The following is a 57671-nucleotide window of genomic DNA, read 5'->3' as shown; positions in this document are numbered from 1 at the left end:
CCTCGCCGCCGTGCTCCCGCTCGCCAAAAGATACGGCGCGGCCCTGGTCTGCCTCACCCTGGACGACGCCGGCATCCCGGCCGAGGCGGAGGGCAGGGTGGCCGTGGCGGAAAAGATCGCCGAGCGCGCCCAGGCAGCCGGCATGAAGCGCAGCGACCTGGTGGTCGACTGCCTCACCCTTACCGTGAGTGCCGAGCCCAAGGGGGCGCTGGTCGCTCTCGAGGCGGTGCGGCGCGTGAGCGAGCTCGGTCTCAACAGCACCCTCGGCGTCTCCAACATCTCCTTCGGGCTCCCCTGCCGCCCGCTTATCTCGTCCACCTTCTTCTCCATGGCCATCGCCGCGGGGCTCACCTCCGCCATCGTCAACGTGAAGGAGGCCCCGATGATGTCGGCCTGGAGAAGCGCCATGGTGCTCCTGGGCAAAGACGTCAACGCCGCCGGCTACATCGACGCCTACCGCGGCCAGGCCGTGGGCGCGACGGTGCAGCCTGCCGCTGCCGCAGGGACTGCGGCGCCCGTTGCGGAGGCTGCCGCGCCGGAAGGTATCCGCGGCCGGCTGGCCAAGGCGGTCATCAACGGGGAGCAGGAGTCCGTGGTCCCGCTGGTGGAGGAGGCCCTCGCCGAGGGGCTTACGCCGATGCAGATCAGCTCGGAAGCGCTCCTGGTCGGCCTGGACGAGGTCGGCCGGCGGTTCGGCAACGGCTCTTTCTTCCTGCCGCAGGTGATGGTCTCGGCCGACACCATGAAGGCGGCCTTCGCGCGCCTGAAGCAGGAACTCTCCGGCGGCGGGCTGGAGAGCGCGGGCAAGATCCTCATGGCGACAGTCGAGGGGGACATCCACGACATCGGCAAGAACATCCTGGTGACGCTCCTGGAGAACAACGGCTTCGAGGTGATCGACCTGGGCAAGAACGTGCCGGCGGCGAAGATCCTGGACGCGGCGCGCAGCCACCAGGTGGACGCGGTGGGGCTCTCGGCGCTCATGACCACCACCATGGCCCAGATGGACAAGGTGGTGACCCTCCTGAAGTCGGAAGGGGTGAAGAGCTTCACCATGGTCGGGGGCGCCGTGGTCACCCAGCAATATGCCGACGAGATCGGCGCCGACCTGTACGCCAAGGACGCCATGGAGGCGGTGGCCCGCATCAAGGAACTGCTGGCAAAATAAACGCTTTTTTGCGGTAAAGGGAGCCGGTTTGGCTCCGAATATCGCTTGCAACGCCGCTCCCGCTGTGCTAACTTGCCACGGGTCCGCCATTTGGCGTAGAGGGTAGCATGGTTCTAGGTTTCAACCACAATATCAGGTACCGGGGAGAGCTCTTCCACGTCCAGACCGAGGACAGCGGAGTCGCCAATCCCCATATCATCACCCTGCTTTACCGCGGGGGGACCATCCTGGCGTCCGCCAAGACCGGCTATGCCGACATCCTCACCACCCAGCAGTTGGAGCTGGTGGTCGAGTCGATCATGAAAGAGCAGCACAAGGAGATGATGCGTCGCCTGAAAAACGGCGAGTTCGACGCCCGCATCTTCCCTGAGGGTGTGCCCGGGGCCGCGGCCGAAGTGAACCGCCCCGCCGCCGCACCGCCCGCCGCATCCCCCGCGCCGCAGGAGGCCCCGGAGCAACCAGCCCCGGCGCGCCCCCCGCAGCAGGCCTCCCCGGCACCCCCGCCCCCTACCGTGCCCCCGGCATCTCCAGCTCATCGCAGCCTGGATGAGGTGATCCTCGATTACCTCATCACCGGCGAGGATAAATAAAGCCAGCCTGAAAGGAACCTTCGTGAAAGAAAAGATTGCAGATCTGGAAGAAAAGGCGAGGCGCCTGCGCGTCGCGATCGTGAAGACGCTGCACAAGTCGCAGTCGGGCCACACCGGCGGCTCGCTCTCCGCCATCGACATGGTGTGCGCACTGTACTTCCACAAGATGCGCCACAACCCGGCGGAGCCCGCCTGGGAAGGCAGAGACCGCTTCGTGCTCAGCAAGGGGCACGCGGCACCGGCGCTGTACGTGACCCTGGCCGAGTGCGGCTACTTCCCGGCCGAGGACCTGATGATGCTGCGCCGCCTGGGAAGCCATCTGCAGGGGCACCCGGACAGCAAGGGCACCCCGGGCGTTGACGTCTGCACCGGGAGCCTCGGACAGGGGCTCTCCATGGCCAACGGCATGGCGCTCGGCCTCAAGCTGGACGGCAAGGAGAACCGGGTCTACGCGGTGCTCGGCGACGGCGAGCTGCAGGAAGGGCAGATCTGGGAGGCCGCCATGGCCGCCGCCCACTACAAGAGCGACAACCTGTGCGCCATGATCGACTCCAACGGCCTGCAGATCGACGGCGACGTCGCCAAGGTCATGAACGTCTCCTCCATCGCCGACAAGTTCAAGGCCTTCGGCTGGAACGTGATCGAGATCGACGGGCACGACATGGGGCAGATCGTGACCGCCCTGGACCAGGCCGAGGCGCACAAGGGGGCTCCGACCGCCATCGTCGCCAAGACCGTCAAGGGCAAAGGGGTGCACCTGTTCGAGAACAAGGCCTCCTACCATGGCGTCACCCCCAACGACGACGAGCTTCCCGAGGCGCTCAGGTGCCTGGGTTGCTGCGACTAAACGAAAGGATATGACTATGATCGCAACGAGGGACGCTTACGGCGAGGCGCTGGCCGAGCTGGGGGGCGAGAACGATAAGATAGTGGCACTGGACGCGGACCTTTCCGGGTCCACCAAGACCGGCGTGTTCGGCAAGAAATTCCCGAACCGCTTCTTCAACATGGGCATCGCCGAGGCCAACATGGTGGGCACCGCCGCAGGGCTTGCCGCGGTGGGGAAGATTCCCTTCCTCTCCACCTTCGCCATCTTCGCCGCCGGCCGCGGCTGGGAACAGATCCGCCAGTCGGTCGCCTACCCGAAAGCCAACGTGAAGATCGTCGCCACCCACGGCGGGGTCACCGTCGGTGAGGACGGCGGGAGCCACCAGTCGGTCGAGGACGTCGCCATCATGCGCGCCATCCCCAACATGACCGTCATCGTACCCGCCGACGGCGAGGAGACCAAAGGGGCCATCCGCGCCGCTGCCGCCTACAAGGGGCCGGTCTACGTACGCCTTGGGCGCAACAAGGTCCCCAGCGTGTTCCCGGCCGGGCACAAGTTCGAGATCGGCAAAGGCGTGGTCGTGGTGCCTGGCACCGACCTTACCTTCATCACCACGGGGCTCATGACCGCCGCCGCGGTAACCGCCGCTGAAAAGCTCAACGCCGAGGGGATCTCCGCGCGCGTGCTGCATATCGGCACCATAAAGCCCCTGGACAAGGAGCTGGTACTCCAGGCAGCCGAGGAGACCGGCGCCATCGTCACCGCCGAGGAACATTCCGTGGTGGGCGGCCTGGGCGGCGCCGTCGCCGAGTTCCTGGCCGAGACCTGCCCGACCCTGATGAAAAGGGTGGGTATCTACGACCGCTTCGGCACCTCCGGCAAATCCGACGAACTGCTCAAGTATTTCGGGCTGAACGCCGAAACCCTCATCGAAGAGGCCAGGGAGATCGTTTCGAGGAAGAAATGATGCCAAGGGTGCTCCGGTCCAACAGGGGCTTCACCTACGTCGGCGCCCTGGTGATGACCGTGATCGTCGGGATCATGGCCAGCCGGGCCGCCGTGGTCTGGAGCACCGCCATGAAGCGCGAACGGGAGGTGGAGCTCATCTCCCGCGGCACCCAGATCCGGGACGCCCTGCGCAAGTGGTACCGGGTCAAGGTGGTGGACGGGAAGCTGGTGTCGAGCCAGACTCCCGCCAACGCCGGCAACGTCCTGGCCCCGCCGCCGGCGCTCACGGGCCCTCCGGAGCTCAAGTCGCTGCTTCAGGACCCGAGCACCCCGGGCAAGCTGCGCTACCTGAGGCCCTATTGCCTGGTCGACCCCATGACCGGCAAGGATTGGGATGAGATCAGGAAGGAAGGCAAGATCGTCGGGGTCAAGTCGAAGAGCGAGCAGGCTCCGGTCAAGCAGGGTAATTTCCCCTTCGATCTCCACCCCGCCGACTTCGAAAAAAAGCAGAAGTACAGCGAGTGGGAATTCGTCTACGACCATATCCCGCCGCCTACCGCGACCGGCGGAGCGATACAGGGGCTGAAGACCAGCAGTAGCCCGACCCCGACCGGCACGGATACCTCCGGCGGCTCGGATGAGCCGAGCTCGACCAGAAGGTCGCGGTTCACCAAAGGAAACACCACCCCCTAGGCTGTAGATGGCCCCCTCCCCGGAGGGGGAGCAGCGCCCGAAACCGGAGGCACCCTGATTTTCAAGAGTCTCACATCGCGGGTTATCGTGCTTTCCATCTGCCTGCTCGTGTTCGGCATCGGGACCTTCGCGTTCCTGACGCTGCGGCGCGAGCAGATGCAGCTCGTCAACTCCGCCCGTGAATCGAGCGAGCTTCTGCTCGACACCATCGAACGCTCCCTGTACAACTCCATGCGCCACGGCAACACCGAGGACGTGAAGGTGATCCTGGAGATGGTGGGGCAGAGCGAGAACCTGGTCGGCGTGCGCATCTTCCATCCGCACGGCGTCATCCTGAAGTCCTCCCAGTCCTCCGAAGTCGGGCGCGTGGTGGACCAGCACGACTTCAAGCTATTCCTGGACAACAAGCGCGAGGGGGTCTTCAACCTGGAAGGGCACGGCGAGGTGCTCGGCATGGTGAAGCCGATCTACAACAACCGCCAGTGCAACCTGTGCCACGGTGCCAAGAGCAGGATCATCGGTCTCTTGAACGTCAATTACTCGCTGGTGGAGACCAGGCGGCGCATCGTCGAGCTGACCAAGCTCTTCGTCATGTCCACCGTCGCCATCATCGGGTTCCTGTCGCTGGCCATCTCGCTGGTCATGCTGAAGTTCGTCAAGAAGCCGCTGCTCCAGCTGGCCAAGAACATGGCCCGCGTCGAGGCGGGGGACCTCTCGGTGCGCATGACCCCGGAAGGCAAGGATGAGATCGGGCGCCTGATCGTCTCCTTCGACTCGATGGTGAACCGGCTGGACCGCGCCAAGAAGGAGCTGGAGACCTACCACTACCAGCAGATGGAGCGCGCCGACCGTCTCGCCTCGGTGGGTGAGATGGCCGCCGGCATCGCCCACGAGATCAAGAACCCGCTCACCGGGATCGCCGCCGCCATCACCGTGCTCAAAGACGACTTCTCCCCCGACGACGGACGCGCCCTGATCATCGGCGAGGTGCTGGAGCAGATCTCCCGGCTGGACAAGACGGTCAACGACCTCCTCTTCTTCGGCAAACCGACCGTGGCGGAGCCCACCTGCACCGACATCAACAGCGCTCTCAAGAAGATCCTGATCTTCGCCTCGCAGCACCGCGGCGGCAAGAACATCGAGAAGAAGCTGGAGCTCGCCGAGGATCTCCCTCCCGTCTACGTCGATCCCAAGCAGATCCAGCAGGTGTTCCTGAACCTGTTCCTGAACGCGGTGCAGGCGATGCAATCGGGCGGCGTCCTCACCGTGACCAGTTCGCGTGCCCACGTGGACGGCATGGACATGGTGCGGGTGCAGGTCAACGACACCGGGCCGGGGATTCCGCCCCAGATTCTGGAAAAGATATTTACCCCGTTCTTCACCACCAAGGCCCAGGGGACCGGGCTTGGCTTGGCCATCAGCCATCGCCTCATCGAGCAGCACGGCGGACGTCTTTCCTGCGTCAGCCAAGATGGGGTGGGCACCACTTTCTCGGTGGAGCTGCCGGCTTACTGCCCGAGCCAGGATGAGCTGGAACAGGCCCACTTACGCACCGGCATAATCGGTTGAGCGATCGCAGCAACGAGCAGTACGGCAGACCCCGACCACCCCGGGCCAGCGAGCCCGGCACCACATCCTAAGGAGCCGCCATGCGCAGAGCAAAAATAATGGTCGTCGACGACGAGCACCTGATTCGCTGGTCCCTGGAGCAGAACCTCAAGAAGCAGGGTTATGAGGTTTGCACCGCAGGCACCGGCGAAGACGCGCTCAGAATCGCCAGGGAGGAACAGCCCGAGCTGGTGCTCTTGGACTACCACCTTCCCGGTATCAACGGCCTGGAGGTGCTGCAGCGGCTCAAGGAGATCGACGAAGAGATCCTGGTGATCATGGTCACCGCCCAGGGAGGGCTGGAGACCGCGGTCAACACCATGCGCCACGGGGCCTACGACTACATCAACAAGCCCTTCAATCTTGACGAGATGGCGCTGGTGGTGCGCAAGGCCCTGGAGACTTCGGAGCTGCGCCGGGAAGTGGTCCAGCTGCGCAGCGAGCACAAGAAGCAGGGGCCCCCGAAGATCCTGGGCAGTTCCAAGCACATGAAGAACGTGCTGGAGATGATGGCCAAGGTCGCCAAGAGCGACGCCTCCACCGTACTGGTGCAGGGGGAGTCTGGAACCGGCAAGGAACTGGTGGCGAAGTACATCCACTACGAGTCCGCCCGCGCCGACAAGCCTTTCGTCGCCATCAACTGCGCCGCCGTCCCCTCCACCTTGCTGGAGAGCGAGCTCTTCGGCCACGAGAAAGGGGCCTTCACCGACGCCAAGACCTCCAAGAAGGGTCTCTTCGAGCTGGCTGACGGCGGTACCGTGTTCCTGGATGAGATCGGGGACATGGAAATCGGCATGCAGGCGAAGCTGCTCCGCTTCCTCGAGGACCGCACCTTCCGGCGCATCGGCGGTGCCAAGGTGATTCCCGTCGACGTGAGGATCATCTCGGCGACCAACAAGGACCTGATGAAGGCGATCGAGGAGAAGGTCTTCAGGAACGACCTGTACTACCGGCTCCAGGTGATCCCGATCTTCCTTCCCGCCCTGCGCGAGCGCAAGGAGGACATCCTGGTGCTGGCCAACCACTTCATCGAGGTGTTCTCCAAGGAGTTCGGCAAGCCGACCAAGGGGATCTCCAGCATGGCGGAGAAGCTCCTGGTGGATTACAACTGGCCCGGCAACATTCGCGAACTGAAGAACGTCATCGAGCGCGCCATCATCCTGGGCAACGACGAGAACCTGCTCCTCGAGAACCTGCCGCTGGAGATAGTGGCCAAGGCGTCCCAGGTCACCGTGCCGCTCACCACCTTCAAGCTCCCCCCGGAAGGGATCGACATCGAGGAGGTGGAGCGCGAACTGATCAAGCAGTCCCTGGAGATCACGGACTGGAACCAGTCCAAGGCGGCAAAGAAGCTGAACCTCGGCATCGACGCCTTCCGCTACCGCATGAAGAAATTCGGCTTCCTGAAGTAGCAGCCGCAGGAATCGGATTCCGCAAACCAAAACGCCCCGGCAGATCATCTGCCGGGGCGTTTTTCGTGTTTCTAGATTTTCACTAGTTCGTAGGCCCGCGTGCCGACCCCGATCTTTTCGGCGTGCTCCAGCTGCACCTCCCAGTCGATCTGGGGGTGCACGCCGCGGAACTTGTCGCCGCCGGGCTCGTGACCGCTGGAGAGCGCGGTGTCCTGGTTGCCACGGGCGTTGTTGACCAGGTCCGCGCAGGCCTGGTCCAGCGCCACCGGGTCGGCCGAGGCGCAGATGCCGATGTCGTTCACGATGGGGGCGTCGGCGTGCCCGTAGCAGTCACAGGCGGGCGACACCTGGGTGATGAAGTTCAGGAACAGGGTCTTCCCTTCTTTGCCGTGCAGGGCACCCTTGGCGTATTCCGCCATCTTGCGCATCACCAGGCCGGCGCTCTCGTTCCACTGGATGTTGATCGCCTTCCTCTGGCACGCGGTGATGCAGCGGCTGCACCCGACGCAGGCGGCCGGGTCGATCTCGGCCTTCCCCTCGATGATGGCGATGGCGGCGTGAGCGCAGGACTTCAGGCAGGCGCCGCAGCCGTTGCAGAACCGCTCCGCCACCTTGGGTGCCACCGTCGAGTGCTGCTGCATTTTCCCGGTGCGGCTGGAGCACCCCATGCCGAGGTTCTTCAGCGTCCCGCCGAACCCGGTCAGTTCGTGGCACTTGAAGTGCGAGACCGCGATGAGCGCGTCAGCCTCCAGGATCTCCGCGCCGATGTTCACCGTCTTCAGGATCTCGCCGTCCACCTGCACGTCCTTGGCATTATGCCCCTTCAGGCCGTCGCACATGATGAGAGGCGCGTTGACCACCGCGTAGGCGAAGCCGTTCTCGACGGCGCAGGCCAGGGCGGAAACCGCTTCCTTGCGCTCGCCTGGATAGAGGGTTGAGGAGTCGGTCAAAAACGGCTTCCCCTCGAGCGCCTTGATTTCGTCCACCACGCGGCGCAGAAATATGGGCCTGATGAAGGTATGGTTGCCCCGCTCGCCAAAGTGGACCTTGATGGCGACCAGGTCGCCAGCGGCCACGCTCTGCGCTAAGCCGGCCTCCCGCATCAGGCGGCCGATCTTGCCGAACAGGTTCTCCTTGGCCCCCGCCCTCATGTCAGCGAAAAACACCGTGCTCTTCATAAGCTTCCCCTCCTCTGAACAATCCCTGTAATACGACCTGCGATTGGTATCACATATCACGGGCCAATTCAACAGCGCGTAACTTTTTCTTGCTCTGTCGGTAAAATATGTTATTTATTAAAAATTCTCAGGGTAGTGCACGCAGGATCAGCGGAAGCGACGCTGCAGGAGCGGCATCGCGGCTGGCGGCTGCCACCCGGTCCCGGGGCGGCGACGCCCGGCCAACCATTAAAATTCGGCACCCGTAGCCGCTGCGCCTGCCGCCTGACGACGCAGCGCGACGCCGGGAACGATAAAGGAGTACCGATGATCGAATGTGACGAGCGAGAACTCTGGATCATGGGACTGGGCGAGAGGGTGGAGCGCGGCGCCGTCGTCTGCAGCTACCTCGCCGAGGGAGGGCATCGCGCCAGGACTGCCAAGGTTTCCGAGCTGTCCGGTTGCACCCCGAGGGCGATTCTTCTGGACCTCTCCCCCTGGTCCGACGACGGCTGGGGCGTGCTGCTGGCCCTGAAGGAGAACCCGGAGACGCGGGAGATCCCGATCCTCCCGATGTACCTGAGCGAGATCGGCCAAGTGGGCGCCGTCTTCCCGGTGGCGGGCTTTTTCACCCTCCCGATAGACACCCCCTACATGACCAGGAAACTGAAGCAGCTGGGGCTCACCGACGAGTCGGACGACTACGACCTGCAGGTGATGCTGGTGACCCGTAAAGGGGAGGAGCAGGTGCAGCACGCCCTCACCAAGCTCGGCTTCGAGGTGGTCAACGCCTACACCGCTAAGGAGGCGGTGGCGCTGGGGACCATCATCCACCCGTACATGATGTTCTGCGCGCTGATGCTCCCGGACCAGGCCGCTTTCGAGCTTCTGGAGCGTTTCCGGCTCTACCCGCAGACGCGGAACATCCCGTTCTTCGTGTTGCTCAAGGGGGAGATGAAGGAGGGCGAGCGTCAGGCCATGAGCCGCAGCATCGAGCACCTGGTGCGCAAGACGTGGCTCACCCGGCAGGAGTTCCTGGCCTACTTCAAGAAGAACAAGGAGTAATAAAAGGCAGGACTGGACAAACAAGGGGGGACGGCAAAAGCCGTCCCCCTTTTCATTTTACTTTCCCCGTTTTTCCCCCTCGCCCATCAACCTCTCCGCCGGGCCCTGCTGAATGCCACCCCGGCCGCGAGGCCGCCTGCCACAAGCGCCCCCAGCGCCCATTTGTGCTCCGAGAGCCAGACCTGGGCGCTGAACCCCTTAGAGCGGGCGTCGAAGCGCCCGTGCGCCGTGTAGGGGCCGGGTACGGTTTGCCAGAGGTTGGCGGGGCGGTCGGGACGTTCAGGTTCATCGGTCTGCTGCGACTTGTAGCCGGTGAGGCCCAGGTAGAGGTCGAGCAGACCGCGGGCGACCTTGTTGCCCCACATCGCCTTGAGCGTCGGCAGCCCCACGTAGATCTCCCGACGACGGTGGTGCGACGCCCAGACGATGGTGTCGGCCGCCACCTCCGGCTGGTAGATGGGGGGGACCGGCTGCGGCCGGTTGGGGAGGCGCGACTCGACCCAGTCGAACTGCGGCGTGTTCATGGCCGGGAGCTGCACCATGGTGATATGCACCCGGCTTTTCTGGTGGATCAGCTCGCAGCGGATCGAGTCGGTGAAGCCCCTCATGCCGTGTTTGGCGCCGCAGTAGGCGGACTGCAGCGGGATGCTGCGGTCCGAGAGTGCCGAGCCCACCTGGATCACCATGCCCCGGTCGCGGGGCAGCATCCGCTTCAACGCCGCCATGGTGCCGTGCACCGCGCCGAGGTAGGTCACCTCGGTCACCCGCCGGAACTCCTCCGGGGTCATCTGGTTAAAGGGAGAGAAGACCGAGGTCATGGCGTTGTTGACCCAGACGTCGATGGGGCCGAATTCCCTTTCCACTTCCGCCGCAGCCTCCTCCACGCGCTGCGGGTCGGCCACGTCACCCACGAGGACCAGCCCTTTTCCCCCCAGCCGTTCCACTTCATCCCTGGCCGCCTCGAGTCTTTCGCTGTTTCTGGCGAACAGTCCTATGCTGGCCCCCTCGCACGCGAAAGCCTGTGCGATCGACCGTCCCAAGCCTGCTGACGCTCCGGTCACTACGACTACCCGCTTTTTGGCTGACGTCACTGTGGCCCCCTTTGCCTCGCCAACCTGCACGGTCGGACAAGACTTATATTGGTTGCGGCTAATGTAGCGCACCTAGAATACCAGATGTTCCATCTTAATCAGTACCGCTCTTCAAGTGGGATCAGGCGACAGTTGCAGCATTATGGCTTCCGGGGGGGGGATAACTGGAGGGAAAAGAGTGAGAGATGGGACCAAAAGGTGATGCCTGACATGCCCACTTATCCGGCACACGCGCATGATTTCCAGCTCAGGGTGCATGACTGCCAGGTACCAGCGGCTTATTTCCTTGCACGCACGCGTGCGAACTTTGCACCCACAGGTAACAACTTTGCACGCGCACGTTGAAACTTTGCACGCCCACGTTGCAAACTTGTACGCGCACGTTGAAAGTTTGCACGCGCACGTTGAAAGTTTGCACGCGCACGTGGCGAGTTTGCACGCGCACGTGGCAAGCTTGTACGCCCACGTTGCAAGCTTGTACGTCCACATTGCAAACTTGTACGCCCACGTTGCAAATTTGTACGCCCACGTTGCAAATTTGTATGCGCACGTTGGAACTTTGTACGCCCACGTTGCAAACTTGTACGCCCACGTTGCAAATTTGTACGCCCACGTTGCAAGTTTGTACGCCCACGTTGCAAACTTGTACGCGCACGTTGCAAGTTTGTACGCGCACATACGAAGTTTTTCCAATGGAGGGGCCGCATGCGGCCCCTCCGTTCAATTCTATCTACTTGTTGATGCTGAACTCGTCCCGCCTGTTCTTGGCCCAGGCGGCTTCGTCGTGGCCGGCGACGGCAGGCTTCTCTTCGCCGTAACCGATGGTGGAGAGGCGGCTGGCGGGAAGTCCCAGCGAGACCAGGTACTTCAGCGCGGCTTGGGCGCGGCGCTCGCTCAGGGCGAGGTTGTACTCGTCGGAACCACGCTCGTCGCAGCTCCCCTCGATGCGGATCTTCACGTTGGGCATCGCCTTCAGCTTGGCGTAGTTTTCCGTCAGGGTCTTCCTAGCCGCATCGCTCAGCGCATCGGAGTCGAAATCGAAATAAATCTTATCGAGCGCGCCGGCCAGGGCGACTTCCTTCTGGGTCAGCGGGGCGGGCTGCGACTGGATCGGCTCGGCCTTGATGGCCGACGACGGCAGCGCCGTGGTTGCCGGCGCGGCCTGCGGTGCGGGCGTAGGAGCCTGGACCCGGGCCGGCGCCGCCTGCTGGGTGACCGCCGAGGGGGCGATGGCCTCATCGCCCTTGACCGCTTGCTGCTTGGCGCAGCCGCTAAAGATTAATACACCGGTGCAAAGAACCGGCACGAGCCGCTTCAAAGTCTTCTTCATGGAGTTCTCCCTTTTTGATTGTGGACGCGACGGAGCGCATGCTGACGCCATGGTCAGCTGCTCATTCACTGTGATGACTGAATAGGATTGATGCGAGTCAGACAGCGGAGGGCGGGGGCCCCCGTGAAAGGTGGGAAAAAACTGGGGGGGCTGCCACGCCGCGGAAAAAGGGGAGGGCAACGGTATGAAAGAGGGTGCGGATAACCGGCTCGCACCCCCGCGGAACTTCGGCCGGGAACTGATCCAGGGCCTTTTTGACCGCGGCCTGCTGCGACTTCTTGAACTGCTCCTCGATGTAGGCCCGGGGCTTCGGTTTGGGGCAGTTCGGGCGCGACAGGTCCGGTCCACGCATCCCGAAGGTGAGAATGCAGATCGAGGTGATGCCGGTGACCAGTAGCAGCAGGCTTTTATGGATGAGGTTCTTGTAGATCATGTCTCTGTGACTGCGAAAAGATAGCAGCGAACGAGAGCGTTATATCGCATCCTCACCCGAAACACAACCTGCTACTTGAGGCATTTCAGGGTACGTGGTGGATATCAATGATGCCCTGCAGGTACCTGAGTACTCGTCCTGCTTCCGAGCACGTCGTGTCGCCGCGCTGCCCGGTTGGTGGTCAATTGACCATTGACAGCGATGGCCGCGGCCAGTAAGGTGCCGATATTGCAGCAGTGGATGGAGTTTTCCCATGTTTTCACAATCGACCAAAAAGCTGTTCCTCGCGTTGTACGTGGTGTCCTTTGTCATAGTGGCCGTCGCCGTCGTCGTGACGGTTAATTATCACCAGCGCAAGCAGGCGCTGGCCGAGGCCACGGAAAAGGCACGCCTCATCCTGGACCACAACCTGGCCATCCACAGTTATTTCTCAAACCAGCTGAAGCCGCACGTGTTCGACCTCAGCGAGCGCTACCGCACCCCGGGGCACTTCGACCCGGTCTGGATGTCCTCTACCTACGCCGTGCGGGAGATCTACGCCTACAACAAGGCGCTCTCCGGTAGTGATTACTACTACAAGGAGTGCGCAGTGAACGCCAGGAGCCCGAAGAACGAGGCCGATCCCTTCGAGCGCTCCTTCATCGGAGAACTCAAGCGGGACAGCAGCCTCAACGGCCGCTCCGAAATCAGGGAGATCGACGGCAAGCCTTACTTCGTGGTCATGCGTCGCGGAGAGAGCATGGAGAAGAGCTGTCTGCGCTGTCATACCAAGCCGGAGGCGGCTCCGGCTGAACTGGTCCGGCAGTATGGAGAAACCCGAAGTTTCAACAGGCAGGATCGCGAACTGGTCTCAGCCATCTCGATCCGGATTCCGTTGCAGCAGGCCTATGCCAGCGCCAACGAGCTATCGTTCAAGATCTCCGTGTTGCTGCTTTCCATCCTCGGGGCCTCTTACCTGTTGCAGTTCTTGTTCATGGACCGTTTGCTCCTGGGGCCGCTCGGTCGGCTGCGCGATCGGACCATGGCCATTATCGGCGACCAGAGCAAGCTGGGAGAGGATATCGAACTGCCTTCCCAGGGGAAGGAACTGCAACAGCTGACCGGCACATTCAACGACCTTGCCAGGCACCTGCGGGCGGAACGTGAAGGGCTGGTAGGGCAGGTGCGCCAGAGGACGGCCGAACTGCAGGAGCTGAACGGGACTCTGGAGCAGGACGTGGCACAGCGCAAGGCGATCCAGGCGGAACTGGCGGCCAAGGTGGCCCAACTGGAGGCGGTCCTGGCCAAGGTCCGCATACTGGAGGGAGTGATACCGATCTGTTCCTACTGCAAGAAGATTCGCAACGACCAGGAGAGCTGGCAGCAGATGGAGCAGTACATCTCGGAACATACTGACGCCATGTTCAGCCACGGCATCTGTCCCTCGTGTTTCGACCAGCACTGCAAGGGAAAGTGACCCGCGCCAGCTTGGCGAGGAGCGAGGAGCGCAAAAAAAGCCGGCCCGAGAGCCGGCTTTTTTTTAACGAGAGTGGCTGATGTCAGCCAGGTAAATGCCGTTCAAGTCGCTGAAGACCACGTAGTTGCCGTAGATGGCGGGCGTGTACCGGTCCTGGTTGCAGCCGGCGAACGGGGTTTCCTTGCCGGTGACCAGATCCAGCACATGGATGTTCTCCACCTCCCTCTTTGAGTTGTCGACGAAGGCCACCTTGGTGCCCCAAATGCGCGGGAAGCGCTGGTTGGCGTCGTTTGTGGTCAGCCGTCTCTCCTTGGCGCTGTTGACATCGTACAGGTAGATGTCGTAGTTGGGGAGCACGTCCTTGTTGCGGTTGTCCTCCCAGACCACCAGGCTGTCGTAGACGGAAGGCGACCACTGGGCCTCCGGGTTCGAGGTCACCCGCAGCTCTTTCGCCTTGGCCATGTCGAAGAGGTAGATATCACCTGAATCGTTGCGCTCGTCCTTCCAGACCAGGTAATCGGCCGTAAGTGCCGCAAACCCTTGGGCCGCCTGCCCCGTCTCCATCCGTTTTTCCTTTTGTGTGACCAGGTCGTAAAGACAGACCGTCGACTTGCCCTCGTTCATCTCGGTCCAGGCGAGGAAGCGGTCCGAAACGGCCAGGTCGACCTTGGGTACCGCGGAAACCACGACCGGCGTTTCCTTCCCCTCGACCACGTCGTACATGTAGATGTCCGAAGTCCCGTTGCGGTAATCCTGCCAATAAATCCTGTTGCCATAGATGCGCGGCTTCTTGTGGTGCACGGTCCCCTGGGTGATGCGCGTTTCCGTTCCCGTCTCAATGTCGTAAAGATAGATGTCAGCCTTGCCGTTGCGGGTGTCCTGCCAGACCACGCGGCTGCCGCAAATATCTGGATATTGCCTCGTTCCCACTCCAGAACTGATCTGCCGGACCGGTATCTCCTCGGCGCTGCACCAGGAGCCGATCAGCAGCAGGGATGCGATCAACAGGCAGATGGTCTTATTCATTGGTTCCTCCAACAGGGACATTCGGGATCCGGCCGGTTCAGCCGCCTGCCTTTGTATGAAATTTACCTTAATATGTCAACGTCTCAGTTCTGATGGGCATTTCACCCTAGCCTGTGGTGTAAAACACCCAAGAAGGTGAGGTGCCCCACTCACTCACTTCCGGGTTGACTCCATTCCTTTAATCTTTTATTAGCTGAATCGGGTACTTATAACCGCGACGCGGATTGGTATAAGGGTTGCTTATTGGGTGGGACTTGTCAAAACAGGGACCGTGGCCACGGCAGACTGTGATTCACCACTGCAGGGAAAAATTTCCAAGGAGGCAGACATGAAGAAAACAGTACTCGTAGGGGGCGTGCTGCTGGCATCGTTCTACGGCACAGCTTTCGCCGCGACGCTGTCAGTGCAGACGGCGACCAACAAGCTCAACTACGGTCAGAGCTCGGTCGTCACCGTGAAAGCCAACGCCGAAAACGGCACCAGCAGGATCACTACATCCAACATCCGCTATGCCAACGTCACCATCAAGAACCCAAGCGGCACCACGCTGGTTAACGCCCTTGCCATGAGCAAGGATCCGTACACCGGCTTCGCCTACTACAACTACACCCTTTCCAGCTCCGCCCCGAAGGGGACCTACACCGCCACCGTCAGCTTCACCGATACCAGCGGCAACACCGGCAGCGGCTCCGCCACCTTCAAGGTGCAGCTCCCGGTGCCAAGCCACGTAAGCTACGTGACCGCCTACAACGGCCCCGCCACCTGCATCACCAGCGCCTGCCACGCTACGCAGGCGAGCGCCATGTTCGGCTCCGTGCACTACCAGTGGACCGGGGACAACCAGAAGGCGATCGAGCTGGCCGCCTCCGGTTCCAAGGCTTCCAAGCTGGGAGGCATCAACAACTTCTGCATTCAGCCGGACATGAACTGGCTGACCATATTCCAGAAGACCGACGGCACCACCGGCCCCGGCGGCTGCGCGGTCTGTCACGCGGGCAACGGGCTGAAACCCTCGACGGTCTCCAGCCAGGCCCAGCTTGAGAACATCGACTGCCTCATGTGCCACGGCAACGGCTACTCCAGGAAGGTGGTCCAGAACCTCGACGGCACCTTCTCCATGGTTCCGGCCGACGGTTTGAACGTGCTCTCCATCGCGCAGAACGTGATCCGTCCCACCCGCACCGCCTGCATGCGCTGCCACGAGAAGTCCGGCGGCGGCGACAACTACAAGCGCGGCGACATCGAGTCCACCAACAAGACCTGCACCAAGGCCTACGATGTGCACATGGGGAGCGACGGGCAGAACTTCCCCTGCCAGGAGTGCCACCGGACCACCAACCACAAGATGGCCGGCCGCGGCTCCGACATGCGCGCCCTCGACACCACCACGCCGCTTACCTGCGAGAACTGCCACTCCCGCATCCCGCACCGCTCCACCAACGTGAGCTACAGCGACCTGAACCGTCACAGTGACAAGGTCAACTGCTCGGTCTGCCACGTGCCGACCTTCGCCAAAACCATCCCGACCGACATGAACCGCGATTGGTCCGTCATGGAGATCGACACTGTCAAGGCGCTTTGGGATCCGACCATGATCAAGGCTACCAACGTCATGCCGACCTACGCCTGGTTCAACGGCTTCAGCCACTTCTACAAGTTCAAGGATCCCGTCAGCCTGGACGCGCGCGGCGTGCAGGTGATCAGTAAGCCCGACGGTGCCTTTGTCGACGCGACCGGGAAGTTCTCCAAGCTGTTCCCCTTCAAGCTCCACCTCGGTTCGCAACCGATGGAAACCACCACCAAGCAGCTGCTGCCGGTGAAGAATAAATATGCCTTCGAGACCGGCGACATCACCACCGCCATCCAACTTGGTGCGGCCGCCCAAGGGATGACCTACAACGCCCACACCTTCATCCCGACCGAGCAGTACGAGGGGGTCTTCCATGGCGTTGGTCCCAAGACCACCGCGGTTTCCTGCGCCAACGGCGGCTGCCATCCGCAGATCACCACCGGTGCCAACAGGGTTCCGTTCTCGACCCTGGGCTACACCCGTCGCGGCACCACCGCGCAGTTGTGCGACGTCTGCCACGGCGCAAAGACCTACACCAGCTTCACCAGCCTGCACAGCAACCACCGCGACCGCAAGAACTGCGCGGCCTGCCACGGCACCGGCTATCCGCTCAAGGAGGCGACCAACACCCTGTGCGACAACTGCCACAGCCTTAAGTCCTTCACCAACGCCAACGACATCCACAGCAGGCATGTCCAGGGCAAAGGGTATGACTGCAGCAACTGCCACACCTTCAGTGCCGGCATGACCGGCGGGCATAGCGAAGAACACTAACAGCCCGCGGTAACAGAAGCAGTACCGAGAAGCCACCCCGAAGGGGGTGGCTTCTCCTTTTGAGGGATGTGGTCTTGGCCAGGCCGCCGTAGGGGCGAATAAATATTCGCCCAGCCACCCGCGCCCTGGCAATGCCTCAGGCAAGAGCACCGGTGTGGCAAAAAGGGCGAATGATTATTCGCTTCTACAGTAAGAGGACGAAGGCGCGCTCGCAAAGGGACGGTTCCCTGTTGGGGAATCACGCACTGCTATTTTGGCTGCATCAGGCACTTTGTGGTATGCTGTTATGCGGCGCAGCACACAAAGACGCGCCCTTTGAGCTAACTACAACACCTACTGAGAGATGGAGGACGACATGCGAAAATTGCGTTACGGCTTCATAGTACTGGGGTTGTTGTTCTGTCTGTCGACGACGGCGACAGCCGCGGTCAGCGTTGGCATAGGCATCGGTCTTCCCAACGTGAGCATAGGGATAAACCTTCCCGCCTATCCGGATCTGAGACCGATCCCCGGATATCCTGTCTATTACGCCCCCAATGTCTACGGCAACTATTTCTTCTACGACGGCATGTACTGGGCCTTCTGGAACGATGCATGGTACGCGAGCTCCTGGTACAACGGCCCGTGGTCGCTGGTGGACCCGTTCGTGGTGCCGCTCTACATCCTGCGCGTTCCGGTGCGCTACTACCGCGAGCCGCCCCCCTACTTCCGTGGCTGGGGTCCGGACCGTCCGCCGCGCTGGGGCCAGCACTGGGGACGCGGTTGGGAAGAGCGCCGACATGGTTGGGACCGCTGGGACCGAGGCCGTGCCCCGAGGCGGGCGCCTCTGCCGACCTACCAGCGCAGCTACTCGCGTGACAGCTACCCGAGTTTCGAACAGCAACGCCGGTTGCACCGGGAAAGCTACCGCTATGAACCAAGAAACACCGTGGTGCGCAAGCACCTGAGAGAGGTGGAACAACGCCCGCCGGCAGCGATGCAGCGCCAGGAACGTCCCGAAATGAGGGGGCCGGCAACTGCGCCTCCGGCACAGATGCACCGTGGGCCGGAGCACGAGCGCCAGGCACCGATGCGAATGGAACAGCGTCCGCCGCAGGGCGCCGAACCAAGGCATGAGCAGCGCATGGAGCGCCAGGAGCGTATGCCTGAGCGGATGCCGGAAAGAATGGACCGGATGGAAAGAGGCGGTGGTGGTGAGCGGGGTGGCGGTCCGGGACGCGGACCCGATAGAGATGAAGGTCGGGGCCGCTGACGCCACGTTGACGCGTGAATGAAAAAAGTGAGCCCCTCCCGTGATTACGGGAGGGGCTCTTTATTTTTGCTGGTTCGGTGTCTATCCCCCCTCCCCTTGCGGGAGGGGGTTAGGGTTAGGGGGAGGGTGCCACTACAGGGAGAGCCCTTTTGAAAGGAGCGAGCACTACGCCTGGTTCCCTGCTTGAGCGTAGTTACGTCCCCAGTCGCACATGAGTTCCAAGATCGGGAAGATGGTTCTCCCCTGGTCAGTGAGGGAGTACTCGACCTTGGGGGGGACCTGCGGGTAGACCTTTCGGTGCACCAGACCGTCCGTTTCCAGCTCACGCAGCTGCTGGGTCAGCATCTTTCTCGTGGTGTCGGAGAACTGCCGCTGCAGGTCGGAGAAGCGCATGGTCTCCTGGGCCAGGTGCCAGAGGATGGACGCCTTCCACTTGCCGCCCACCAGCGCCAGCGTAACGTCGATGCCGCACTTATACTCCCTGTCCCTTAGTGTCATAAGCTCCGCTGTCGCTTGATTCTGCTGCATACTCATCCCGCCTTTGTAATGGTTACCAAAAAGGTACTGTGTTTCGTTATAGGTACTACGTTTCGAAAAAGTTCGTTATTGACGATTGGGAACTAATGGTCCTATATAGCCCATCCGGCAAAAAAAGAAAAGAGTCCGGTTTATCTATACCGGCTAAACGGGAGGAGCAGTTATGAAAGTCGTCGCATTCAATGGCAGCCCCAACAAGGAAGGGAACACCTACCACGCCATCAAAGTGGCGGCCGCCGAGCTCGAGAAAGAGGGTGTAGAGGTCGAGATCGTCCACGTGGGCAACAAGGCCATTCGCGGCTGTGTCGCCTGTTATCAGTGTGTGAAGAACCAGAACGAGCAGTGCGCAGTCAAGGACGACGAAGTGAACGAGTGGGTCCAGAAGATGAAAGGGGCGGACGGAATCATCCTCGGCTCCCCGGTGCACTACTCCGGCGTGGGCGGCACCATGAAGTCCTTCTTGGACCGCGCGTTCTTCGTCTCCGGCGTGAACGGCGGCTTGTTGCGCCACAAGGTCGGTGCGGCTGTGGTGGCAGTGCGCCGCTCGGGCGGGGTGACCACCTTCGACGAGTTGAACCACTTCCTGAACTACTCGGAGATGCTGGTCCCCACCTCCAACTACTGGAACGTCATTCACGGCCGGGTGCCGGGCGAGGCGCTGCAGGACGAGGAAGGGGTGCAGATCATGCGCGTTCTGGGCAAGAAGATCGTCTGGCTGATGAGGCTTTTGGAAAACGGCAAGGGCGTCGTGCCGGAGCCGGAACAGGAAGCCAAGGTCATGACCAATTTCATAAGGTAAACCGGAAAACAAGAACCTGGAAGCTGTTACGCAAAGAACGCCGGGTATCCGCGAAGGACGCGAAGAAAGACGTTTTTGGGGGAAAACAAAAAGCCCCAGAAGTTTACTTTCCGTTCTTTGCGCATTCTTCACGTGCTTTGCGTAACAGCTTTTGACTTAGTGGTCTTAGGTTCTGCAAGGAGAGGACATGCTGGATTTCAAAATTGCCAAGGACAAATGTACCCGGTGCGGGCTCTGCGTCGCCGACTGCCCCCCCCATGTCATCGATACGGCGGACGGGTTCCCTTTGATCACAGCGGAGAAGGAAGCCGGCTGCTACCGTTGCCAGCACTGTTTCACGGTTTGCCCGACCGGCGCCGTTTCCATCCTCGGTCTCGACCCGGCCGAGAGTACGCCGCTGACCGGCGACTGGCGCCCCGACCCGGCGCGACTGGAGACCCTGATCAAGGGGCGGCGCTCGGTGCGGCGTTACAAGCCGGAGAACCTGGAGCCGGAACTGATGCAGCGGCTCCTCGAGGTGGCGTGGCACGCGCCGACCGGCGTCAACACCCGGCAGGTCCGTTTCACCGTCGTCGACGATCGCGACAAGCTGGCGGCCTTTCGGGACGAACTGCTGGCCGGCATCAAGCGCCTGGTGCGGGATAACGCGCTCCCCGAGCAGCTCGCCTTTTTTGCGGACTTCGTGAAGCTGTGGGAGGAGCAGGGAGTGGATGTGCTTTTCCGTGGTGCGCCGCACCTGCTGGTGGCTTCGGTGTCCAGCAAGTCCGTCTGTCCTATGCAGGACTGCGTCATCGCACTCAGCTACTTCGAGCTCTTTGCCCAGGCCAATGGCGTCGGGACCGTGTGGGATGGGTTGGCCAGGATCGCCCTTGCCGATCTGGTGCCGGAAGCGCAGGCAACGCTGGGGATCCCGGAGGATCACACCTTGGGATACTGCATGGCCTTCGGCAAGCCCGCCGTCCAGTACGCCCGAACCGTTCAGCACCGGGGCGCGCTGATCCACCGGGTTTAGTAAGGCAAATCCCCTCTGTCCCCCTTCGCAAAGGGGGGGACGCGGGGGCACGCGCAGCAAAAAGGGGACTGGCTCCGCAGGTGCCAGTCCCCTTTTCGCCCTGAAGCGGTTACGCAAAGAACTCCAAGCACGCGCGAAGGACGCGAAGAAAATCGAATAAGGGGACGGCTTTTCGTCTTTCCTCTCAAAGATTTCTTCGTGTGCTTTGCGGATACTCTGTGTTTTTTGCGTAACCGCTTTTTTTACTGAACAGCAGCCCTGTTGCCGCCAACCACCCCCATCAACTTCGCCATCGTATCCAGCTGGTTCCCGCTAACCCGGCTCCCCTCGTGATAGAAGGTCACCAGTTGCAGCGATCCCCCCTTGACCGCCTTGATGGCGACGTCGTCAGGCGTGAAGGTGGTGCGCCCCAGCGACTTCTTGGTCGGCCAATCGACCCCGCTGTAGCTCAGGTAAACCAGCTTGGAGCAGTAGACCCGCCCCTTCGACTCCACGTCGAAGTTGAAGTCGTACGGCTTGCCCACCTGCCGCAGCGCCTGGATCACCATGTTGGCGCGTTCCGAGCGGGTGGCGGCGCTCTTGCGCAGGATGCCGATGCTGTCGATGTTGAGGAAGTGCTGCACGGTGTTCATCTCGACGCCGGAGCGCAACGCCTCGACCACCTGGTGGCCACTTCTGATCTGTTCCTGGTAGGGGCGCACCACGGGGTGATCCCAGATGCCGAGTTCCTTCAGCTCGGCCTCGCTACCGGCCCACACCGCCGCATGCCCCCAATAGCCGGGGATGAGCTTGTCGGTGAGGCGGAACGGCGTCTTTTCCAGCAGGATGTCGCCCGCCTGCAGTGTCTTCTGCACCTCCGCCCGCACCTCCTCGCTACCGTAGAGTTTCCCTTTGCGGGTCTCTACCAGCCCCACCGCGTTACCGAAGATCATGCTGAACAGGCTGGTCCCTTCCCGCTCCAGCCCGAGCACGGTGTCGGTGGTCACGGCGCCGAAGAAGCCGAGCTTGCGCCCTACCACGTAAAATGGCGACCACTTCTTCACCATATCGTAGGATGGGCTCTGCCTGATCAGCGTCGACACGTAGTCCATGGCGAGGGTGTCGGAAGAGAACGGAGCCTTCTTGATCCGCTTCTCGTAGAAGTTGATGGCCCGGCGTACCCTCTGGCGGTTGGAGATGGAGTCGTAGCTCATGGTGACCTTGGCGAGTTCGGCGCTCCTGACCGCGTAGCCGGGGTCGCGTTCGTTGAGGATGCGGCGCAGCTTGCTGTCACCCTCGAACAACGACACCGCGAGCAGGTAGTTGTCGTAGAGGACCAGGGCGGACGAGAGGGAGAGCATAATTCCTTTCAAACGGTTCTCTGGGGTGATGCCGAGTGTGGCGAGGTCTTTATCGTTGGCATCCAGCCAGCACTCGTGCGCCTGGGCCAGGGCCAGCAGTTTCTCGCGCAGCGCCATGTGCTGGATGATCCCCTGGTTGATGAGGGCGAGATCGTCGCCGGTGAGCGGCTTGCCCTGATCCATCTCCTGCTTGATGCGCACGCCGGTCTTTATGGTTTCAGCCCGAAGCGAAAGCGCCTCTTCCGCCAGGGTGCGGAACTCTATCAGTTCTTTGGTCAGTCCCTGTTCGACCGACGCCTTGCCGCAGCCGTGCGCCGCCAGGAAGTGTCCGGTGCAAGGCTTATTGGACTCCCCTTCGCTGCAAAGCCCCTTTCGGGCCAGGTCCTTGAGCGAATCAGAGGCCTGGACGGGGATCGCGCAGGAAAGGGTGACGAGGAGCGAGAGCAGGATGTAGAGCCGCAGTTTCATTGAATCCTCCAGTAAACCTCCCTCTCCCTCCGGGAGAGGGGCGGGGTGAGGGCGTTGCAATAACTGAGTGCCTTCCCTCACCCGGCCTTCGGCCACCCTCTCCCGGAGGGAGAGGGGATGGGACGGGGACGCTTGGTCATTGCTTGTGGCAACGGGCCAAAAGATACCGGTACATGGCTGCCCTGACAACTAATTTGTTGCGGCGAGCGCCAGCTCCTTGAGCCCCTTCAGGTCCAGCTTGCCGGTGCCGAGGATGGGGAGGCTTTCCACCTCGATGTACCCGTCGCGCCCTGGCTTCCAGAGGTTGGGGAGTTCGCTTTCCGAGATGAGCCGGGCCAGGGTGGCCGCGTCCGTTGTGCCGCGGGTGTAGATGACCACCAGCCGCTCCCCCTTTTTTTCGTCCGGCACCGCAGTCACCGCCAGAACTCCGGTCTGCCCGAGCCGGCCATGCAGTTCGTCTTCCACCGCGCCGTGCGGCACCATCTCGCCGCCGATCTTGCTGAAGCGCGAGATGCGGTCGGTGATCCTGATGAATCCGTCGTCGTCCATAATGCCGAGGTCGCCGGTCGCGTACCATCCATCCCGCACCACCGCCGCGGTCTGCTCTTCGTTCCCCAGGTAACCCACCATCACGTTGGGCCCTTTCACCTCGATCATCCCGGTCTGCCCCGGTTTCAGGATGGCGCCGCTCTCCGTATCGACCACGCGGATGGCGACGCCGGGGATCGGATGCCCCACGCTCCCTTCCTTGGCGCCTTGCTGCCGCACGCCATCGATCTCCACATCCGGAAGGCTTAGGGAAATGACCGGCGACAGTTCGGTTGCGCCGTACCCCTCCATCGGCCGCACCCCGAACTTCTCCTCGAAGGAGTCAGCCACCTTGCTTTTCAGTTTCTCTGCACCGGTGATCACCAGGCGCAGCGAGGCGAAGTCGTCGCGCTTGGCGCGGCGCAGGTAGGAGAGGAGAAAGGTCGGCGTCGCCAGGAGCAGGGTGGACTTGTGCTCACGCACCACCTGGGCGATCTTCTCCCCCTCCAGCGGATTCGGGTGGTACGCGCTCGAGAAGCCGCTGGTGAGCGGGAACCAGAGCGTCGCGGTGAAGCCGAGCGAGTGGAAGAAGGGGAGGGCGGAGCAGATGTTGTCGTTCAGGTCGACCCGGAACACCATGCGCAGCGCCTCAATGTTGGACATGATGTTGTGGTGGCTCAGCATCACCCCCTTAGGCTCACCGGTGCTCCCTGAGGAGAAGATGACCGTGGCGCTCTTGTCGGCGTGGAAGCCGTTGCCGCGGAGCAGCAGCGATACCGGGTAGAGGCGTGCCTTGAACAGGGCGGCGAGCTTGTCCAAGCCGGAGATGGTCGGGGCGACGTCCTCGAGGCACACCATCCCTTCCAGGCGCGGCAGGGTAGGGACCTTTTCCAGGAAGGCGCGCGAGGTGATCACGGTGCGGATGCCGCATTGGTCGATCGCGGAACGGAGCGACGCCTCCGATGCGGTGAAGTTGAGGTTGACGGTGACCCGCCCCAGCATGGAGAGCGCCAGGTTGGCCAACACCCCGCCGGTGGAAGCGGGCAGCAGGAGCCCCACGTGCTCCTCCGTGCCGATCAGCCCCTCCAGTTTGTCCGCGAGCGCCACGGCCCCGATCAGGGTGCGGCCGTAGTTCAGGTTCTTGCCGGAGGTGTCGGCGACGGCGCGGCGTTTCCAGTGCTGGCGCGCGGTGCGGATGAAGTACTCCGGTAGCGGCCTGCGCTGTTCCTTGCGCGAGGCGAAGTAGTCGCAGGAAAGCTCGGCCACCTTCTGGCGCACCTCGGCGGCGGGGCTGGCGGCTAGCATCGGGGTGCCGAACAGGATGGTCACCGGGTACGGGGAGAAGGCCGGGAGCCGGGAGAGGAGCTTGCCGTGGGCGTAGGAGAGGATGCTCCCCCAGGCACCGCCGATGTAGACCGGGATGATCGGGTAGTCGGTACCCTTCACGATGCGCTCGAAGCCGCCGCGGAACTCGCCCATCATGCCGTTTCGGGTCAGGGCACCTTCGGCGAAGATGCAGACCATGTACCCCTCGTCGAGAGCGGCGCGGGCGCTTTTGATGAATTCCAGCATCTCGCGTTTGCCGTCTGCCGAGGAAACCGGGATCACCCCCATGAGCCGGAACAGGCTGCGCAGGACCGGGGTGTTGTAGATGCTGCGCTCCATGACGAAGCGGATGCGGCGCTGGCAGGTAGCGGTAAGGAGCAGCGCGTCGGCCCAGGTGACGTGGTTCGGGATCAAGAGCGCCGGTCCCTCGACGGGGAGGTTGTCACGGCCGATGATGCGCAGGCGGTAGAAGATGCGCATGGTGACCAGCGCGACGAAGCGGAGCAGGAAGTCCGGCAGGATCCGAAAGGAAAGGATGGTGAGGGCCAGGGTGAGCGCACCGATGATGCTGAAGCCTTGGGCGGCGGAGAGTCCCATCGGGCCGCTGAAGAGCCAGGTGAGGCCCGAGGCGAACAGGATGCCGATCCAGTTGATGAAGGTGGAGGCGGCCAACACCTCGCCGCGCATGGAGGCATCGGCGCGCAGTTGGATGAAGGTCTGCAGCGGCAGGCTGAAAACGCCGGCGGAGATACCGAAGCAGACGATTACGGCGAGGCTGACGGGGAGGCTTGCCGGCAGTACGTGCAGCAGCCAGGGCGAAAGGGTGAGACCGGCGGCGCCCAGCGGCACGATGCCGAATTCGACGTCGCGGCCGGAGAGTTTTGCGGCAAGGAGCGAGCCCAACCCAATGCCGAGTGCGGCGGCCAGGAAGAGGTAGCCGCTGTGGGTTTCGGAGAGCCCCAGCCGCTCCATGCCGTAACCGATGAGATTCAGCTGCGCGAAGGCGCCGATGAACATGAACCAGGCGAGCCCGATGATGGCCAGCATGAGGTGGCGGTCGCGGCTCACGCCCTTGATGGTACGCAGGATCTCGGTGGGGAGCAGCGCCACCGGGTGATTGGCGTCGCAGCACTCGCTCTTGCCGATAAGGCGCGCCGAGCAGAGGCCGGCCACGGCGATGGCGAGGCAGAAAAGCGCCGCCAGCCAGAAGCGTCCCTCGACCAGTTGAGCCAGTCCGGAAGCGAGGCCGGTGCCGACGATGATGGCCATGAAGGTGCAGGATTCCATCGCCCCGTTGACCCGGGACAGCTCTTCCTTGGCCACCAGTTCGGGGAGGATGCTGTACTTGGCGGGGGCGAAGAAGGCGCTATGGGCGGCCATCAGGAAGATGACCAGGTACAGGGCCTGCTCCAGGTGCAGGGCGAAGGCGACGACCGCCAGGAGCGTCACTACGACTTCGACCAGCTTCACATTCACGATCAGCTTGGCTTTGGGGAGACGGTCGGCCAAGCAACCGGCTGGCGCCGAGAAGAGCAGGAAGGGGAGCACGAAAGCGGCGCCAACCGTGGCGGTGACGGCTCCGGCGTGGACGCGCCCGTGGCTGCCGATCAGGAAGAAGATAATCACCAGCTTCAGGATGTTGTCGTTCAGCGCCCCGAGAAACTGAGTGGTGTTCAGCCAGGCGAATGATTTAGATGAAGTGGTGTCGGTGCTCATTGCGGTGCTCCTGACGGCCTAAAGCCTGATGATGGAATTGGCGTTGAAGAAGATCTGCTCCGGGACCCCGAGCGCCTCCTTGAGGGCGACGTCCTGGTCCCACGGGTTGGGGATGCTGGCGATTTGCAGCATGCGCCGCGGCGAGAGCCGGTTTGGGAATCCGAGGGGCGTGACTGCCGCCGTGTTGGGGATGGGCATGTCGGTACCGTACAGGAGCCGGCCGAACAGTTCCGGGTGCTTGAGCAGGCGCCTGAGGTGCGTCAGCCGGTTCAACTGGGTCAGCGCGGAGATGTCCGCGTAAAGGTTTTGGTATTCGCCGCAGAGCCTTAAAAAGCGGCGGTGGTTGCTCTCCCCCTGGTTGCGGCCGTTACTGGCCGCGTGCGCCGCGATCACGTTCACCCCGAGGCTGAGTGGCAGCCGCAGGCGCTCCGGGTCGGCCAACTCGTTGCGGGTCGCGGTGAAGGACTTTTCCGAGCCGGTGTGGGTCAGCAGAGGCAACCCCAGCTCCCGCAGTTTCTGGTAGAACGGTACCAGGCGCCGGTCGGCGGGGTCGAAGTGCTGGATCGAGGGGAGCCACTTCACCAGCACCGCGCCGTTCGCCGCCGCCCATTCCAGGCGGTCCAGCGCGTCGCGGCGCAGGGGATTGATGCTGGCGCCGAAGAGGAGGTTCGGGTACTTCGCCGTCTCCGCCGCCACGAACTCGTTGGGGATGAACATCTCGGTCTGCGAGCGGTCCAACTCCCCCTTTTCGTCCACCGCGCCGTCCATGGCCAGGATGACCGCCGCGGTCACACGCTCTGAAACGGCGAGGGTCTCGGCGGTGCGGCGCATCACCAGACCGTCCCCTTCACTGAGCAGTTCCTGTTCCGTCACCCCGAAGGCTTTCAGGAACACCCTGTATCTCCAGCTCCTGCGCATGGCGGGGGAAATGAAGCAGCCGCTGTTTCCCGCGCCGATGCCGGCGGTGTGACAGTGAATGTCGATGATGCTTTTTGCTTTGGTAGCGTCCATGTCGGTCTCCTCTGAGTCGGATGCCTTTGCTACTACAGATACTATGCCAATCCTGAATCAGCGGAGAGTGCAGGTGTAACATCACGTTTATGTGCAGGTTACAGTAGGGGGGTGGTGTTGACTTGAAACGTAGCTTGACATTTTATGTACATGCATAATACATCTTATGTATGACTTCAATTAAAATGACTGATCAAGAGTGGGCTTTCCTGGAGACAGTTGCACGCGCCGCCTTTGCCAATCCTTTCGGTGAGACCCGGGATGATCTGGACTTCGCCATCGGAGGCGCGCCGCGCGGCTCGTCGTCCGAAGAGATCCTCGACTCGGTGCTGAGCCGGGTCGCAACGCAGGTGGAGAGCCTGCGCCGCCGCGGGCTGGCGGACCTGCAGGGGCAAGGTGGCAATCGGCGCGAGGTGTTGCGCAGGTTCTGCTTGTTCCACGTATTCCATAGCTACGTCGGCCACTTCGACCGGCTCATCCAGGAGCAGTTGCAACAGGGAGACAAGCCCTGCCGCGTCAGCTTCGCCCGGCAGGCGCTGGAGGACCTCGCCGGTTTCGGCCTCACCGCGGAGGAGGCGGAGCGGACCTTCGCTGTTTTCTACCAGTTGCGCCGCGCCTTCTACTTCATCAGGAACGGGCTGGTGGGCAGTTCCCCCTCCATGAAGACGCTACGCCGGCACCTCTGGGACTGCGTCTTTACCCACGACGTCCGTTGGTTCGAGGCGGGGTTGTGGAACCGCATGGAGGAGTTTTCCATCCTCCTTCTCGGGGAGACCGGGACCGGCAAGGGGGCCGCGGCGGCCGCCATCGGGCGTTCCGGCTTCATCCCCTACGATCCTGCCAGAAACGGCTTTACTGAGAGCTTCACCCGCAACTTCGTGGCCATCAACCTGTCCCAATATTCCGAGGGGGTACTCGAATCCGAGCTGTTCGGGCACAAGAAGGGCTCCTTCACCGGCGCCGTGGAGAACCACGAGGGCCTTTTCAGCCGCTGTGCGCCGCACGGCGTCATATTCCTGGACGAGATCGGCGACGTGAGCATCCCGGTGCAGATCAAGCTCTTGCAGGTGCTGCAGGAACGGGTCTTCTTCCCGGTCGGGAGCCACGAACCAAAGCGCTTCAGCGGCCGCATCGTCGCCGCCACCAACCGGCCGCTGGACGAGATGCTCCTCAATGGCAAGTTCCGCGACGACCTCTACTACCGGCTCTGCTCCGACGTGGTCACCATCCCGCCGCTGCGCGAGCGCCTTAAGGAAGAGCCCGAAGAGTTGGAGCACCTCCTGGACGCCATCCTGCGCCGCATTGCGGGACAGCCGGTTTCCGCGCGCGAGCGGCAACTGGTGCAAAAGGTGTTGAAGCGTGACCTGGGGCGGGACTACGACTGGCCCGGCAACGTGAGGGAGTTGGAGCAGGCCGTTAAGAGGATCATCCTCACCGGTCGCTACCAGGGCGTGCAGCGGGAAAAGGGGAAGGTGGATGCGGATGCGGTCGGGCGGCTGGCGGCGAGCCTCAGGGACGGGGCACTTAACGCCGAGGAAGTGTTAACCGCCTACTGCGGCCTGCTCTACGACACCCACGGCACCTACGAAGAAGTTGCCCGCCGCACCCAACTCGACCGCCGGACGGTGAAGAAGTACGTGCAGATGGGGATGGTGAATAGTTAAAGCAGTGGATCTTCAGCTTCACGGGACTGAGACTGCTTTCCTGCGTTGCGGGCGAGGGAGTAGATCCCTAGAGAAGCGACCCTGCAATGGCAACTCCTGCATTTCCTTGAGCAGTTCGGGGTGCTTTTCGATCAGTTTCAGCAGTTTCACTACCGGAGCGGGGGGGCGGGTCTCGCCTCGTTCGTAACGGGAAAAGGCCACTTTGCCTATGCCGAACGCTTCAGCCAACTCGGATTGGGTCAACTTCAACTCCTTCCTAATGCGCCTGATATCTGAGCTGACGTCATCTTTGACCGTGCGCAGCAACGTGTCCTGTGCTTCGGTATAGCGCCGGTAGCTTTGGTCGTCCCAGATCCCCTCGCCGCAGGCGGTGCAGAACTGGCCCTGCATTCCGGTCAAGGTCATTAATTCTCCACCGTAGCTGAGGGTTTCTTCACGGACTTCCGTCACCATCTCGTTGCCACACGCTGGGCACTTCATATCGACCTCTCATTTCTTCTTGAACTGGATCACGGGCGGGTGTCCCTGATGCCAGGTCACCTTGATATATACGACAACACCTGAAGCGGTTACACCATGGTAAACATCCTGCCATTGCCTGGGGTCAGCAAGTGTTGTCATTGACTTGTAGAAATCGCGTCTTTTCAAAGTGCACACGACTTGCCGCATCTCATTTTCTGCAAGCCCGAGAGCCAAGCCCCCACGCAAGGCGGTTATCGTGAAAGGGCGGCTCTGCGGATCAGCCACCATGGCCTGAATGAGTGACAGCGGGTAATGTGGCGTGCGCTTCTCCATGCCAGATGTTATACAGCTTCCAAATATTAGTCAAATTGATAAAAACCGAACCGTAGCGCCTCCTTTGCCCAGTGCGCGACGCCGCACTGATCACTACTTGGCTGTGCCTCTCCCTCAGCCAAATCGAAAAAACATCTGCAAAAACTTGAATATATCACCCCCACGTGCTATGGTCGCTACCGTTAACATCTTGAGATCATTGCTATGCGTCTGCACAAGCCGGCGTGGCGGTGGCTTCGGGAACGTGAGATGGAAAATTTTGTTATGAGGAGGAAGCTGTGAAGAAGATTCTTTATGCAGGTCTGTTGGCTGGTTTTGGGATCATGTCCGGTTGTGCCTCGCCCTTTCCGATGGGCGCCCTCTACACCGAATTGAAGCTTCCGATCGCGGCTACCGCGAACGGCGGCGAGAGAAAGCACGGCGTGGCCGAGTGCCGGAGCGTGCTGGGGCTGGTTGCCACCGGCGACTGCAGCATCGAGACCGCCAAGAAAAACGGCGGCGTCAGCAAGGTCTCGGCTGTGGATTGGGAAGGCAAGAACATCCTGGGGCTCTTCGGCGAGTACAAGCTGCACGTCTACGGCGAATAAACAGGAAAAACATCAGAACAACGAAGCCGGGCTCCCCAAGGGGATGCCCGGCTTTTTTTGTTTCAGACCACCAGGTTGCGCGGGTGGCCGAGGACGAATCCTTCCACGTTCCCAATCACCTGCTCGGCCAGGGTGGCCAGCGACCGGTCGCTGATCCAGGCGACGTGCGGGGTGACGATCAGGTTGGGCTGTTTCAGATCCAGTAAGGGCGATCCGTCCCGCGGCGGTTCCTGGGTCAGGACGTCCAGCCCCGCTCCCGCGATGACACCATCTTTCAGGGCCTGCGCCAGTGCCGCCTCGTCGAGCAGGCCGCCACGGCCGCAATTGACCAGAATGGCGTGGTGCGGCATCAGCTTCAGTTCCGCGGCCCCGATCATGCCCTGGCTCTCCTCGGTGAGCGGGCACAAGAGCACCAGCACGTCGCTTTGCGCCAGGACCTCCTCGAACGCGGTCCGCTCGGGGCGTAACTCCGTCGCCTCCTTTCTCTCGGCGAGCAGCACTTCCATGCCGAAAGCCTTCCCCAAAGCTGCCACGGCACTCCCCAGTGCACCGGCGCCGATGATGCCAAGGGTTGCGCCGGCAAGAGAGCGCGGCATCGGCTCCACCTGCACCAGGTATCCTTCCGAACGCTGCCAGGCGCCCCCCTGGATCACCTCGTGATAGGCGATCAGGTTGCGACGTAGGGCCAGGATCAGCGAGAAAACGTGCTCCGGAACGCTCACCGACCAGTTGCGCGCGTTGGCCACCGTCACCCCCTGGTAACGGCAGGCGTCCAGGTCGATGTGGTTCACGCCGGTGGCTGCGACAGCGATAAAGCGCAGCTTGGGGAGTTGGGCCAGGTGTTCCGCCGTGATGGCAACTTGGTCCGTGATGGCGATGGTGGCATCAGCCAGACGCGCCACCACCTCGTCGGGGCGCGTGTCCGGGTACTCCTGCCATTCGTGCGTAAAAGACGGTGTGCGCAGCGGCACCGAGATGCCGCCGCGATCCAGAAATACGATCTTTTCCATCAGTGCGACATGAGGACCGGGATGGTCATGTGGCGCAGCACGTGTTTTGCCACATCGCCGAGCACGTAGTTGCCGAAGTGCAGGTCGGCGTAGGCACCCATCACCAGGAGATCGCTCCCCTCGTCGGATACGCGGTTCAACAGCACGTCACCAATGTGCAACTCCGTGATCAGGCTCGTCTCGACCTCGGCTTTGACGCCGTGCGCGTCAAGGTAGCGGCCCAGGCTCTTAAGGTCCGCCTCCTCGCCCTGGCTCGGGTTCACCTCGAAGATGTGGGTGGACGCGGCGGCCTTCAGGAAGGGAACGGCGTCGGTGAGCGCGCGGGAGGATTCTCTACCCGTCTTCCACGCGACCAGGACCTTGTCGCCGGCGCTGCTGTACTTGCCGGTGTAGGGGACGATCAGCACCGGTTTGCCGGAGCCGAAGACCACCTTTTCGGGAAGGAAATCAGTGGCGCGGCGCTCGGAGGAGCCGTGCTCGCTCTGGCCTACGACCACCAGGTCGGCGAAGGTTGCGTAATGGTTGATCGTCTCGACCACGCCCCCAAGCACCCTGGCATCGGCGTTGATCCATTCGCCCTTGATGTCAGCGGCAGCGGTTTTTTCGTTGAAAAGCCGCGCCAGCTCCTCGGTGGTGTCCTGGTCGAGACCCCGGCGCAGCGGGATCAGGTGGTGCGGTTGCACCTTGAGCCCGATCACCCCGGCGCGGTGCCGCTTGGCGAGGTTGAGGGCAAGGTCGAGCCGGTCGGCGGAATGGTTCGGGTCATCCATGAAGACAAGAATCTGTTTCAGCTCCATCAGGTTGCGCCTCCTTGATAAACGCGGGTGACTTGCTCGGTTGCTGGTAGTTGAGATGTCGTCGGTAAAGCCTTGTCCAAGGCGGCGAAATTGCGCAAGAGGTGTCCCTTGATCATCTCCTTGAAGTCCGCCTCCTGGTCGCCGCGGTAGACCAGCGACGAGGCAATCTCGGCGGCCAGTATCGCGTAGCGGCACTTGGCGGGCAGGCGGTCCAGCCGGGTCCGGTACTCGGGCTCGCGCAGCATGGCGGGGAGGTGCGCCAGGATCGCCTGCTGGAAGGTCTGCTCGTCGCACAGTTCCGGATTTCTCTGGAAGAAGGAGAAGAGCCGGGCGTAATGCCCGTTGATCTCGTGGCTGATCGCCTCGGAGATCTCGGTGTAGGTGAAGCTGCTCCCCGCCTCCCGGTGGCGCCGGAAGATGAGCTGCGCCTCGTCGCGGGCCCGCTGCTCCAGGATCTGCAGCACGTCGGCCACGTAGCGTTCCTTATGCTGCAGGAACTCTTCCTCGGAGAGCATCAGATTGGCGATGATCTCGTAGGACGAGGAGATCACGCCGCACTTGTTGGCGGAGGCGTCGCGCATGATGACGATGCCGCGGCGCTGCATCTGGGTCCTCGCTTCCGGCGTAATGAAGGAGTTGGCCCCCTCCACGATGGCGCGGGTGGTGGGTGTGCCGTCTTCGCGGAAGAAGCGGGCCCAGTTCTCGCCGTCGATGGTCTCCGGGCGCCCGCCGGCCGGGATGAAGAGATCGGTGGGGACGGAGAAGAGGAGGTTGCCGAATTCGCGGTGGAACTGGTCCGTGGTGACCCACTGCTCCTCGACGCCGAGGCCGGTGCTCACGGCGCGCTTGAAGAGTTCGCGCAGACCGTCGGTGCGGCGCTGGTTGCGGTACAGGATGAAGCCGCCCGGGTGCAGGCGCGCGGGGTTGAAGGCGTCCAGGTCCTCCTTCAGGACGATGCGGGCGAGCTCCTCGTGGTCCATCCCTTCCGGGTCGAAGATGGCGCCGCTGCCGTCCAGGATCAGCTTGATGCAGGCCTGCGGGGAGCGCTCCAGCATGATGCGCAGGGCGTTGCCGGCGACGTCGCCGCTCGGGCCGCCGGTCAGTTTCACGCTGAAGCGGTCGCGTCGGATGTCGACGCCGAGTTCGCGCATGGTGGTCTCGGCGAACTGCATCACGCCGGTGGAGGTGACGCCGTACTCCTTGTGGTTGATCCCCACCCGCTTGCTGGAGATGAGGCCGATGCCGAGCAGGTAGCCCCGTTTCAGCGACTGGCGCGCGATCATCTCGATCATCACGTCGTGCATGTTCTCGTCGGGACCGATCTCGATCGGTTCGTCCTCGCCATAGTAGTCCACCACGCGCGGGTCGCGGGCCCGGCCGCCGTCGGTGACGAAGATGTCGAGGAAGGCGTTGATGAAGCCGAACTGCAGCTTGTACAGGCGCTGCGTGGAGAGGTCGTGGGCCTCCAGGCGCGCGGCGTCGAGCACCACCACCATCTTGGAGCCGCCCTCGTAGATGTCCTTGTTCTTCAGGTGCTGGGTGTGGGCCAGCACGTAGACCTCGCGGAAGAGGGTGCTCGCCGAGGTGACGTAGTCATCGCGGTTTTTGGTGATGATGGTGCGCCAGCCGCCGCGGGCGATGTCGGAGAAGCCAATGTGGTAGCCGCAGCCGTAGCGTCCGAAGAAGAAGGTGATCCTGAAGGGAATCTCCGGCGGCAGGTCGGCCGTGAACTCGGGCGCGAGTTCGGCCAGGTAGGCCGGGTCGAGCCGGAAGGCGAGCGCGTGCTTCTCACGCACGTAGAAGTTGGTCTTCAGCGTGTTGCGGATGAAGGCGATGGCGCAGCGGAAGATGGAGCGGCGCAGGTCGTCGATGTAGCGGTGGCCCGTGTTGTAGGACTCGATGAAACGGACCGTCTCCTCCAGGGTCTTCTTGTAAAACTCCTCACGCAGGGAGATCCCCGGCTGGAACCGGGTCCGGAACAGCTTGGTGAGCTGCAGGGCGATGTCCGGGTGGGAGTGGAACGCGAGCCTAACCTCCTCGTGGCTGAAGGGGTCGGGGTGGTGATGGGCCAGGTTGGTGTGGCAGAAGGCGATGAAGGCGTTGACGAGGCTCGCCTCCTCGCCGGTCATCACCTGCGTGGTGACGAACCTGCGGTAGGCCATGGAGGCGGTGGAGAGGATCTGGGTATTGTAGAGTTCCATCTGCAGCCGGTCGAAGAGTTCGCTCCCCTTGGAGAGGAGTGCCGCGTCGCCGCGCTTCCTGACGTAGAAGGTTCCCAGGAAGTAAGGGTGCACGCCGTTGGAGATGGTCAGGCAGTAGGCGCGCTTCACACCGAAGTCGAGCCGGTTGAATACCTCCATGGTCTGCAGCAGGAAGTCGTTCTGGGGCGGGTTGCCCACGGCGAAGAGGACGCGTGTCTCCGCGTTAGGGCCCTGGTCCTCGGGCTGCTCCACGTCGAGGAAGATCCCCCCCTGGCGGTTTCCTTCCTGGAAGACCCAGAGGATCTGGGCCACCCGGTTCGGGGGGGAGATGCGCACGTACTGTTCGTTGTTGAGCCAGAGTAGCCGCAGCAGCGGATCGAGCTGGTTCATGTCGAACAGTGGATACCGGCTTTGCAGCGCCTGGGCGATCCCTTCCCTGATGGCGGGGGGGATCACGACGGCTGGCGCGTTGGCGATCTCACCGTGCTCCTTGCGGTCGAAGTCGAAACGCTGCACCTCGAGCCCCTGCTCAAGCCCAGGCACCTGGCCGCTGGAGTGGGTGAACTCGGCGTAGGAGATGTCGCGCTCCTGCAGGGTGCGCAGGGTGTCGTACAGCGACCCGGGCTGGTTCAGGCGGGCGAGGATCAGCGTCTTGGCCCGGTCCGCCACGGTGAGCTTCTGGTTGTGGGCCAGTGTCCTCAAGCCCACCGCCAGCGCGTGCACCGCCTCGGCTTCCTCCTGCATGGTGATGAAGAAGTAGGAGTCCATCTGGCCCTGGAGCCAGGCGAGGTTGTCCCTGGTGCACCCCTCGTTGGCCCCGATCAGGCGGTCAACTGCGGCGAGCACATTCGTCTCGGCGGCGCACATGTCACTCCCCCCGGACCGGCAGCAGTCCTTCCATTTCCGGCTTGAACACGCTCCAGACGCGCTGACGCAGCTCGCCCAGGAACTCGTTGGTGATGAACTTCGGCAGGGTTACCTCCGGGTTCGGGTCGTCCATGACCTGCGAGGGGAGGGTGTACTCCTTCTCCTCGTGGAACCCTTGGCGCAGCTCCAGCGCGAGGCCGCGCAGGTAGGCCCGGCGCACGGCGGCAAGGATATCCTCCGAGGCGATCTCGATGCCTGCGGCTTCCTTCAGGGCGCGCACGATGATGTCGTGCCCGATGCCGACGCCCACGAACTTGCACAGGCCGATCATGTCGTAGCCGACCTGCAGCAGCCCCCCGGTGGTGATGGCCTGGGTCCACTCATCGAGGGAGTGCTTACCTTCCTTGGCCAGCATCATGTGGGTGCCCATGGACATGTGGCCGCCGGCGATGGCGAACATGTAGCCGGGGTTGGTGTCCGGGAGGTAAGCCGGGAGCTCCAGACCCTTCACGTGCATGGCGTAGGCGGTCTCTCCGGTCTCCTCGGAGAGGCGCTTCACGCCGCGGGCGATGCCGGGGAGCTTGCCGCGGCCGGCGTCCTCGATCAGCTCGGTGATCTTGTCGTAGTCGCCGAAGGTCGCGCCGTTGAAGAGCGGCTTGTCCGGGTGGCGCTCGTTGTAGTCGAGCACGTAGGAAATGGTGGTCCCGAGGGAAATGGCGTCCATGCCGAGGAGGTCGCAGCGGTGGATCAGGTCGCAGACCTTGGCCGGCTCGTGCACGCCGAGGTTGGAGCCGAACAGGATCAGCGGCTCGAAGTCGAATTTCGCGGCCAGCTTGCCGCGGCTGCCGTCCTCGTTCTTGTAGAAGAGGTTGTTATGGCATCGGATACCGCAGCGGTGGCAGGCCTCGGTGGCGATGTCGAATTCCTTCTCCACCTCGTCGCGGAACAGCCGTTCCACGTCGGTGTTCCCCTTGGGGCGGAAGTTGTTGAGCGGGACCGCGTGGAAGACCTGGAGCACCTCGATGTTGGCCCAGGTGCCGCCGCCGCCACCCTGGCTCGCCGGCTGGAAGCGTGCGCTGCCGCCGCTTTTCAGGATGTCGCGGTTCACGTCGCGGATCTCGGGGGTGATCTTTTGCAGCTTGTCGGAGCTCAGCGCCACGACGGCCAGGAGGTTCTTGTACCCCATCAGGCTACCCATGCCGCCGCGGCCGGCGAAGCGGCTCTTGGGCTCGCCCGATTTGAGCTCATTGTCGGTGCTCATCACCACGGCGCCCATGTAGTTGTTTTCCCAGTTCTCGCCGGCGGGGCCGATGGCGGCGAAGTGGGCCTCCGGGTACTCCTGGTACAGCGCCATGATCTTGGCGTGGCCGGTGAGTCCGATCAGGTGGTCGGCGGGCTTCAGCTCGACCTCGGGGCCGTTGGCGCCTTCCTTCAACAGGGCGTAGACCGGCTTGTCGGAGCGGTTCTCGAAGATGACCTCGTCCAGGCCGGTCCACTTGAACTTGTTGCCGAAGTTGCCGCTGCCGGTGGACCACATGGCGCCGGGGCGTCCGGTGCCGGATTTCTTCAAGGGGCTGTAGCCGGAGAAGTAGCTGCGCATGCCGGTCATGATGCTGGTGCCGGTCAAGAGGCCGGTGTTCAGGATCACCGGGTTCTCCGGGCAGTAGGCCTCGACGATGTCGCGCTCGGCGAGGACCTGGAAGCTCCGGCCGAAGCCGCCCAGCACGTCCTCGAGGTTTTTGCAGGGGACCTGGGCGAAGGTGGTTGTGCCGCTGGCAAGGTCGACGGTGCAGCGCTTGTAGACAACGCTCGCCGGGTTGGTGCTGATGTTTTTTTCGCTCATATCGTTGCTCCGCAAAAGTTGATGGAATCGCGGGGACTGGCTCCGCTAGGTGCCGGTCCCCCTGCTCTTTAGGTGGCGATCGAAAGTCCCCCTTTAGCAAAGGGGGATTTAGGGGGATTTGCTTTTGGTTGGGGAGAGGCAAATCCCCCCCGTCCCCCCTTTTGCAAAGGGGGGAGCTTTTGGGGCATGTGCTGCATGCATGGGCGGCGATCTAAAAGCAAGGGGACAGGCACCTGCGGAGCCAGTCCCCCATGACGGGGCTAACCTCCGCCCATGCGCGGCAGCAGGGAAACGATGTCCCCTTCTGCTACGGTCTCGTCCCAGCCCGCGTGCAGGCCGTTGACGAGCACCGTGCCCACGTCCTGCCGGGCAAGCCCCAACTGCTCCACGATCGACGCGATCTTCTGGTCCGGGGTGATCTCCCAGTCCGCCTCGTCGAACTTCTGCCTGCGCAGCGACGCGTAGAGCTTTACCTTGATCTGCATGTGAAACCTCCCGTCATGACAACGGAAAAAGGGGCACAGGGGACAGGCACCAGCGGAGCCTGTCCCCTGCGCGGGTGAATGGGAAATCTGAATGGAACATCTATTACAAGGGATTACTTAGAAGCCGAGGTAGGCCTCGCGGATGGACTCGTCGGCTTCGAGGTCCTTGCCGGTACCCTGGCCTACGATGCGCCCGTTTTCCATTACGTAACAGTAGTCGGCGACCTTCAAGGTCTGGTGCACGTTCTGCTCGACGAGGAAGATGGTGAGCCCTTGATTGTGCAGCTCCTGGATCACCTTGAAGACCTCCTGCACCATGATCGGCGCGAGGCCGAGGCTCGGCTCGTCGAACATGATCACCTGGGGATCCTGCATCAGGGCGCGGCCGATGGCCACCATCTGCTGCTCGCCGCCGGAGAGGGTCTCGGCGGTCTGGGTGCGCCGCTCTTCGAGGCGGGGGAAGATCTCGTAGATCCGCTTCAGGGTCTGGGCCCTTTTCCCGTGCGCCCTTTTCAGGTAGGCACCGACCAGGAGGTTCTCCTCCACGGTCATCTTCGGGAAGAGCTGGCGCCCTTCCGGGACCAGGGTGATGCCGAGGTCGACCACCTTGTGCACCGGCATGCCGGTGACCAGCTTGCCGTCGTAGTGGATGGTGCCGCTCGCGGTCGGGATCAGGCCGCACAGCGACTTGAGGGTCGTGGTCTTGCCCGCGCCGTTAGCGCCGATGAGCGCCACCAGCTGCCCCTTGGCGACCGAGAAAGAGATGTTCCAGAGAGCCTGGATATCTCCGTAATTGACTGAGATGCCGTTGACGTCGAGTAGATTCATGCCGCTTCCTCTCCAAAGTACGCTTGCACGACATGCGGATCGCTGGATACCTCAGAAGGCGTCCCTTCGGCGATCTTCTTGCCGAAATTGAGCACCACCAGGCGGTCCGAGATGTTCATGATGACGCGCATGATGTGCTCGACGATGAGGATGGTGAGACCCTGCGCCTTGAGCTTCATGATCAGCTCGACGGTGCGGTCCGCCTCGGTCGGGTTGAGGCCGGCGACGACCTCGTCCAGAAGCAGGAACGACGGATCGAGGGCCAGCGCCTTGCTGATCTCAAGGCGCTTACGCCCCGCCAGGGTGAGTCCGGCGGCGGAGACGTTGGCGCGGTCGGCAAGGCCGGTGGTCTCCAGCACCTGCCAGGCGTGACGCTCGGCGTCCGCCTTTTTCGGGTGCTTCAGGAAGGAGGCGATGGTCACGTTTTCCAGCACGGTGAGCCCGGCGAAGGGCTTCACCACCTGGAAGGTGCGGCCGATGCCGACGCCCGCCAGGTGGTAGGGGGGCTTGCCGGAGATGTCGTTCCCCTGGAAGATCACGCTCCCCTTGGTGGGGGCGTAGTAGCCGGAAATGACGTTGAAAAGGGTGGTCTTGCCGGCGCCGTTGGGGCCGATCAGGCCGACGATCTCCCCTTTTTCGACGCTGAAGCTGACGTCGTCCACGGCGGTGAGGCCGCCGAAACATTTGGTTACCGAGTTTACCTTGAGGATAGGTTCAGCCATGATTAATTCCCCTCTTCCGGTGCTGCCACGGCGGAAAGAGCCGCGGGTTCCGATGCCGGTTCCGCCTTCTGCTCGGGCCTGGTGGCACCCGCCTTGCGCTTGACCATGGTGCCCCAGAGGCCGTTGGGTATGAAGATGACGCTGATGGCGATCAGCGCGCCCAGGATGATGAGGTAGAGGAGCTGGAAGTCGGACAGGTAGGCCCAGAAGAGCGTCTTGAAGGCGAAGATCAAGATGGCGCCCAGTGCCGGTCCGAACAGGGTCCCCATGCCGCCGAAGACCACCATGACCACCGCCTGGTCGCTGACCAGGTCCCCCAGGGTGGAGGAGGGGTCGATGAAGGTGATCCAGTAGGCGTAGATGCCGCCCAGGATGCCGGTGGGGAGCGCCGACAGGATGAAGGACTGCATCTTCAGCTTGGTCGGGTTGAGCCCCAAGGCCTTGGCCCCTTCCTCGTCCTCGCGGATCGCTTTAAGCTTCAGGCCAAACGGGGCGCGCTCCAGGAGATACCAGAGGGTGGCAAAGATGACGCCCACGGTGATCAGCATCAGGTAGTAGAAGAACTGCGGGTTCAGGAAGGCCTCGAGCCTCATGCCGTCCGGTCCGCCGGTGAACTCGACGTTAAGGGCTAGCTGCTGGATGGCGCGGGAGAGCGCCCAGGTGGCGATGGCGAAGTAGGCGCCTTTGAGCCGGAGCGTCGGGATACCCGCGATGAGCGCGGTGATGCCGGCGGCTACCCCGCCCAGCGGGAGCGCCGCCCAGAAGGGGAGGTTCGCCTGCATCATCAGGATGCCGATGGTGTAGGCGCCGATGCCGAAGAAGGCGCCGTGACCGAAGTTCAGGTAGCCGGTGTAGCCGGCGATGACGTCGAAGGCGATGGCGAGCCCGATCCACATGATCCCCTCGGTGAGGACACGCAGCACGAAGGTGTCGTGCATCACGAGAGGCAGGATCAAAAGGGCCGCGCCGATAATGGCCAGTATGGTTGCGCCACGGTTTTTCATGTCAGACCCCCTTGCCGAACAGCCCGCGCGGGGAAATCAGCAGGATGATGTAGAGGATGGCGAAGACGGCGAGCAGGGTGTGGCTCGGGTTGAAGTAGATCATGAAGATCGACTGCACCAGGCCCAGCAGGAGCGCCGCCCAGGGCACGCCGGCCAGGTAGCCCATGCCCGCGAGCACGACCACGAAGAAGGCGAAGATGGTGTACTCGTTGCCCATCTGGGCGCCGATGGAGAGGATGCAGCCCAAAAGCACGCCGGTCATGGCCGAGATGCCGACGTAGATGCCGTACACGTAGGAGCCGGTGCGTTTGCTGTTCACTCCCATGAGACCCGCGGCATCCTTGTGCTGTGCCAGCGCACGGACGCCGAGGCCGAAATTGGTCTTTTTCAAGAGGTAGTGCAGGATCAGGGTGATCGCCACCGCGTAGCCGAGTCCCACCAGGCGTACGGTCGGGATGGTGACGGTCAGTCCCAGCGGCTCCAGGTTGAACGATCCTTCCGAGAAGGCGGAGGGGATCGAGTTCGAGTAGAAGCCGAAGGCGGTAAGGGCGAGTCCGCGGAACATGATGGCCAGGCCGAAGGTGAAGACGAGGCCCATCAGGAAGGGGTTGCCCTTGGTCCCGGAAAGCACCCGGTGGATCACCGGCTGGATCACGTAGCCGACCCCGAAGTAGAGGACGAAAATGACCGGCAGGAAAAGGAAGGGGTCGAGGCCGGTCCATTTGTTCAGGTAGTAGCCGGTGAAGGCCCCGAACATGATCCATTCCCCGACGGCGAAGTCGATGACGTGCATGACCCCATAGGTGAGCGAGAATGCGATGGCGATGGTGATGTAGATCCCACCCAGCAGTATCCCGTCGGTCAAGGCTTGTGGCAGCAGTTCCATCATAAAACAAGTCCTCCAGCGTTGCGTTTCCAGCGAATATGGCAGCTACGTTTCTGTGGTCCGTCTGGACCGGCGGCGGTCGCCCACCCGGGCCGCTCTGGCCGTTGTGTTCCCCTTATGGAGATGTTCCCCCGCCGGCGTTGGCGGCCGGCAGGGGAACTTCAGGTGCTAGCGGGACTTCCACTCTTTCATCGGGTAGATGGCCGGGGCTTCGACGGAAGCCTTCGGGCCGACGGTCTTGACATGGCCGCCCTGGATCTGGACGGTGAGCGGATCAAGGCCGACGTTGGCGTGGTAGAACTCGCCGGAGGTGGCGAACTTCACGCGGCCGTAGAAGGTCTGCACGTCGATCTGCTCGAGAGCCTGGATCAGCTTGGTGCGCATTGCCTCGTCCATGCCCGGCTTGGCGCCGACCTTCTGCAGAGCAGTCTGGAAGGCGATGCCGGCGGCGGAGCAGCCGCCCTGGGTGTAGTCGCCCGGGTTGTTGTAGGCCTTCTGGGAAGCGGCGGCGTAGGCGGCAGCGTTCGGCCAGAGCACTTTGCTCTTGGTCTTGGCGGTGCCGGTCCAGCAGGTGGTGCCGAAGATCTGCTCGCCGTCTTTGCCGACCGCGTCAATGAACGCCTTGTCGGTGATGCCGCAATGCATGAGGAGGGCTTTCGGGGTGTAGCCGATCTGCTTGAGGGCTTTCACGAACTTCACGTGCTCTTCGTCGTGGCCGCCGAAGGCGATGACGTCCGGCTTCATGCTACGCACGGCGGAGAGGAGCGGGGTCATGTCCTGGCCGGAGGGGACGATGCTGAACTTCACGATCTTAAGCTTGGCCTTCTCGGCGGCAGTCTTGTAGGCCTCTGCGGTCGCCTTGGAGAAGGCGTCGTTGGAGCCGATGATGGCGATGGTCTTCGGAGCCGGCTTCATTTCGGTCAGGGTCTTGATGGAGGTAGCGCCGGTGAAGTTGATCGGCGGGATGGTGCCGAAGGTGTACTTGAACTTGTTTTTCCAGATGAGCGGGCTCTCGGCGGAACCGGTGATCATCGGGATCTTGTACTTGTCGACGACCGGGGCCACGGCGAGGGTTACGCCGGAGGAGTAGGGTCCGAGGATGAAGTCGACTTTCTCCTGGGTGATCAGCCTCTCGGCCGCTGCCGCGCCGGCAGCCGGGTTACTCTGGGCATCGGCGTACACCAGCTTGACCGGGTACTTCTTGCCCTGGACCTCGATGCCGCCCTTGGCGTTTACTTCCTGCGCCCAAAGGTCGTAGCCGCGCTTGGTGATGTTGCCGCCGGTGACGAGGTCCCCGGAGAGCTCGGTGATGACGCCGATCTTGAAGAAGTTCCTCTGCTCCGCGTAGGCCGGGATGGCCACGAAGAGGGCTGCGATGAGCAGCAGTACCCTGACGAATCCAAACTTCATTTGCTACCTCCTGTTGTTTGATGTGCCAAAAAAAGTTTTTGAAACAACCTGCATCGCATTCCATTCAGGGTTCGCGGCCGGTGCGGTGGACGACGTCGGCTACCGTCGACCGAGGGAACCCGGTGCCCGCACCTCGCGGCGCTAGCAGCCCGTATACAGCAGAAAGCATGCCAATGAGGCCTCTCCAGTGGCAAAGGAAGATTTTGCAGAACAGGGTTTGGTGAAACTCCGCGTGCTTACTGACGATGAACCGTGAACGAACCGATGCAGGGGGAGGAGGAGGGGGGTAGAGCCCCGCAGAGGAGCCCCTGACTAGCGGAAAAACTATTCAGATGTGAATAAGGCTTGTATACGAGTCGCCGCGATCAGCAGGCGAGCCCGTAGCGTTTTAGTTTCCGCGCTATGGTGGGTTGGCTCACGCCGAGCGCCTCGGCCAGGTCGGCCTGGCAGCCGTGTGATTTGATGGCGTGGGCCAGCAGGGCGCGCTCAGTACTTTCAATGACTTGCGGCAGGGACATGCTCTCCGGCCACTGGGCCGGTGCGGTCGCCTCGCTGCTGTCCCCCTTGGCCACGTCGGCGGGGAGATCCTGCAGGCTGATCACCTCGGTTTCGGTCATGACCACCAGGCGCTCGCACAGGTTCATCAGTTCGCGCACGTTGCCGGGGAAGGGATAGCCCAAAAGGGTGTCGCAGGCCGCGCGGGAGAGGCGTTTGCTGGTCTTGTGCTTCTTTGCGTACCACTCGATGTAGTGCAGGATGAGGGGGAGCAGGCACTCCTTGCGCTCTTTGAGGGAAGGGACGAGGATCGGGATCACCTTGAGGCGATAGTAGAGGTCGAGGCGGAACTTTCCTTCTTCGACCATTTGCTCGAGGTTTCGGTGGGTTGCGGCGAGGATGCGCACCTTCACCTCGCGGGGGCGGGTGCTTCCCAGGCGCATGATGGTGCCGTCCTCCATGAAGCGCAATAGCTTCACCTGGGAGGGGAGCGGCAGTTCGGCGATCTCGTCCAGGAAGAGGATGCCACCGTCGGCGAGCTCGAAGTAGCCCGGCTTGCCGCCGGACTGGGCGCCGGTGAAGGCACCCTTGTCGTAGCCGAAAAGCTCTGATTCTATGAGGGATTCGGGAATAGCGCCGCAGTTGATCTTGATGAGCGGCTTGTTGGCGCGCTCCGAGTTCTTGTGGATCAGGTCGGCGAAGAGCCCCTTGCCCACGCCGGAGGGGCCCAGGATCAGCACGGTGGACTCGACGTTGGCGACCTTGAGCGCCTGGCGCAGCGCCTTCAGCATGGCGGGGCTGCGGGCGATGATCTGCTGGTTCTCAAGTTGCTGTTCCTGCTGCATTTCCAGCATCTGGTTGCGGTACTGGTCCCGGATCGCCTCCTGATCCTCCAACTCGCGCTGCAAGTTGTCGATTTCAGTGATGTCGCGCTCGCTGACGACGACGCGGGTGATGCGGCCTGCCGAGTCGAAGACCGGGGCCGCGGTGGTGATCAGCTTGCGCCCCTCGCGCTGCTGCAGCAGGTTCACGCGGGCGCCGGTCCGGAGCACCTCGAGGGTGGCGGAACGGTCGAAGACGCGGGCGTTGATCAGGTCGCGCATGTTGCGCCCGACCACGTCCTGCGACTGGACGTTGTTGATACGCTCCGAAGCGGGGTTGATGCGCACGACGTTGGCCTCGGCGTCGCAGATCCAAAGGCCGTCCGACGAGGAGTCGATGATGGTGTCCAGTTCACGGGTAAGTCCCTGGTAGAACTCCATTTGCTTAGCCATCTCCTCGAGCTCCGTGCTCTCGACGAAGACGCAGACCGCGCCCACCTGCTCTTGGTCTAAAAGCATCGGGCTCACCCGCACCAGGAAGTTCGATTCGATGCCGCGCACCGAGATTTCAGTGTTGCGGGCGTGCCCCAAAAGCCTCTGCGCCACCTTGGGCCACAGGTCGGGGAGCACGTCGTTCAGGTGCACACCCTGGAAGGCGCCGAAGCTCTCCCGGACCGCCCGGTTGGCGAGGATCACCATCCCCGAGGTGTTGACCGCGAGGATACCGACGTCCACGGCGTTGACCATGGCCTGGTAGAAGGCGTCCGAGCGCAGCTCGCCTCCGCTGGAAAAACCGATGAGTTCCACTGGGTTGAGTGAGTTGTTCACGGCGGACGATCTCCTTCTGCGTATCCACGTGCACCGGGGCTGAAAGGCTGGACGGATGGGCAATGGCGGCGTATATCATAGCCCCGTTGAGGTGCATTATGCAGAAATGAATCAAATATTCAAGTGTAAATAATAGAACAACCCTGAAACAGTCATAGCTCTTCTTATCATCCTCAGTAGTGGAAGTCCTTTCTTTTCGCGTATGACATTTCTGGCCTTACTTATAGTGCGACAGCGGGTTCTCTGCCTGTATACGTATAACTCGTGATTGTGTGGGCATTTCGCACCTCTCTCCCGTTCCTGCTCCTGAGTCATTAACCTTTACGTCAGTTGTCGCAGAACCGGGCAATGCCTTCTTTCTGACTCCTTGGTACGGTCCTTGTAGTAGGGGAAGACCGGGCGGACTGAACCAGGTCCGGTCCCCTTGATCCGACACCTGTACCGGTATCCTTTACGGGACCCGGTAGTCACCAACTACTAGGCAAAGGAGCTTCACCCATGACCGCTGGTAACGAGCAACTGATGGAGTTACGCAACAAGCATGTCCCCGCAGGGGTCGCACTTTTGAGCCCCGCCTTCATCGCCAAGGCCCAGGGGGCCATCATGACCGACGTCGAGGGGCGTGAACTGATTGATTTCGCCGGCGGCATCGGCGTCAACAACGTCGGCCACAGCCACCCGAAGGTCGTCAAGGCCATCCAGGAGCAGGCCGAGAAGTTCATCCACACCTGCTTCCACGTCGCTCCCTACCAGGGGTACATCGAGCTGGCGCAGCGCCTGAACGAACTGGCTCCGGGCAATTCCCCGAAACAGACCATGCTGGCCAACTCCGGCGCCGAGGCGGTCGAGAACGCCATCAAGATCGCACGCTACGTCACCAAGCGCCCGGGCGTCATCTCGCTTGAGAACGGCTTCCACGGCCGCACCCTGCTGACCATGACCCTGACCTCCAAGGTGAAGCCCTACAAGTACGGCTTCGGTCCTTTCGCCCCGGAGAGCTACCGCATCCCGTCCGCCTACTGCTACCGCTGCCCCTACGGCGAGAGCTACCCGAGCTGCGGCTGTGCCTGCGCCCACAAGCTCGATGAGTTCTTCACCGGCTACGTGGCGGCCGAGCAGACCGCGGCCATCATCATCGAGCCGATCCAGGGTGAGGGCGGCTTCGTCACCCCGCCGAAGGAGTACTTCGAGATCGTGCAGGGGATCTGCAAGAAGCACGGCATCCTCCTGATCATCGACGAGATCCAGAGCGGCATGGGGCGCACCGGCAAGCTGTTCGCCATCGACCACTGGGGCATCGAGCCGGACCTGATCACCACCGCCAAGAGCCTGGCCGGCGGCATGCCGCTCTCCGCGATCACCGGCCGCGCCGAGATCATGAGCCAGCCGCACCCGGGCGGTCTGGGCGGCACCTACGGTGGCAACCCGCTTTCTTGCGCCGCTGCCCTCGCGGTTCTGGACATCTTCCTCAACGACGGTCTCCTGGACCAGTCCGTGAAGCTCGGCGAGAAGCTGCAGCAGCGTTTCGACGACATGCAGAAGAAGTACGAGATCATCGGCGAAGTTCGCGGCAAGGGCCCCATGCTCGCGCTGGAACTGGTCCGCGACCGCAATACCAAGGCGCCCGCCGGCGACCTCGCCAAGAAGCTGGTCAAGCTCTGCTACGACAAGGGTCTGGTCATCCTCTCCTGCGGCGCCCTCGGCAACGTGGTCCGTCTGCTGATGCCGCTGGTCATCACCGACGAGCAGCTCGACCGCGGCATGGCCATCCTCGAGGAGTCCCTCGCCGAGGTCAACGCCGAGATCTAAGGCTCAAGGCAAAGTAGCAAGAACAATACGGCAACGGCAGTGACTGGCATCTTCGGGGTTGGGGAAGAAGAGATGCACAGCACTGCCGTTGTCGTTTCCCCCTTCGCCAAGGCTACGGGGGACAGGTTTCCAGATTTCTCAGAAGGTCCAATAGTTCTCTGTGGCTAAAGTTTGGTTTTCTTGCCAACCGCCCGTCCCCGATGGCATAGTGGATAGCGTCTGCCGGGGATGATTTCGGCAAGGAGAACAGCGATGACCGAGAAGACCGATCCGCGCCATACCGTGGTGGTGGGGTGCCTGGTGCGCAACGCCGACAACGAGGTGCTGCTGATACGCCATCGGCAGCGGGGGTGGGAGATTCCGCAGGGGCGGGTCGAGGAGGGGGAGAATCTCGTCGACGCGGCACGCCGGGAGGTTGCCGAGGAGGCTGGCGTCGAGGTGGAGATCGGTCCGCTGGCCGCCGTCTGGTCCATGGTCGCTCCCACTTCCGCCCTCATCTTCGCCTTCCTGGGGCGCTACCTCGGCGGCGAGTTGAACCCCACCGACGACAGCGAGGCCGCGACCTGGGTCCCCGAGTCGGAGGCACTGGCGATGGTGACTAGCCCCGTGATGCGCGAGCGGCTCGCCGTACTGCTCAACCACGACGGAGGGGTAAGCTACCGCTCTTATTCGCTAAAGCCCTACCAACTGCACCTCGAACATGATCTTTTGTCCTGGCCACAGGGGTAAAAAGCAGGGGCTAGGGATGAGGGGCTAGGGGCTAGTAAAAACCTCTGGTTTTGCCAGCCCCCAGCCACTAGTCCCTAGCCCCTATGGGTAATCCGCCACCGTTTGGTGTACCTGCACCAGCTCTTCTCTACTTGAACGTCACCCCGTCGAGAGTAACCTTCCCCTTCTTCACCCGCATCGTGCCATGGATCGCCGTCTTCCCAACAACTTGCTGCAGCGGGTTGTCAAAACCACCGCTGATCCTGACCTGGACCTCCCGGTCCAGTACCGGGTTCTCAAACAGGTCCTCGGCCCGCACCTTTATGTCTCCTCCGTCGGCTGCAGTGTCATAGGCACGCTGTAACGAGAAGGGAGTGACGCTGATATAGCCCGCCTTGGTCATCGTACTGCTGCCGCCCCAGTTGGTGACGGTGAGGGAAACGGTATAACTGCCGCCGCTGTAGTAGGTGTGCTGAGGGTTCTGCAAGGTGCTGGTCGAGGCATCCCCGAAGTTCCACAACCAGGAGGTCGGTGCTCCGTTGGACAAGTCGGTGAAGCTGACACTGAGGGGAGCATCACCGGCGGTGACCGACGCGGGGAAGTCCGCAACCGGCGACGGGGGGGCCGTCAGCGTGTAGAACTGGGACTTGACGCTCTCGGCATTGCCGGCGCGGTCCCGGGCGAAGTACTTGAGGGTCGCGCTGCTGGTGATGGTAACCGGGGCGCTGTACACCGCCGATGCCGTAGTCGGCTCGGAGCCGTCCAGGGTGTAATAGATGGTGGCGGGCTCGTTCGCCGCCAGGGTTACCGTTTGCGGAGCGGTATAGTTTCCTCCTGCCGGTGCCGCTGTGGTGCTGGGAGCCTGGCGGTCGAACTGCACCAGTGCCGGCGTCTTGCGACTGACAGTGGTTCCATCGCCCAGCTGGCCAAAGGAATTCCACCCCCAGGCCCACAACGTGCCGTCGCTTTTTTGCGCTAGGACGTGGGAATTCCCGGTAGTTATCTTTGTAACTCCTGACAGCCCTGAAACCTTGGTGGGAACCCGTACCGCCGTACCGCGTCCGAGTTGGCCACCGTAGATGTCGCCCCAGAGGTACACGCTGCCGTCTGCGGTGAGGGCGACGCTGTGGTACATTCCCGCCGCAATGGCCACCACGCCGGCTAGGCCCTCCACCTTTACTGGGGTCGTCCGGTTGGTGCTGGTGCCATCTCCCAGTTCGCCGTCACTGTTGTACCCCCAGGCCCAGACCGTCCCGTCCGTCTTGAGCGCCAACGTGTGGTAGAAACCAGCGGCGACGGCGATGGCCCCGCTGATTCCGGAAAGGCGAACCGGCGCCATCTTGTCCGACAAAGTTCCGTCGCCCAACTGTCCGAACCAGTTGTATGCCCAGGTCCAGACGGCGCCCTGGGAGTCGACGGCGGCACCGTGAAACCCGCCGGAGGCGACGGCTACGGCTCCGGAAATTTTGGTGAGCTGCACCGGTGAGCTGCGGTTGAAGTTGGTGCCATCGCCGACGCTTGCTCCCCCCCAGCCCCACAGGGTGCCATCGTTCTTTATGGCATAGGAACGGGACCCTCCGGCGGCGATGACGGTGACGCCAGAAAGGAGCCGGGTCTGGACCGGCGTACTGCGATTGACGTAGGTGCCGTCACCCAACTGGCCATATTGGTTGTACCCCCACCCCCACACCGTGCCGTCGCTTTTAAGTGCGATGACGCTGTCGGACTCGATCCCGGCGGCTACGCTGGTGTATTCGGCGAGCGCGGGGCCGAGCACCGGTACGGACTGTGCTGCTGTTGCGCCGTCGCCCAACTGCCCGTAGGCGTCATCTCCCCACGCCAGGATCTTGCCCCCCAGTTGCGCCACGGAGAAGGACTTACCCCCGGCAAGGACGGTGGCCAGTTCGGTGAAGGAGGCTGTGAGGGCCTTGTCGCTGTCCACCGTGACGGTGCAGGTTCCCGTGCCGCTGCAAGCGCCTCCCCACCCGTCGAAGCGCGCAGTCAAGCCGGGGATCGCCCGGAGCACGACGGTAGTACCGGATTCGAAGTATTGGCCGCAACTCCCGGCGCAGGTTTCTCCCGGCTCCATGCTGACGTCCCCGGCACCGGTCCCGAGTTTGGTGTAGTTGATCGCCAGCGGTTTCCTGCTGAAATTCGCGGTAATCTGCACACCGTCGGACACAGGGACGGTGCAGCTTCCGGTGCCGGAGCACGCACCTCCCCAGCCGGTGAAATAAGAGCTGGAGTTGGCAAGCGCGGTGAGGGTGATCGTGCTTCCCGTCGTGAAATCCCCAGCACAGCCGGCATCGTCACAGCTCATACCGGCGGGCGCACTCTCGATGGTACCTTTGCCCGGACCGGCGAAGGCCACGGCGATGCGGGATTGCGGGGCGGTCGGTCCGCAGAGCCCGCCTTCGTCGTAATAGCCGTTGCCGTCGCGGTCGTTGCAAGACTGGATCACCTTGCCGAAAAAGTCGAGGCCGGTGCCGGTCAGGCTGCCGGTTATGGGATCGGCGTTGCGCTTGTCGTCCCAGGTGACCGCAACCCTGCCGCCGGCGAGGGGGACCAGGTAGGGATAGATCTGGTTGCCCTGCCAGCTTTGGACCCACACGCCCTGGCTGCTCCACTGCGGCGTTCCCGCCCGGTTCACATGCTGAGTATAGATGTCCCAATCCCCGGAACCGCCGTCCATCCAGGCGAAGAACGCACCACCGTCGCCGTCCGCCGCGACGGCTGGGGATATTTGGGAAAACCTTCCGGTGGAAACGGGGACGCCGTTGGCCTGCCAAGCGGCATTACCCTGGGCGTCGAGGCGCTGTGCGTAAATATCCCACCCGCCATAATAATCGGTGCTTCTGGCGTCGTGCCAGGTGAAGATCGCCCCACCCGCCTCGTCCGCAGCCATGGTGACCTGTGCTGGGTTCCATCCTGGCACGTAGCTGCTAGTCCCGGCAACCAGGCCGGTCACCACCGGAACGCCTGCCGGGTCCCAGAGATGCTGTCCCGCCGCATTGAGACGGACGGCGAAGATGTCGCTCAAGGTCATGTAGTTGATCCCGGGGTGATAAACGAAGTTCCGGAAGTCGCGCCAGGCGATGATCGCTCCTCCCGCACCGTCGGAGACCACGTTGGCTCCGAACCCGCCGGTCAGTGGCAAGGGGGTGTTGATCATCAGACCATCCGCAGTCCACTGCCTGTTGCCGTTGCCGTCTATGTGCTGGGCATAGATGTCCCAGAAGGGCCTGCGCCGGTCGGTCCAGGAAACGAACGCACCACCCTGTCCGTCGCCGGCCATCATCATCTCGAATTGCGCCGACGCCGCGACCGTCGCGGTTACCCCCCCGGCGGGCCACAGCGCCGCTCCCGTGGCATCGACCCTTTGCAGCTTCACCCGTCCGGCGGCGCTATCCAGCCAGGCGATGACCACCCCACCGGAGCCGTCCGCGGCAATCCTCGGTTCGGTCTGGCCGTTGCCTCCCTGGGTACCTGCGATCTGGGTGATCCCGATCCCTGCGTTCCCCCAGAGCAAGGTGCCGGCGCCGTCAACGTGCTGCAGCTTGATGTTGCGATTGGCATTTTCGCCTGCGTTTAGCCCGTCGGCGTAGGCCACGAAGAACCCGCCGTTGCCGTCGCTGGCCAAGGCAGGTCTGGTGGCCGCGCTCCCGACTGGGGTGATGGTGAGAGGGACGCCGCCGGCCCGCCAGAGAGGAACGCCGTGGCTGTCAATCCGCTGCATGGACAGGTTGGGGTTACTCACGACGTGCTCGAAGACATAGAACGCCCCCCCTTGCCCGTCGGGAATCCCGGGGGCGTTTACGTTCCATGGCGGTTGCCACCCCTGGTCGCCCATCGCCTCGGACAACACAACGTTGCAGTTGTCCATGCGTGCATCGGGAATCACGGTGGCAGCGACAGTGACGTCCTGCAGTTGGGAAAGATCTGAGGTCACCACTTTCACCACCCCCTGCCTGTTTTCGGCGCTGGTACAGGAAATGGAGGCCGTGGCAGGTGCGTTGGTGCTGGAAGAGGTGACGGTGAGCCAGGAGGGAGCTTCGGCGGACCAGTTGAGGTTGCCGCCGCCGATGTTGAATAGGTCGAATACCAGCGAGCGCTGCTCCCCACACTGCGAGTGAGGCAGCGAGAAGTCGAGGCTGGTGACCGGTACCTTCAGGATGGCCGGGTCGGCAGGAGGAGAAAAGGCCATCGAGAGCGCCCGTGCCGCATTGAGCCGCCCCCAAGCGTAGAAGGGATCGAAACCGGGTTTATCCGAAGCAGCCGGCCCCACCTGGTCGTCCGCGGAATGCCTCAGGATGGAGATCACCTGCTCGCGGGTCAGATCGGGATTGGCCGCCAGGATGAGCGCCGCCACGCCTGAGACGTGTGGGGCGGCCATCGAGGTGCCGGCCAGGCGGATGTAATCGGTTCCGACCAAGTATAGCGAGCCGGTCTCAGTGCCGGCAGCCCGCAGGGAGAGGATGTTGTAGGTATCCGAACCGTCGCTGGCGTCGCCGCCGGGAGCCACTAGGTCCATAATGTAGCCGGAATTGGAAAAGGAGGAGAGGACGTCCTGGACGCCGGTGGAGCCGACAGTTACCACGTCCTGGATGCTGCCGGGGGATCCGTAGTATGCGTCCGAACCACTGTTGCCGGCGGCGACCACCACGACGCTTCCCAGCGCGTGGGCGGTCCGGACCGCGTCTTCCACGACAGGGTCGACACCGCAGGGCCAGCACCCCCAGCTGTTGTTGATGACGTCGGCGCCGTTTTGGGCCGCATAGATGATAGCGTTGGCGAGCCGATCGTTGTACCCGCTTCCGTAGTCGTCGAGCCCTTTGACCGGCATGATGCGGGCATGATAGGCAATGCCGGGCACGCCGATGCCGTTGTCGCCGGTGGCGGCAATGGTTCCGGTGACATGGGTGCCGTGGCCGAAATGATCGATGGGATCGTTGGTGCCGTAGGCGAAATCCCACCCCTTGCTGTCATCGACGAAGCCGTTGCCGTCATCGTCGGCGCCGGGGGCGCCTGCCTCTTCGGCAAGGTTGGACCAGACGTTGGCGACGATATCGACGTGGTTGTAGTCAAGCCCTGTGTCGACCACGCCGACTATCACCCCGTCCCCCTTGGTGACGTCCCAGGCGGCCGCGACCTCGATCTTCTTGAGCCCCCACAGGTCATCGTAGTTGTACCCCCATGAACCCCAGGAAGAGAAGAAGGGATCGTTGGGGACGGACTCGGTTTGGTACTGGTAGGCAGGCACGGCATAGAGCACGTTGGGGTTGGCCGCGTACTCCCGGGCAACGGCCTCTACGTCCGCATCATCCGCCGTCTCGAATAGGTAGACGCTGGTGAGATCGGGAACCTTGCTCCCCTTGGAAGCACGCTGCGCTCGCCGTTGGTACTTCGCCTTGATCTGGGCGACCCGGTCGGCGAAGTTGCGCTTTCTCTTGGCCAGGAGCCCCTTCTTGGTGGAAGAAGCGCTGTCCTTGTCGAAGAACTGGTGAAACAGAGGCTTCACGCCCTTGATCTTGTGTTTTTTGTGCAGTTCGTCCAGCCCAGCGCCCTGCCCGGCGGTCTGCGACGCGAAGCTGAGCCCCAACCCATGGATGACGTCTGCCGGTTCCGTTAGGGTGTCGGCGAATTTGACGATGAAGCGGCCGCGGGCGTATTTCTTTTCTTGTGAGGGGGGTGAGGAGAGCGAATGGGGACCCGGGACGGAACGGGGGGCAAGAGCGGTATGGCTGTCGGCGCGCCCGGGGGGCGTAGGGAAGCGGCAGGTCACCTGGCTGGGATTCACGGTTTCAGCGGCCATGGCGGGGTGAGAGGTTACGATAAACGTGCAGGTGAGGATCGCTACAGCGAGGTGGAACTTAAGTGAAGGCCAAACCGTGGTGATGGGCACGAGAGGAATCCCCCATTTGAGTGTTCATAAAAAGGGAAGGCAGCGGTACCCGCTCAGTTGCAGCTGCAGCTCCACTAACCATCCGATATCACATATATGATTGCCGTGTGTCTATTGTCATGATTTGCGATTAACGTCATTACTTTTTCATTCCTCTGGTGCCGCCCCTGTGCTTCTTCCCCTTTTCTTTATGTTATGGACAGCCGGAATGTGCTGAGCCGAGCAGGGCGCCGATCTTCTCCACGCATTCCCTAAAGTCGATGGGCTTCGAGATGTAGTCGTCCATCCCGGCGGCGATGCAGCGCTCCTCGTCCTGCTTCATGGCGTGCGCGGTCATGGCGAGGATCGGCAGTCGTCCTCCCTGCTCGCGAATGGACCGGGTTGCCTCGAAGCCGTCCAGTTGCGGCATCTGGACATCCATGATGATCATGTCGAAGCACGATTGCCGCCACTTCTCTACAGCCTGGGCGCCGTCTGCCGCAAATTCGACCTGGTAGCCGACCCTCCCCAGCATGCTCCCCAATACCTGGCGGATGGTCGGGTCGTCCTCGGCGACCAGCAACCGGCTGCGAACTCCCTTGGTCGCTGCGGGGGGAGCTGGGGGGCGCGGAGCGGTGGAGACAAGTTCCGCTTCGCCCGGTACCAACTCCAGACGGACCGAGAAGGAGAAGCAGCTCCCGCCACCGGCTGCCCCTTCCACCACGATAGTTCCCCCCATCCGCTCCACGATCTCTTTACTGATCGCGAGACCGAGGCCGGTTCCGCCGTAGCTGCGGGTGTCGGAGTCATCGAGTTGACTGAAGGAAGTGAACAGCAGGTGCCTTTTCTCCTCCGGAATGCCGATGCCGGTGTCGCGCACGTCGAAGCGGAATTCCATGCTGCGGTCGGCGCCCTCTTTGCCAGCGCTCGCGGAGATGGCAACGCCGCCGCGCTCGGTGAACTTCACCGCGTTCCCTAACAGGTTGGTCAGGACCTGGCGCAGCCTCACCTGGTCGGCCTGCACGTGGTCCGGAAGACCATCCTCCACGTGCAGCGTGAGCTCCAGCCCCTTGCGCTTCACCTCGGGCATGACGATGTCCACGGCCTGACCCAGGCAGACACGCAGGGAGAAGGGACGGTTGTCCAGCGAGAACTTCCCTGCTTCGACCTTGGCCAAATCCAGGATGTCATTCAGGATGCGCAGCAGCGACCGGGCCGATCTCTGGGCCGTCTGGATGTAGTCGGTCCTTTCGGCCGTGTCCGCTGAGAGCAGGGCGAGGTCGAGCATGCCGAGGAATCCGGTCATCGGGGTGCGCAGTTCATGGCTCATGTTGGCCACGAACCTGCTCTTGGTGCTGCTCGCCACCTCGGCGGCGTGCTTGGCCTGGCGCAGCGACTCCTCCATCCGGTTGCGCTCCATGGCGATGGCAACCTGATCGGCTACCGCCTTCATCAGGGAGAGGTCGTCGTCGCTGAAGCTGGTCCTGCTTCGGGTGCCGAAGGAGAGGGTGCCCAGCACCCGTCCCTGGGACAGCAGCGGGTGGCAGGCGTAGGCCTGTATCCCCAGGGACCGCACCAGGTCGGCGCGAACATCCTGCGACATCGGGATGTTCTCGGCGACGATCCTGCAGGCGTCACGGGCCGCACAGCCGCAGATCGCCACCCCCATGTTCAGCCGCTCGATGGCTGCGGCCTGTTCCTCGGGGATCCCTGCGCACGCGTTTAGTATCAGCCCTCCCTCAGCTTCATCGACCAGGTAATTGAAGAAGACGTCGCAGTCGAGAAACTCCATCACCTGCCGGCACAGGGTGTCGGCGAGCTGCCGGGGCTCTTTGCTCTGCAGCAGCTGGCTCGCCGAATCGGCCAGCAAGTCGAGCCGCTCGTTGCTGCGCTTTAGCGCGGCTTCGCGCTCCACCTTCTCGACCAGTTCGCTGGTGCGCTCCTCCAGGGCGCGCTGTAGCCGGGCCTCGCTCTGCTTGAGCGCCTGTTCGCTCTGTTCCAAGCTGCGGAACAGCACCGCCGCAGGCTCCTTGAGTCCCAGGGAGACGATGGCCCGGTAGATGAGGAAGGAGGAGAGGAAGAGTAAGAAGTGGCCAACCTGGTTGGCCTGGCCGTACACGCTCAAGTACTGCGTGAACGCGACATCGGCGCCTGCGGCGCTGAACGTGGAGGCGAGGAGAATATCAAGTACGCGACGGTCGAAACGCTCCCGGTTAACCCACAGCAGCGCCGCCGAGGCGAGCAGGATGGCTATGATGATGTACTCGCTGTAGATCTTGAACGGGGTGAGCCCCTTCCCCTCGATGTAGCAGTCTGGGAATTGTCCGGCAAAGATGGCCAGGATGAGCAGGGTAGCCGTGCCGCCGAAAAAGGCCAGAGCTGCGGCGAGATTGAGCTTTCGTTTGATGAAAAATGGTGCCGCCAGGAAGGAGAGGCTGACCACGTAGCGGGATGAAATCCAGAGTTGGGTGGGGAGGTTGGCGTCGTATCCGACGAAGATGCCGATCCCCTTGTAGGCGAAGGTGTGAAGCAGTTCCAGGACGCCGGAGATGGCGAAAGACATCGCCAGGAACAGAAAATAATGGTTATCGAGAAACTTCCGCGAGTTCCAGGCTAATAAGAAGACGCCCAGCGTTACCAGGACACAGAAGACTTCGACCATGGTGTGGAACAGCAGGTAAGAGTAGCGGCTGCAGACGTAGAGGATCAGTATGGCGAGCGAGAACAGGACGAGGGAGAGGATCCTTGTCTCCGTCCGTTGCGCCTCGTTGTCGGCGGTGGCCTCGCTCACGGATCCTCCTTACGGGACGTTCACAATTTTGCGTTGGGAATTTATCATCTTGTTGGGTATACAGTCAAAGGGTTTCTGGGGGATTTCGTATTGCCTGGGTGGAATTCACCCGGTGAGGTTCGCGGCCACACCGCGTCCCAAGACTGATACACACGGCGACGTTCATTGACTCAGAGGTTAAGAAGTATTATATTTTATGCCTGCCATCCGACAAGGAAGATAGCACTCCTTGCCGGAACAGGCTAAATAAAGAAGAGGAGGGAATAATGTTTCGAAAAATTGCTGTTGCTGTTGTACTGACTCTGTCGGTTTCAGGTGTTTCCTATGCCGGGCTTGATGCTGTCAAAGGGCTTGGTAAAGACTTGGGCAAGGAAGCTGCGTCCACCGCCAAGCAGGGCGCTCTCAGTGCTGTGACCAAGAAACTGAAGAAGGTCCAGAACGAGAAAGGGCCCATCAAGTTCAAGACCGGCAAGGCCGAGGTCGATCCGGCTTGCGACAAGACCATGACCGCCATCGCCGCCATCATGACTGATTACCCCGGCTTCCATGTTCAGGTCGACGGCCACACCGACAACGTCGGCAAGCCCGAAGCCAATATGAAACTCTCCCAGGATCGCGCCGACGCCGTGGTTAAGTATCTGGTCGACAAGAAAGGCGTCGCGGCCGACCGCCTCTCCGCCAAAGGTTTCGGCGACACCCAGCCCATCGCCGACAACAAGAGCAAAGCCGGCCAAGCAAAGAACCGCCGCGTCGATTTCACCGTCACCAAGATGTAGCCGACAAAATGGGGGAGCCCTTCGCGCTCCCCCATTCCTCACTCACCCCTCCATCCGCTTTCTCCGTACCGCCCTGTCATCTTGCAGCAACTCGAAGATTTCCGTCTTTGCAAAAGCCATCGAAGAATCTGCTTGCGTCAGCGTTACGTTGCCTCGACGCACTGCACGTGAACCAGAGTCCCCCCCTTTTGCGAAGGTGGGACAGGGGGGATTTGCCTTTTGAGCCCTCCCCTCACACATAAGTTGATTCATGCCAACCGGAATGTTAAGCTGCAACACCCCAACTCCCGTACAGCTTCTTCCCCCGTGGCCTTTTTGGAGAGTGCTATGAAAAAGATCCTCGCCGTAGAAGACAGCAAGGTGGCGCAGGCCCAGTTGCTGGACATCCTCAGCGAAGAGTACGAAGTCACCCTGCAAGAAGATGGGGACTCCGCCAAGTCCGTGGCACTCGAAATCGGTCCGGATCTGATCCTGCTCGACGTCAACCTCCCCGGCATGAACGGTTATGACATCTGCCGCCAACTGAAGGCCGACGCGGCAACACGCGAGATCCCGGTGATTTTTCTCACCAGTTGCGACACCAGCGGTGAAAAGGTGAAGGGATTCGAGGCCGGGGCGGACGACTACATCGTGAAGCCCTTTTACCCGGAGGAGTTGGTGGCCCGCGTCTCGCTCCACCTGGCGTCACGCCGAGAGAAGCAGATGGCAGTCGAGTTCGAACGCTTGAAGTTGTTGCGGGAAATGGCCGTCGCCATCAGCCACGAGTTCAACAACCCCTTGACCGCGGTACTCTGGCATCTGCACTTGGCCAACAAAGAGCTCGGCGAGGGGAATGAGAAAGCCCGCGCCCATCTGTCCGACCTCAAAGCTGAACTCGATAGGGTCTGCCGCATCGTAGCCCGCCTCGCAGAAGCCTCCCGCGACGCCAAAACCGAGTACGTCATGGGCGAAGCCATGATCGACGTCAACAGCATCTGAACCACCTTCCGAAGAGCGCGTAAACAGGTCTCCCCTTTGTCAACGTCGGTCAGGCGCTGTCGGAAGCATCGAGCACGCGCCCTCGAAGCGCTGACAGACAACAAGCGTCCCCCCCCTTTACGAAGGGTCATCAGGGAAAACCGGGGAAATGATAGCACCTTACCCCACCCCCTAACCCCCTCCCGCAAGAGGAGGGGGGACAAAAACAGCTCCTCCCGCAATTGCCGGAAGAACTTTACGAAAGGGGGGACAGGGGGATTTGCCTTTAGTTGAGCTATCTTCACTTTTGAGGACACACCATATATCCTAACGGACCAGGAGGGTGTGTCATGAGATCGAATCGCAA

Annotated in this window: 43 protein-coding genes (1 of these 43 running past the window's edge); 19 read left to right on the top strand and 24 right to left on the bottom strand. The window is 62.4% G+C overall.

What is annotated here, in order from left to right:
• From JFN90_RS17910 to JFN90_RS17880, 7 genes are all read left to right on the top strand, one after another.
• Positions 1 to 1168, top strand: partial view of a homocysteine S-methyltransferase family protein gene (locus tag JFN90_RS17910; protein ID WP_199396486.1) — the 3' end only. It extends 1274 nt beyond the left edge of the window; the window shows 1168 of its 2442 coding nt (coding positions 1275-2442); its start codon lies beyond the left edge, outside the window; its stop codon occupies positions 1166 to 1168.
• 107 nt (positions 1169 to 1275) lie between these two features.
• Complete coding sequence (locus JFN90_RS17905; protein WP_199396485.1) at positions 1276 to 1758, top strand: hypothetical protein; 483 nt, start codon at positions 1276 to 1278, stop codon at positions 1756 to 1758.
• A 22-nt stretch (positions 1759 to 1780) separates the two neighbouring features.
• Entirely contained in the window at positions 1781 to 2605 is an 825-nt protein-coding gene (locus JFN90_RS17900; protein WP_199396484.1) for a transketolase, read from the top strand.
• A gap of 16 nt (positions 2606 to 2621) precedes the next feature.
• Positions 2622 to 3554 (top strand): transketolase family protein, encoded by a 933-nt coding sequence (locus tag JFN90_RS17895; RefSeq protein ID WP_199396483.1) that lies wholly within the window; start codon positions 2622 to 2624, stop codon positions 3552 to 3554.
• Positions 3554 to 4228: a type II secretion system protein gene (locus tag JFN90_RS17890; protein ID WP_236019056.1), complete on the top strand. Its 675-nt coding sequence runs from the start codon at positions 3554 to 3556 to the stop codon at positions 4226 to 4228. The genes JFN90_RS17895 and JFN90_RS17890 overlap by 1 nt, the downstream gene beginning before the upstream one ends.
• Positions 4229 to 4315: 87 nt before the next feature.
• Positions 4316 to 5797, top strand: coding sequence for an ATP-binding protein (locus JFN90_RS17885; protein ID WP_328755763.1), 1482 nt, complete (start codon positions 4316 to 4318; stop codon positions 5795 to 5797).
• Positions 5798 to 5877: 80 nt separating this feature from the next.
• Entirely contained in the window at positions 5878 to 7248 is a 1371-nt protein-coding gene (locus tag JFN90_RS17880; RefSeq protein ID WP_199396482.1) for a sigma-54-dependent transcriptional regulator, read from the top strand.
• Between the two features lie 71 nt (positions 7249 to 7319).
• On the opposite strand, the gene JFN90_RS17875 is transcribed toward JFN90_RS17880, so the two are convergent.
• A complete protein-coding gene (locus tag JFN90_RS17875; RefSeq protein ID WP_199396481.1) occupies positions 7320 to 8426 on the bottom strand; it encodes a DUF362 domain-containing protein in 1107 nt (368 codons plus the stop codon).
• 306 nt (positions 8427 to 8732) lie between these two features.
• Here JFN90_RS17875 and JFN90_RS17870 point away from each other — a divergent pair, with 306 nt between their 5' ends.
• Positions 8733 to 9470, top strand: coding sequence for a response regulator (locus JFN90_RS17870; RefSeq protein WP_199396480.1), 738 nt, complete (start codon positions 8733 to 8735; stop codon positions 9468 to 9470).
• An 86-nt stretch (positions 9471 to 9556) separates the two neighbouring features.
• Here JFN90_RS17870 and JFN90_RS17865 read toward each other — a convergent pair whose 3' ends face one another.
• The 3 genes from JFN90_RS17865 to JFN90_RS17855 form a co-directional block, all read right to left on the bottom strand.
• Positions 9557 to 10561, bottom strand: a complete 1005-nt coding sequence (locus JFN90_RS17865; RefSeq protein WP_199396479.1) for an SDR family oxidoreductase — start codon at positions 10559 to 10561, stop codon at positions 9557 to 9559.
• Between the two features lie 730 nt (positions 10562 to 11291).
• Positions 11292 to 11891: a peptidoglycan-associated lipoprotein Pal gene (gene pal / locus JFN90_RS17860; protein ID WP_199396478.1), complete on the bottom strand. Its 600-nt coding sequence runs from the start codon at positions 11889 to 11891 to the stop codon at positions 11292 to 11294.
• A gap of 97 nt (positions 11892 to 11988) precedes the next feature.
• Positions 11989 to 12324 carry a hypothetical protein gene (locus JFN90_RS17855; RefSeq protein ID WP_199396477.1) on the bottom strand — a complete coding sequence of 112 codons (336 nt, stop codon included), beginning with the start codon at positions 12322 to 12324 and terminating at the stop codon, positions 11989 to 11991.
• Positions 12325 to 12577: 253 nt separating this feature from the next.
• Here JFN90_RS17855 and JFN90_RS17850 point away from each other — a divergent pair, with 253 nt between their 5' ends.
• Positions 12578 to 13780 (top strand): Tll0287-like domain-containing protein, encoded by a 1203-nt coding sequence (locus tag JFN90_RS17850; RefSeq protein WP_199396476.1) that lies wholly within the window; start codon positions 12578 to 12580, stop codon positions 13778 to 13780.
• Positions 13781 to 13843: 63 nt separating this feature from the next.
• Here the strand turns inward: JFN90_RS17850 and JFN90_RS17845 are convergent, their stop codons facing one another.
• Complete coding sequence (locus tag JFN90_RS17845) at positions 13844 to 14806, bottom strand: hypothetical protein (protein ID WP_199396475.1); 963 nt, start codon at positions 14804 to 14806, stop codon at positions 13844 to 13846.
• Positions 14807 to 15134: 328 nt separating this feature from the next.
• On the opposite strand from JFN90_RS17845, the gene JFN90_RS17840 reads away from it, so the two are divergent.
• Together JFN90_RS17840 and JFN90_RS17835 are read left to right on the top strand one after the other, a co-directional pair.
• Positions 15135 to 17150: a hypothetical protein gene (locus JFN90_RS17840; RefSeq protein ID WP_199396474.1), complete on the top strand. Its 2016-nt coding sequence runs from the start codon at positions 15135 to 15137 to the stop codon at positions 17148 to 17150.
• Positions 17151 to 17505: 355 nt separating this feature from the next.
• Complete coding sequence (locus tag JFN90_RS17835) at positions 17506 to 18402, top strand: hypothetical protein (RefSeq protein WP_199396473.1); 897 nt, start codon at positions 17506 to 17508, stop codon at positions 18400 to 18402.
• 165 nt (positions 18403 to 18567) lie between these two features.
• On the opposite strand, the gene JFN90_RS17830 is transcribed toward JFN90_RS17835, so the two are convergent.
• Positions 18568 to 18900, bottom strand: coding sequence for a winged helix-turn-helix transcriptional regulator (locus JFN90_RS17830; protein WP_236019055.1), 333 nt, complete (start codon positions 18898 to 18900; stop codon positions 18568 to 18570).
• Positions 18901 to 19102: 202 nt separating this feature from the next.
• Between JFN90_RS17830 and JFN90_RS17825 the strand changes: the two genes are divergently transcribed.
• Both JFN90_RS17825 and JFN90_RS17820 read left to right on the top strand, forming a co-directional pair.
• Positions 19103 to 19738: a flavodoxin family protein gene (locus JFN90_RS17825; protein ID WP_199396471.1), complete on the top strand. Its 636-nt coding sequence runs from the start codon at positions 19103 to 19105 to the stop codon at positions 19736 to 19738.
• Between the two features lie 187 nt (positions 19739 to 19925).
• Positions 19926 to 20750 carry a nitroreductase family protein gene (locus tag JFN90_RS17820; protein WP_199396470.1) on the top strand — a complete coding sequence of 275 codons (825 nt, stop codon included), beginning with the start codon at positions 19926 to 19928 and terminating at the stop codon, positions 20748 to 20750.
• Between the two features lie 242 nt (positions 20751 to 20992).
• Here the strand turns inward: JFN90_RS17820 and JFN90_RS17815 are convergent, their stop codons facing one another.
• From JFN90_RS17815 to JFN90_RS17805, 3 genes are all read right to left on the bottom strand, one after another.
• Complete coding sequence (locus JFN90_RS17815; RefSeq protein ID WP_199396469.1) at positions 20993 to 22558, bottom strand: YiiX/YebB-like N1pC/P60 family cysteine hydrolase; 1566 nt, start codon at positions 22556 to 22558, stop codon at positions 20993 to 20995.
• A 189-nt stretch (positions 22559 to 22747) separates the two neighbouring features.
• A complete protein-coding gene (locus JFN90_RS17810) occupies positions 22748 to 26128 on the bottom strand; it encodes an acyl-[ACP]--phospholipid O-acyltransferase (RefSeq protein ID WP_199396468.1) in 3381 nt (1126 codons plus the stop codon).
• A gap of 18 nt (positions 26129 to 26146) precedes the next feature.
• Complete coding sequence (locus JFN90_RS17805; RefSeq protein WP_199396467.1) at positions 26147 to 27139, bottom strand: amidohydrolase family protein; 993 nt, start codon at positions 27137 to 27139, stop codon at positions 26147 to 26149.
• 185 nt (positions 27140 to 27324) lie between these two features.
• Here JFN90_RS17805 and JFN90_RS17800 point away from each other — a divergent pair, with 185 nt between their 5' ends.
• On the top strand, positions 27325 to 28803 hold the full coding sequence (locus JFN90_RS17800) for a sigma 54-interacting transcriptional regulator (RefSeq protein WP_199396466.1): 1479 nt from the start codon (positions 27325 to 27327) through the stop codon (positions 28801 to 28803).
• Positions 28804 to 28821: 18 nt separating this feature from the next.
• Here JFN90_RS17800 and JFN90_RS17795 read toward each other — a convergent pair whose 3' ends face one another.
• Together JFN90_RS17795 and JFN90_RS17790 are read right to left on the bottom strand one after the other, a co-directional pair.
• On the bottom strand, positions 28822 to 29283 hold the full coding sequence (locus tag JFN90_RS17795; protein ID WP_199396465.1) for a type II TA system antitoxin MqsA family protein: 462 nt from the start codon (positions 29281 to 29283) through the stop codon (positions 28822 to 28824).
• 9 nt (positions 29284 to 29292) lie between these two features.
• On the bottom strand, positions 29293 to 29598 hold the full coding sequence (locus JFN90_RS17790) for a type II toxin-antitoxin system MqsR family toxin (RefSeq protein WP_199396464.1): 306 nt from the start codon (positions 29596 to 29598) through the stop codon (positions 29293 to 29295).
• Positions 29599 to 29876: 278 nt separating this feature from the next.
• On the opposite strand from JFN90_RS17790, the gene JFN90_RS17785 reads away from it, so the two are divergent.
• Positions 29877 to 30185 carry a TRL-like family protein gene (locus JFN90_RS17785; protein ID WP_199396463.1) on the top strand — a complete coding sequence of 103 codons (309 nt, stop codon included), beginning with the start codon at positions 29877 to 29879 and terminating at the stop codon, positions 30183 to 30185.
• 62 nt (positions 30186 to 30247) lie between these two features.
• Here the strand turns inward: JFN90_RS17785 and JFN90_RS17780 are convergent, their stop codons facing one another.
• The 11 genes from JFN90_RS17780 to JFN90_RS17730 all read right to left on the bottom strand — a co-directional run bounded on the left by JFN90_RS17780 (position 30248) and on the right by JFN90_RS17730 (position 44382).
• Positions 30248 to 31195, bottom strand: coding sequence for a D-2-hydroxyacid dehydrogenase (locus JFN90_RS17780; RefSeq protein WP_199396462.1), 948 nt, complete (start codon positions 31193 to 31195; stop codon positions 30248 to 30250).
• Entirely contained in the window at positions 31195 to 31992 is a 798-nt protein-coding gene (locus JFN90_RS17775; RefSeq protein ID WP_199396461.1) for a universal stress protein, read from the bottom strand. Before JFN90_RS17775 ends, JFN90_RS17780 begins: the two co-directional genes overlap by 1 nt.
• On the bottom strand, positions 31992 to 35060 hold the full coding sequence (locus JFN90_RS17770; RefSeq protein ID WP_199396460.1) for an NAD-glutamate dehydrogenase domain-containing protein: 3069 nt from the start codon (positions 35058 to 35060) through the stop codon (positions 31992 to 31994). The genes JFN90_RS17775 and JFN90_RS17770 overlap by 1 nt, the downstream gene beginning before the upstream one ends.
• Position 35061: 1 nt before the next feature.
• Positions 35062 to 36903, bottom strand: coding sequence for an aldehyde ferredoxin oxidoreductase C-terminal domain-containing protein (locus JFN90_RS17765; RefSeq protein ID WP_199396459.1), 1842 nt, complete (start codon positions 36901 to 36903; stop codon positions 35062 to 35064).
• Between the two features lie 260 nt (positions 36904 to 37163).
• Positions 37164 to 37388: a MoaD/ThiS family protein gene (locus JFN90_RS17760; protein WP_199396458.1), complete on the bottom strand. Its 225-nt coding sequence runs from the start codon at positions 37386 to 37388 to the stop codon at positions 37164 to 37166.
• 117 nt (positions 37389 to 37505) lie between these two features.
• The gene (locus JFN90_RS17755; protein ID WP_199396457.1) at positions 37506 to 38216 is read right to left on the bottom strand and encodes an ABC transporter ATP-binding protein; all 711 of its coding nucleotides are present in this window, start codon (positions 38214 to 38216) and stop codon (positions 37506 to 37508) included.
• Entirely contained in the window at positions 38213 to 38938 is a 726-nt protein-coding gene (locus JFN90_RS17750; RefSeq protein ID WP_199396456.1) for an ABC transporter ATP-binding protein, read from the bottom strand. Before JFN90_RS17750 ends, JFN90_RS17755 begins: the two co-directional genes overlap by 4 nt.
• A gap of 2 nt (positions 38939 to 38940) precedes the next feature.
• The gene (locus JFN90_RS17745) at positions 38941 to 39942 is read right to left on the bottom strand and encodes a branched-chain amino acid ABC transporter permease (protein WP_199396455.1); all 1002 of its coding nucleotides are present in this window, start codon (positions 39940 to 39942) and stop codon (positions 38941 to 38943) included.
• Between the two features lies 1 nt (position 39943).
• The gene (locus tag JFN90_RS17740) at positions 39944 to 40831 is read right to left on the bottom strand and encodes a branched-chain amino acid ABC transporter permease (protein ID WP_236019054.1); all 888 of its coding nucleotides are present in this window, start codon (positions 40829 to 40831) and stop codon (positions 39944 to 39946) included.
• Between the two features lie 165 nt (positions 40832 to 40996).
• On the bottom strand, positions 40997 to 42238 hold the full coding sequence (locus JFN90_RS17735) for an amino acid ABC transporter substrate-binding protein (RefSeq protein ID WP_199396454.1): 1242 nt from the start codon (positions 42236 to 42238) through the stop codon (positions 40997 to 40999).
• 365 nt (positions 42239 to 42603) lie between these two features.
• Positions 42604 to 44382: a sigma 54-interacting transcriptional regulator gene (locus JFN90_RS17730; RefSeq protein WP_199396453.1), complete on the bottom strand. Its 1779-nt coding sequence runs from the start codon at positions 44380 to 44382 to the stop codon at positions 42604 to 42606.
• A gap of 498 nt (positions 44383 to 44880) precedes the next feature.
• Here JFN90_RS17730 and gabT point away from each other — a divergent pair, with 498 nt between their 5' ends.
• Complete coding sequence (gene gabT / locus JFN90_RS17725; protein ID WP_199396452.1) at positions 44881 to 46191, top strand: 4-aminobutyrate--2-oxoglutarate transaminase; 1311 nt, start codon at positions 44881 to 44883, stop codon at positions 46189 to 46191.
• Positions 46192 to 46443: 252 nt separating this feature from the next.
• Positions 46444 to 46920 (top strand): NUDIX hydrolase, encoded by a 477-nt coding sequence (locus tag JFN90_RS17720; RefSeq protein ID WP_199396451.1) that lies wholly within the window; start codon positions 46444 to 46446, stop codon positions 46918 to 46920.
• A gap of 127 nt (positions 46921 to 47047) precedes the next feature.
• On the opposite strand, the gene JFN90_RS17715 is transcribed toward JFN90_RS17720, so the two are convergent.
• On the bottom strand, positions 47048 to 52801 hold the full coding sequence (locus tag JFN90_RS17715; RefSeq protein WP_199396450.1) for an RCC1 domain-containing protein: 5754 nt from the start codon (positions 52799 to 52801) through the stop codon (positions 47048 to 47050).
• A gap of 193 nt (positions 52802 to 52994) precedes the next feature.
• On the bottom strand, positions 52995 to 55571 hold the full coding sequence (locus JFN90_RS17710; RefSeq protein WP_199396449.1) for an MASE3 domain-containing protein: 2577 nt from the start codon (positions 55569 to 55571) through the stop codon (positions 52995 to 52997).
• 266 nt (positions 55572 to 55837) lie between these two features.
• Between JFN90_RS17710 and JFN90_RS17705 the strand changes: the two genes are divergently transcribed.
• Complete coding sequence (locus JFN90_RS17705) at positions 55838 to 56347, top strand: OmpA family protein (protein WP_199396448.1); 510 nt, start codon at positions 55838 to 55840, stop codon at positions 56345 to 56347.
• 327 nt (positions 56348 to 56674) lie between these two features.
• Entirely contained in the window at positions 56675 to 57325 is a 651-nt protein-coding gene (locus JFN90_RS17700) for an ATP-binding response regulator (RefSeq protein WP_199396447.1), read from the top strand.
• Positions 57326 to 57671 lie beyond the last annotated feature (346 nt).

This window comes from Geomonas propionica (assembly GCF_016458235.1).
GTDB classification, from domain to species: Bacteria; Desulfobacterota; Desulfuromonadia; order Geobacterales; family Geobacteraceae; genus Geomonas; species Geomonas propionica.
This window is presented reverse-complemented; position numbering and strand designations above follow the sequence as displayed.

What these genes read in the sequence shown, in the direction of transcription:
- JFN90_RS17770 (WP_199396460.1), bottom strand. Translation starts at nt 35,060, where the DNA reads ATGTGCGCCGCCGAGACGAATGTGCTCGCCGCAGTTGACCGCCTGATC.
- JFN90_RS17840 (WP_199396474.1), top strand. Translation starts at nt 15,135, where the DNA reads ATGAAGAAAACAGTACTCGTAGGGGGCGTGCTGCTGGCATCGTTCTAC.
- pal (WP_199396478.1), bottom strand. Translation starts at nt 11,891, where the DNA reads ATGAAGAAGACTTTGAAGCGGCTCGTGCCGGTTCTTTGCACCGGTGTA.
- JFN90_RS17815 (WP_199396469.1), bottom strand. Translation starts at nt 22,558, where the DNA reads ATGAAACTGCGGCTCTACATCCTGCTCTCGCTCCTCGTCACCCTTTCC.
- JFN90_RS17890 (WP_236019056.1), top strand. Translation starts at nt 3,554, where the DNA reads ATGCCAAGGGTGCTCCGGTCCAACAGGGGCTTCACCTACGTCGGCGCC.
- JFN90_RS17875 (WP_199396481.1), bottom strand. Translation starts at nt 8,426, where the DNA reads ATGAAGAGCACGGTGTTTTTCGCTGACATGAGGGCGGGGGCCAAGGAG.
- JFN90_RS17745 (WP_199396455.1), bottom strand. Translation starts at nt 39,942, where the DNA reads ATGAAAAACCGTGGCGCAACCATACTGGCCATTATCGGCGCGGCCCTT.
- JFN90_RS17750 (WP_199396456.1), bottom strand. Translation starts at nt 38,938, where the DNA reads ATGGCTGAACCTATCCTCAAGGTAAACTCGGTAACCAAATGTTTCGGC.
- JFN90_RS17895 (WP_199396483.1), top strand. Translation starts at nt 2,622, where the DNA reads ATGATCGCAACGAGGGACGCTTACGGCGAGGCGCTGGCCGAGCTGGGG.
- JFN90_RS17740 (WP_236019054.1), bottom strand. Translation starts at nt 40,831, where the DNA reads ATGATGGAACTGCTGCCACAAGCCTTGACCGACGGGATACTGCTGGGT.
- JFN90_RS17700 (WP_199396447.1), top strand. Translation starts at nt 56,675, where the DNA reads ATGAAAAAGATCCTCGCCGTAGAAGACAGCAAGGTGGCGCAGGCCCAG.
- JFN90_RS17855 (WP_199396477.1), bottom strand. Translation starts at nt 12,324, where the DNA reads ATGATCTACAAGAACCTCATCCATAAAAGCCTGCTGCTACTGGTCACC.
- gabT (WP_199396452.1), top strand. Translation starts at nt 44,881, where the DNA reads ATGACCGCTGGTAACGAGCAACTGATGGAGTTACGCAACAAGCATGTC.
- JFN90_RS17775 (WP_199396461.1), bottom strand. Translation starts at nt 31,992, where the DNA reads ATGGAGCTGAAACAGATTCTTGTCTTCATGGATGACCCGAACCATTCC.
- JFN90_RS17870 (WP_199396480.1), top strand. Translation starts at nt 8,733, where the DNA reads ATGATCGAATGTGACGAGCGAGAACTCTGGATCATGGGACTGGGCGAG.
- JFN90_RS17905 (WP_199396485.1), top strand. Translation starts at nt 1,276, where the DNA reads ATGGTTCTAGGTTTCAACCACAATATCAGGTACCGGGGAGAGCTCTTC.
- JFN90_RS17765 (WP_199396459.1), bottom strand. Translation starts at nt 36,903, where the DNA reads ATGAGCGAAAAAAACATCAGCACCAACCCGGCGAGCGTTGTCTACAAG.
- JFN90_RS17845 (WP_199396475.1), bottom strand. Translation starts at nt 14,806, where the DNA reads ATGAATAAGACCATCTGCCTGTTGATCGCATCCCTGCTGCTGATCGGC.
- JFN90_RS17755 (WP_199396457.1), bottom strand. Translation starts at nt 38,216, where the DNA reads ATGAATCTACTCGACGTCAACGGCATCTCAGTCAATTACGGAGATATC.
- JFN90_RS17880 (WP_199396482.1), top strand. Translation starts at nt 5,878, where the DNA reads ATGCGCAGAGCAAAAATAATGGTCGTCGACGACGAGCACCTGATTCGC.
- JFN90_RS17850 (WP_199396476.1), top strand. Translation starts at nt 12,578, where the DNA reads ATGTTTTCACAATCGACCAAAAAGCTGTTCCTCGCGTTGTACGTGGTG.
- JFN90_RS17760 (WP_199396458.1), bottom strand. Translation starts at nt 37,388, where the DNA reads ATGCAGATCAAGGTAAAGCTCTACGCGTCGCTGCGCAGGCAGAAGTTC.
- JFN90_RS17805 (WP_199396467.1), bottom strand. Translation starts at nt 27,139, where the DNA reads ATGGACGCTACCAAAGCAAAAAGCATCATCGACATTCACTGTCACACC.
- JFN90_RS17780 (WP_199396462.1), bottom strand. Translation starts at nt 31,195, where the DNA reads ATGGAAAAGATCGTATTTCTGGATCGCGGCGGCATCTCGGTGCCGCTG.
- JFN90_RS17720 (WP_199396451.1), top strand. Translation starts at nt 46,444, where the DNA reads ATGACCGAGAAGACCGATCCGCGCCATACCGTGGTGGTGGGGTGCCTG.
- JFN90_RS17705 (WP_199396448.1), top strand. Translation starts at nt 55,838, where the DNA reads ATGTTTCGAAAAATTGCTGTTGCTGTTGTACTGACTCTGTCGGTTTCA.
- JFN90_RS17795 (WP_199396465.1), bottom strand. Translation starts at nt 29,283, where the DNA reads ATGAAGTGCCCAGCGTGTGGCAACGAGATGGTGACGGAAGTCCGTGAA.
- JFN90_RS17735 (WP_199396454.1), bottom strand. Translation starts at nt 42,238, where the DNA reads ATGAAGTTTGGATTCGTCAGGGTACTGCTGCTCATCGCAGCCCTCTTC.
- JFN90_RS17800 (WP_199396466.1), top strand. Translation starts at nt 27,325, where the DNA reads ATGACTGATCAAGAGTGGGCTTTCCTGGAGACAGTTGCACGCGCCGCC.
- JFN90_RS17825 (WP_199396471.1), top strand. Translation starts at nt 19,103, where the DNA reads ATGAAAGTCGTCGCATTCAATGGCAGCCCCAACAAGGAAGGGAACACC.
- JFN90_RS17820 (WP_199396470.1), top strand. Translation starts at nt 19,926, where the DNA reads ATGCTGGATTTCAAAATTGCCAAGGACAAATGTACCCGGTGCGGGCTC.
- JFN90_RS17830 (WP_236019055.1), bottom strand. Translation starts at nt 18,900, where the DNA reads ATGACACTAAGGGACAGGGAGTATAAGTGCGGCATCGACGTTACGCTG.
- JFN90_RS17810 (WP_199396468.1), bottom strand. Translation starts at nt 26,128, where the DNA reads ATGAGCACCGACACCACTTCATCTAAATCATTCGCCTGGCTGAACACC.
- JFN90_RS17835 (WP_199396473.1), top strand. Translation starts at nt 17,506, where the DNA reads ATGCGAAAATTGCGTTACGGCTTCATAGTACTGGGGTTGTTGTTCTGT.
- JFN90_RS17790 (WP_199396464.1), bottom strand. Translation starts at nt 29,598, where the DNA reads ATGGAGAAGCGCACGCCACATTACCCGCTGTCACTCATTCAGGCCATG.